Annotated in this window: 25 protein-coding genes, 1 other RNA gene and 15 pseudogenes (1 of these 41 running past the window's edge); 30 read left to right on the plus strand and 11 right to left on the minus strand. The window is 48.6% G+C overall.

Annotated elements, in window-relative coordinates; all coding sequences use genetic code 11:
• The 3 genes and pseudogenes from TZ48_RS17435 to sfsA form a co-directional block, all read right to left on the minus strand.
• Nucleotides 1-331, minus strand: a pseudogene (locus TZ48_RS17435) (glutamate--tRNA ligase family protein); the annotation flags it as partial.
• A gap of 96 nt (nt 332-427) precedes the next feature.
• Nucleotides 428-874, minus strand: coding sequence for an RNA polymerase-binding protein DksA (dksA, locus tag TZ48_RS17440; protein WP_112480094.1), 447 nt, complete (start codon nt 872-874; stop codon nt 428-430).
• 125 nt (nt 875-999) lie between these two features.
• Nucleotides 1,000-1,716, minus strand: a complete 717-nt coding sequence (gene sfsA, locus TZ48_RS17445) for a DNA/RNA nuclease SfsA (protein WP_112480116.1) — start codon at nt 1,714-1,716, stop codon at nt 1,000-1,002.
• 56 nt (nt 1,717-1,772) lie between these two features.
• Here sfsA and hrpB point away from each other — a divergent pair.
• The 4 genes and pseudogenes from hrpB to acnB all read left to right on the plus strand — a co-directional run bounded on the left by hrpB (nt 1,773) and on the right by acnB (nt 11,909).
• Nucleotides 1,773-4,233: pseudogene (gene hrpB / locus TZ48_RS17450) on the plus strand (ATP-dependent helicase HrpB).
• Nucleotides 4,230-6,619: pseudogene (gene mrcB, locus TZ48_RS25935) on the plus strand (penicillin-binding protein 1B). Before hrpB ends, mrcB begins: the two co-directional pseudogenes overlap by 4 nt.
• A 76-nt stretch (nt 6,620-6,695) precedes the next feature.
• A pseudogene (locus tag TZ48_RS17460) lies at nt 6,696-9,009 on the plus strand (patatin-like phospholipase family protein).
• Nucleotides 9,010-9,311: 302 nt separating this feature from the next.
• Nucleotides 9,312-11,909 carry a bifunctional aconitate hydratase 2/2-methylisocitrate dehydratase gene (gene acnB, locus TZ48_RS17465; protein ID WP_112480095.1) on the plus strand — a complete coding sequence of 866 codons (2,598 nt, stop codon included), beginning with the start codon at nt 9,312-9,314 and terminating at the stop codon, nt 11,907-11,909.
• A 97-nt stretch (nt 11,910-12,006) separates the two neighbouring features.
• On the opposite strand, the pseudogene TZ48_RS17470 reads toward acnB, so the two are convergent.
• The 4 genes and pseudogenes from TZ48_RS17470 to hemL all read right to left on the minus strand — a co-directional run bounded on the left by TZ48_RS17470 (nt 12,007) and on the right by hemL (nt 19,443).
• A pseudogene (locus TZ48_RS17470) lies at nt 12,007-15,392 on the minus strand (hybrid sensor histidine kinase/response regulator).
• Nucleotides 15,393-15,637: 245 nt separating this feature from the next.
• The gene (gene rsmC / locus TZ48_RS17475; protein ID WP_112480096.1) at nt 15,638-16,660 is read right to left on the minus strand and encodes a 16S rRNA (guanine(1207)-N(2))-methyltransferase RsmC; all 1,023 of its coding nucleotides are present in this window, start codon (nt 16,658-16,660) and stop codon (nt 15,638-15,640) included.
• 66 nt (nt 16,661-16,726) lie between these two features.
• The gene (locus TZ48_RS17480) at nt 16,727-17,800 is read right to left on the minus strand and encodes an AI-2E family transporter (RefSeq protein WP_420822956.1); all 1,074 of its coding nucleotides are present in this window, start codon (nt 17,798-17,800) and stop codon (nt 16,727-16,729) included.
• Nucleotides 17,801-18,151: 351 nt separating this feature from the next.
• Nucleotides 18,152-19,443, minus strand: a pseudogene (hemL, locus tag TZ48_RS17485) (glutamate-1-semialdehyde 2,1-aminomutase).
• A 317-nt stretch (nt 19,444-19,760) separates the two neighbouring features.
• On the opposite strand from hemL, the gene erpA reads away from it, so the two are divergent.
• From erpA to ilvN, 5 genes and pseudogenes are all read left to right on the plus strand, one after another.
• Complete coding sequence (gene erpA, locus TZ48_RS17490) at nt 19,761-20,102, plus strand: iron-sulfur cluster insertion protein ErpA (protein WP_042501206.1); 342 nt, start codon at nt 19,761-19,763, stop codon at nt 20,100-20,102.
• 268 nt (nt 20,103-20,370) lie between these two features.
• Nucleotides 20,371-21,480 carry an efflux RND transporter periplasmic adaptor subunit gene (locus tag TZ48_RS17495; RefSeq protein WP_112480098.1) on the plus strand — a complete coding sequence of 370 codons (1,110 nt, stop codon included), beginning with the start codon at nt 20,371-20,373 and terminating at the stop codon, nt 21,478-21,480.
• A gap of 9 nt (nt 21,481-21,489) precedes the next feature.
• Nucleotides 21,490-24,671: pseudogene (locus TZ48_RS17500) on the plus strand (efflux RND transporter permease subunit).
• 397 nt (nt 24,672-25,068) lie between these two features.
• Nucleotides 25,069-26,804, plus strand: a pseudogene (locus TZ48_RS17505) (acetolactate synthase 3 large subunit).
• 1 nt (nt 26,805) lies between these two features.
• A complete protein-coding gene (ilvN, locus tag TZ48_RS17510) occupies nt 26,806-27,300 on the plus strand; it encodes an acetolactate synthase small subunit (RefSeq protein WP_042501212.1) in 495 nt (164 codons plus the stop codon).
• Between the two features lie 82 nt (nt 27,301-27,382).
• Here ilvN and TZ48_RS17515 read toward each other — a convergent pair whose 3' ends face one another.
• The 4 genes and pseudogenes from TZ48_RS17515 to TZ48_RS17525 all read right to left on the minus strand — a co-directional run.
• Nucleotides 27,383-28,072 (minus strand): BON domain-containing protein, encoded by a 690-nt coding sequence (locus TZ48_RS17515; RefSeq protein WP_112480117.1) that lies wholly within the window; start codon nt 28,070-28,072, stop codon nt 27,383-27,385.
• Nucleotides 28,073-28,082: 10 nt separating this feature from the next.
• Nucleotides 28,083-28,673: a phosphoheptose isomerase gene (locus tag TZ48_RS17520; RefSeq protein ID WP_112480099.1), complete on the minus strand. Its 591-nt coding sequence runs from the start codon at nt 28,671-28,673 to the stop codon at nt 28,083-28,085.
• Between the two features lie 2 nt (nt 28,674-28,675).
• Nucleotides 28,676-29,065: a YraN family protein gene (locus TZ48_RS25355; RefSeq protein WP_112459864.1), complete on the minus strand. Its 390-nt coding sequence runs from the start codon at nt 29,063-29,065 to the stop codon at nt 28,676-28,678.
• A 75-nt stretch (nt 29,066-29,140) separates the two neighbouring features.
• Nucleotides 29,141-30,930 (minus strand): annotated as a pseudogene (locus TZ48_RS17525) (penicillin-binding protein activator); the annotation flags it as partial.
• Nucleotides 30,931-30,992: 62 nt separating this feature from the next.
• Between TZ48_RS17525 and rsmI the strand changes: the two are divergent.
• From rsmI to carB, 21 genes and pseudogenes are all read left to right on the plus strand, one after another.
• Nucleotides 30,993-31,856 (plus strand): 16S rRNA (cytidine(1402)-2'-O)-methyltransferase, encoded by an 864-nt coding sequence (gene rsmI, locus TZ48_RS17530; protein WP_112459863.1) that lies wholly within the window; start codon nt 30,993-30,995, stop codon nt 31,854-31,856.
• 45 nt (nt 31,857-31,901) lie between these two features.
• An RNA gene (rnpB, locus tag TZ48_RS17535) (RNase P RNA component class A) lies at nt 31,902-32,306 on the plus strand.
• Between the two features lie 151 nt (nt 32,307-32,457).
• On the plus strand, nt 32,458-33,408 hold the full coding sequence (gene rsmH, locus TZ48_RS17540; RefSeq protein WP_112480100.1) for a 16S rRNA (cytosine(1402)-N(4))-methyltransferase RsmH: 951 nt from the start codon (nt 32,458-32,460) through the stop codon (nt 33,406-33,408).
• Between the two features lie 11 nt (nt 33,409-33,419).
• The gene (gene ftsL, locus TZ48_RS17545; protein WP_042501227.1) at nt 33,420-33,740 is read left to right on the plus strand and encodes a cell division protein FtsL; all 321 of its coding nucleotides are present in this window, start codon (nt 33,420-33,422) and stop codon (nt 33,738-33,740) included.
• A pseudogene (locus tag TZ48_RS17550) lies at nt 33,737-35,472 on the plus strand (penicillin-binding transpeptidase domain-containing protein). The gene ftsL and the pseudogene TZ48_RS17550 overlap by 4 nt, the downstream one beginning before the upstream one ends.
• A 10-nt stretch (nt 35,473-35,482) precedes the next feature.
• A pseudogene (murE, locus tag TZ48_RS17555) lies at nt 35,483-36,981 on the plus strand (UDP-N-acetylmuramoyl-L-alanyl-D-glutamate--2,6-diaminopimelate ligase).
• Nucleotides 36,978-38,342 (plus strand): UDP-N-acetylmuramoyl-tripeptide--D-alanyl-D-alanine ligase, encoded by a 1,365-nt coding sequence (locus TZ48_RS17560; protein ID WP_112480101.1) that lies wholly within the window; start codon nt 36,978-36,980, stop codon nt 38,340-38,342. The pseudogene murE and the gene TZ48_RS17560 overlap by 4 nt, the downstream one beginning before the upstream one ends.
• Nucleotides 38,339-39,419, plus strand: a pseudogene (gene mraY, locus TZ48_RS17565) (phospho-N-acetylmuramoyl-pentapeptide-transferase). Before TZ48_RS17560 ends, mraY begins: the two are co-directional and overlap by 4 nt.
• Nucleotides 39,420-39,443: 24 nt before the next feature.
• Nucleotides 39,444-40,767, plus strand: a pseudogene (murD, locus tag TZ48_RS17570) (UDP-N-acetylmuramoyl-L-alanine--D-glutamate ligase).
• Nucleotides 40,768-40,782: 15 nt separating this feature from the next.
• Nucleotides 40,783-42,003, plus strand: coding sequence for a cell division protein FtsW (gene ftsW, locus TZ48_RS17575; RefSeq protein ID WP_112480102.1), 1,221 nt, complete (start codon nt 40,783-40,785; stop codon nt 42,001-42,003).
• A pseudogene (gene murG / locus TZ48_RS17580) lies at nt 41,990-43,050 on the plus strand (undecaprenyldiphospho-muramoylpentapeptide beta-N-acetylglucosaminyltransferase). Before ftsW ends, murG begins: the two are co-directional and overlap by 14 nt.
• A 17-nt stretch (nt 43,051-43,067) precedes the next feature.
• Nucleotides 43,068-44,528: a UDP-N-acetylmuramate--L-alanine ligase gene (gene murC / locus TZ48_RS17585; protein WP_112480103.1), complete on the plus strand. Its 1,461-nt coding sequence runs from the start codon at nt 43,068-43,070 to the stop codon at nt 44,526-44,528.
• 284 nt (nt 44,529-44,812) lie between these two features.
• Nucleotides 44,813-45,556 (plus strand): cell division protein FtsQ/DivIB, encoded by a 744-nt coding sequence (locus TZ48_RS17590; protein ID WP_112480118.1) that lies wholly within the window; start codon nt 44,813-44,815, stop codon nt 45,554-45,556.
• Between the two features lie 116 nt (nt 45,557-45,672).
• Entirely contained in the window at nt 45,673-46,935 is a 1,263-nt protein-coding gene (gene ftsA / locus TZ48_RS17595) for a cell division protein FtsA (protein ID WP_112480104.1), read from the plus strand.
• Between the two features lie 29 nt (nt 46,936-46,964).
• A complete protein-coding gene (gene ftsZ, locus TZ48_RS17600; RefSeq protein WP_112480105.1) occupies nt 46,965-48,191 on the plus strand; it encodes a cell division protein FtsZ in 1,227 nt (408 codons plus the stop codon).
• A 98-nt stretch (nt 48,192-48,289) separates the two neighbouring features.
• Nucleotides 48,290-49,207, plus strand: coding sequence for a UDP-3-O-acyl-N-acetylglucosamine deacetylase (gene lpxC / locus TZ48_RS17605; RefSeq protein WP_042501249.1), 918 nt, complete (start codon nt 48,290-48,292; stop codon nt 49,205-49,207).
• A gap of 551 nt (nt 49,208-49,758) precedes the next feature.
• Nucleotides 49,759-52,484, plus strand: a pseudogene (gene secA, locus TZ48_RS17610) (preprotein translocase subunit SecA).
• A gap of 103 nt (nt 52,485-52,587) precedes the next feature.
• Nucleotides 52,588-52,986, plus strand: coding sequence for an 8-oxo-dGTP diphosphatase MutT (gene mutT / locus TZ48_RS17615; RefSeq protein ID WP_112480106.1), 399 nt, complete (start codon nt 52,588-52,590; stop codon nt 52,984-52,986).
• A 91-nt stretch (nt 52,987-53,077) separates the two neighbouring features.
• Nucleotides 53,078-53,887, plus strand: coding sequence for a 4-hydroxy-tetrahydrodipicolinate reductase (gene dapB, locus TZ48_RS17620; RefSeq protein ID WP_112480107.1), 810 nt, complete (start codon nt 53,078-53,080; stop codon nt 53,885-53,887).
• A 543-nt stretch (nt 53,888-54,430) separates the two neighbouring features.
• Complete coding sequence (carA, locus tag TZ48_RS17625) at nt 54,431-55,570, plus strand: glutamine-hydrolyzing carbamoyl-phosphate synthase small subunit (RefSeq protein WP_112459856.1); 1,140 nt, start codon at nt 54,431-54,433, stop codon at nt 55,568-55,570.
• A gap of 16 nt (nt 55,571-55,586) precedes the next feature.
• A protein-coding gene (carB, locus tag TZ48_RS17630; protein WP_112480108.1) for a carbamoyl-phosphate synthase large subunit crosses the window boundary here: on the plus strand, nt 55,587-57,671 show its 5' portion. The gene runs 1,140 nt beyond the window's last position; 2,085 of the gene's 3,225 nt are visible here — the first part of the coding sequence; its start codon is at nt 55,587-55,589; the stop codon falls past the right edge of the window.

Genomic DNA, 57,671 nt, shown 5'->3' on the forward strand with positions numbered 1-57,671 from the left:
TAGAAACCGCCTGCGGCCTTAATTTGCTTACGGGTGCACTCGCACAGATAGGCTTGCTTTTCAGCTAGCCAGCGGTCAATTTGCGCTTGATAGGCTTCTATTCGCTGGCTTTGGAATAAGACCTCACCATCCCAATGAAGCTCATAGGCCTTTAGGGTTTGCAGAATCAGCTCTGCGGCGCCTTCAACTTCTCGCGGGGATCGATATCTTCGATGCGAACCAGCCAAAGTCCATTCTGCGACTTAGCTTGAAAGTAACTGCCTAGTGCAGCCACGAGAGAACCAAAATGAAGGGGGCCTGATGGAGAGGGGGCGAATCGACCAATATACATAGTTCTTAATATAGACAGTGCTTAAATATAGACAGTACTTAATTGTGCTTGAGGAGTGGATCAAAAAAGGGAGCGTGTGCTCCCTTTTTTCGCTTGTTAGCCTTGCATCTGTCTTTCTTTGATTTCTGCAAGTGTCTTACAGTCAATACACAAATCAGCTGTAGGACGTGCCTCTAAGCGGCGGATACCGATCTCGATACCACAAGACTCACAGAAGCCAAAATCGTCTTCTTCAATCTTGTTTAGCGTTTTTTCGATCTTCTTGATCAAACGACGCTCGCGGTCACGGTTACGTAGCTCTAGGCTGAACTCTTCTTCTTGAGAAGCTCTATCAACCGGATCAGGAAAGTTAGCCGCTTCGTCTTGCATGTGGTGCACAGTACGATCAACTTCTTCCCTAAGTTGGTTGCGCCAAGCGCTTAAGATTTTAGTAAAGTGATCCAATTGAGGCTGTGACATGTAATCTTCACCAGCTTTTTCTTGGTATGGATCAACACCTGCAATGGCTAGGATGCCTAGCGCTTTTTTCTTTGATTCTGGCATGCAGCATCTCCTACTTACACCTAGTCAACTGTGCGAACAGTTAATTTTAAGGCGGGTATCTATAGCAAAAACAAATGCCGGTGGCAAACGATGTTTGTTAATCTTCTTCTCAATGTGAAGTGGCATCACTTTTGACTGAAATCCAGCGCCGATACGAGCCTAATTTCATTGTCAGAAAACGCTGCCTTGTAACAAATCACTTCCACTCCAGCTTGCCTTGCTTGCTCAAGTAATTGTGAATATTTCGCATCTATATGGTGTGCCACTGACACTTTTTCAATCCCTGAATGCAAAACTGCGAAAAATAATACGGCTCTATGTCCGGTTTGAACCATTTCTGTGAGCTCTCGCAGATGCTTCTGACCACGAGTGGTCTTGGCATCTGGAAAATACCCTTGTCCCGTATTGCCTTCATCCAGCAGTGTGACACTTTTTACTTCGATGTAGCAATCTGCGCGATCACTATCTTGCAATAAAATATCCACTCTGCTGTTTTCTTGACCGTATTTCACTTCTGTCTTTAGAGTTTGGTAACCCATCAGCTCTTTTACAACGCTATTTTCAATCGCTTCAACGACTAAAGTGTTGGCTCTGGCCGTATTGACGCAAATCGAGTGTCCCGCTTTGGTGTGGGTCAGCTCCCAACTGTTTGGGTATTTGCGCTTTGGGTTGTCGGAGGTGGAGTACCAAACGGTAGAACCCGGCTCAGCGCAGCCCGTCATGGCACCCGTATTGGCGCAGTGAATGGTGATCTCCTCGCTATCATTAAGCGTGATGTCAGCGAGGAAGCGTTTGTAACGCTGGATGAGTTTCCCTGATTTGAGTGGCGGATCGAAGTGCATTTTGAGGCCGTTTTTTATTAGAATGATGAACGTCATTACAACATAAGGTCATGCCCTTGTCACAGTTGCCTATCGAACTCGTGTTGCCACAGCTCACTCAAGCTATTGCTGCATCGAACCAAGTTATCCTTAAAGCGGCCACTGGCGCTGGTAAATCGACCCACTTCCCTTTGAGATTGCTGCAATCTGGCACTGTTAGCGGCAAGATCATTATGCTGGAGCCTCGGCGCATCGCGGCACGTAATATTGCAGTCTACATCGCTTCGCAACTCGGTGAAGCCGTGGGGAAGCAGGTGGGCTATCGCGTGCGTGGCGAGAGTAAAGTCAGTGCAGAGACAAAGCTAGAGATCGTGACTGAAGGTGTATTAACCCGCATGCTGCAAGACGATCCTGAGCTGACTGACATTGGGATGATCATCTTCGATGAGTTCCATGAGCGCAGCTTGCATGCAGATACTGCGCTCGCTTTTGCTTTGGAGAGTCAAGAAGCGCTGCGTGATGATCTTTGTATTGTCGTGATGTCGGCAACGTTAGATGCCAATGATCTCAAGCGCGTACTCCCTTATGCGCAATACATCGAATCTGAGGGGCGCTCGTTTCCCGTTGATATCGATTATCAACCGATGTCGCAAAACGATCGATTGCCCGAGTTTATGGCGAAACAGATTGAGCGCTTGCTACTTCGTGAGTCGGGATCGTTACTCGCATTTTTACCCGGTGTGGGCGCGATCAAGCGAGTGCAAGATCTACTTGAGCAAGCGCAAATCGAGGCCAGCGTTTGTCCATTGTACGGCCAGCTCGATTTTGCTGCGCAGCAAGCGGCGATAGAGCCGTCAAAACTCGGTGAGCGTAAAGTCGTACTGGCAACCAACATCGCGGAAACCTCACTGACGATTGAAGGTATTCGCTTGGTGGTCGATTCTGGCTAGAAAATCAAGCATGGTTTGATTTAAAAACTGGCATATCCCGTCTTGAACAGGGGCGTATCGCTCAATCTTCAGCGATTCAGCGTGCTGGCCGAGCAGGACGAATAGAGTCAGGGCTGTGCGTTCGCTTTATAGCGAGACTCAATTTCAATCACAGCCAGAGCAGAGTACCCCGGAAATTTTGCGCAGTGATTTGGCCTCATTGCAACAAGAATTGATCCGCTGGGGCTGCACCAATGCCGATGACCTTGCTTGGATTGATGCGCCAAAACACACTCATCTTCAGCAGGCACGCGACTTGCTGACTAAGCTCAAGCTCATTGATAGTGCAGGAAAAGCCACGCCACTTGGTCAGAGGGCTTATCAGCTTGGCGTTGAGCCTCGCTTAGCGAGCATGTTATTGCAAGCAGAAGCGCTTGGTGAGCAAGCACTTGGCTGTGCTATTGCATTGTCTGCCTTGATTGAGGAGCCAGAGCGTAATGAAGTCGATGTGCGCCAATCGCTGCATCGTTGGCAGCAAGGCACTATCGCGCGCCGATCGCTTCTCATGCAGCGAGCCAAAGCCATCGCCTCTCGCTTTAAGCATCACTTCTCGCTTGGAGGTGTTGAGGAATCTTTACTTGGCGTTGTCGCAGCGTTGGCATTCCCCGATAGAATAGCGCTGGCGCGAAATCAATCAGGGCACTATTTGCTCGCAAACGGTCACGGTGCTTCGTTAGATAATCAGCATCGTCTTTCTGATGAGAGACTGCTGGTGGCACTGGATTTAATGCGCGCAGGACAGGGCAGTAGTGCGATTTACAAGGCATTGCCAATAGATATCGATGAGTTGGAAAGCACTCTGCCGGGACTGATTGAGACGGTGAACGTTGTTGATTGGGATGACGACAAGGGTCGACTCGTTGCCAGTGAGCAGCGCCGTATTGGCGCTGTGGTGATGACCAGTCGTGAGACCCCTGTGCCAGATGACGCAGACATTGCCAGTGCCTTGCTTGGGTATGTTCGTCGCAAAGGGCTTAGCGCCTTAAATTGGACTGACAGTGCCGAGGCGCTTATCCAGCGAGTGCAATGCGCAGCCCTATGGTTGCCAGAAGATAACTGGCCAACCATGAGTCAAGAAGCATTACTCAATGATCTTGAGCAGTGGCTACTGCCGTTTATGTCAGGCATTAGTAACGCTAAGCAGCTAAAGAAAGTGGACTTGATGGCCGCCTTACAGGCGATGCTGGGTTGGGACAAGCAAAGGCTGCTCGACGAGCTTGTACCCACTCACCTTACCGTGGCGTCAGGCAATCGCAAACGGATTCGTTATCAGGCAGGAGAAGCGCCGACGCTATCAGTTAAGCTGCAAGAGATGTTTGGAGAAAAAGCGTCGCCAACCATTGCTCGCGGTACTCAGGCGATTGTGCTTGAGCTGCTTTCACCTGCGCAAAGGCCACTGCAAATCACCCGCGATCTCGCGGCGTTTTGGCAGGGAGCCTATAAAGAAGTACAAAAAGAGATGAAAGGGCGTTACCCCAAACATCCTTGGCCCGATGATCCGATGAATCATCAGGCGACCAGTAAAACCAAAAGACAACTAAATTCATGATAGTAAGAAATAAACAAGCGGCGGCGGGCAAGAAGCCAGCGCCAAAGAAAACGCCTGCCAAAACGGCGACCAAACGCAAAACAACGCCACGTCGTCCAAAGCGCAAATCGACGCGCGGTAAGAAAGGCAAAGTGGGCTTAGGCAAACGTCTATTTTCCATTGGTTGGAAGCTGGCGCTGGTTGGCGCGGTTGCGATGGGGGCGGTTCTTTACTATCTGAACCAAGTGGTAAAAGAGCGCTTTGAAGGGGAGTTATTTGAGCTGCCGACAGTGGTTTATGCACGGGTACTCAACCTCTCTGTGGGGGATGCCATTACGCCGGCTCAGCTTCGCAATGAGCTCGATGTACTTAGCTATCGCAAGGTGTCTGAGCCAAGGCATCCTGGTGAGTATTCCTCCTCATCAACGAAAATAGAACTGATTCGTCGTCCGTTTGAATTCGCGGATGGCCCTGAGCCTGATCGCCATGTGATGCTTTATTTCAATGACGGCACACTGTCTCGTATTCAATCGTTAGAGCAAAAGGGCGATCTGGGTTTCTACGAATTGAGCCAAAAATGCTGGGCATGCTTGAGAAACAGGCCGATGAACAGCGTCTGTTCTTAAGGCGTGATCAGTTTCCAGAGATCATGATCGATGCACTGATTGCTACGGAAGACAGAGACTTCTATCAGCATGACGGCATTTCGCCAACGGCGATCGCCCGTGCCTTTTTGCCAACATTCGCGCCGGACGTACGGTGCAGGGGGCAGTACGCTGACCCAGCAGCTAGCGAAAAACCTATTTTTAACCAGTGAACGAACCTTATGGCGTAAGGTGCGTGAAGTACTGATTGCGCTGATTTTGGATTATCGCTACAGCAAAGATCAGATCCTAGAAGCGTATCTGAACGAAGTGTACTTGGGACAAAGCCGCGGTGAGGCGATCCACGGCTTTGGTCTGGCGGCGCGTTTGTACTTTGGGCAGCCGCTGCAAGATTTACGAATTGATCAACTCGCGCTGTTGGTCGGCATGGTCAAAGGACCGTCTTACTACAACCCAATCCGTCACCCAGAGCGTGCCAAACAGCGTCGTGATTTGGTACTCAAGCTGATGATGGATCAACAGATGCTCACAGGGCGTGAATTTGAAATGGCCGCATCGCGCGATTTAGATCTGCAAAAAAATCCGCAGATCGCCAGTCGTCAGCCGGCTTATTTCCAGCAGCTTAAGCGAGAGCTTAGCCGTAAGGTCGGCGATAAGATCAAGGCTTCAAAAGGTGTCAGGATCTATACCTCGCTCGATCCGGTGTCGCAAGACAAGTTAGAAAAAGCGATCGCCAAACGTGTCCTCAGCTTGAAAAAACCTCGGGCAAAGGACTAGAGGCAGCAGCGGTTGCAGTAGATAGAACGACAGGTGAGATCCGCGCAATGGTGGGCGGTAAGCGCACCGGCTACAGCGGGTTCAACCGAGCGCTGAATGCCAGTCGCCCGATTGGCTCATTGGTGAAACCCGCTGTTTACTTGACGGCTTTAGAGCAGCCAGAGAAGTACGACTTAGCGACGACATTGCAAGACACCCCGCTAACCTTAAAGGGCAGCAAGGGTAATGTGTGGCAGCCGCGCAACTACGATCGTCAGTTCCGTGGCGATGTACCTTTGTATCAAGCTCTGGCGAAATCACTCAACGTACCGACAGTGCGCCTTGGCATGTCGTTGGGCATCAAAAATGTGTCAGATACTTTAGTGCGCCTTGGTGTCGATGCTGACGAAATCCGTCCGGTACCATCGATGTTCCTAGGGGCAATCTCATTAACGCCTTATCAGGTGGCACAGATGTTCCAAACGCTATCAAACTCGGGTCGTCAAGCTGAGCTATCAGCGCTGCGCTCAGTGGTGACCGTTGATGGTGATGTGATTTATCGTTCGCTACCGAAAGCGAGTCAGAAAGTGCCCCAGCAAGCGGCTTGGCTGACCACCTTTGCGATGAAAAAAGGCGTAGCAGAGGGCACGGGGCGTTACTTGAATAGTCAATTTGCTTGGGCGGCACTGGCAGGTAAAACCGGTACCAGTAACGATACCCGCGATAGCTGGTTTGTCGGTGTGGATGGGCGTGAGGTCACCACCATTTGGGTCGGGCGAGATGACAACAAATCGACCAAACTGACGGGTTCAAGCGGTGCATTGCGCGTTTACTCTGATTACTTGGCTGCGCGTATCCCAGAGCCGCTCATTTTGCCGTGGCCTAAGAATATCAGCATGATTGGTTTTCAGTCGCAGCAAGGCGGTGCGCTTCAGCTTGATTGCGGTAATCAGTTCGAGCTACCGGTATGGGACGAAGGCGGTGAGCTAAAAGCATCGTGTGACAACCAACCCAAACAGTGGATAAAAAATCTATTTGATTGGTAAATTGGATTAGTGTTAATTATATGGAGAGTGGTTAATATACTGATATATTAACCATAATTATTAAGCGCTTTTAGGGATGAATGTGAAACGCCTGACTCATTGGCTCTTAGCCGTTGCCACCTTCTCTTACAGTGGAGTGTTGGCTGCACAGAACACGACACCGGAGGCAGAACATGCCAATGAGCGCCCAACCATTGGGGTGGTGCTTGCCGGCGGCGGTGCAAAAGGCGCCGCACACATTGGTGTTCTAAAAGCGCTCGAAGAGATGCAAATACCGGTGGACATTATTACCGGTACTAGCATGGGTGCGTATGTCGGTGGCTTTATGCCACGGGCATGAGCGCCGAAGAGATTGAAAGCTTCATCTATACGGTTGATTGGAATAACGGTTACCGCGATCGCGTTAACCGCAGTCAGCGTCGTATCCGCGATAAAGAAGCGGAAGACCGCTATCAAATCCGTACCGATATTGGTCTGCATTTTGGTTCCATCGAAGCACCGAAAGGGGTGGTTCAGGGGCAAAATATGCTGCGTATCTTACGCAAAACGACGGGCAACCTTCCACAGTTTGAATCCTTTGACGAGCTCGCTATTCCATATCGCTCAGTTGCAACTGATATCCTGAAACTTGAACCAGTGGTCATGGAAGGTGGCTACCTAGTTGATGCGATGATGGCCAGTATGTCTGTACCGGGTGCCCTTCCTCCTTATGAAGTTGATGGCTATCTGTTGGTCGATGGCGGCGTGACCAACAACATGCCCGTTGAACTCGCTAAACAGATGGGTGCGGACATCATCATTGCGATAGATATCAGTAGTGACTACAAAACCCGTGAGGACTTCAATAGTTTCTTTAGTGTCGGTGAGCAGCTGTCGAACTACTTGGTAAGGCGAAGCACTGAGGAGCAGATGCAAGCGCTGGAGGAAGATGACATCTATCTGCATCCGGGTGTTGGACAAATTGCAACGACAGACTTCTCCTCTATGCCCAAAGCCTATGAACTTGGTTATCAAGTAGCGTATCAAAATGAGCAGAAGTTGCGTGCCTTATCGGTCAATGGTGCGCAATATCAGCACTATATTGATGACAAGCAAGCGGCGAGACGTGAGCTGGTGTACGGCGACGAGAATGTGGTCGATAAGATCGTTATCAATAACCAGAGTCACTACAGTGATGAGTTGATCACGACACGTCTTGGGTTAGCGGCAGGTGAAGCGCTCGAGACGGATGAGATAGAGAAGCGTATCGAGGAACTGTATGCCCTCGATCGTTTTGAGTTGATTACCTATCAATACGAAGAGGTTGATGGTGAGACCAATCTATTGGTGAATGTGAAAGAAAAGTCGTGGGGTCCAAACTACATGGACTTTCGCTTCTACCTTGAGGAAGATTTTAACGCCAATAGCTTCTATTCCATTGGTGTGAGTACCAATTTTACGGATCTCAACGACCGTGGTGCAGAACTTCGTGTCAATGCTGACTTTGGTACCGACAAGCGCGTCGAAGCTGAGCTATATTCGCCGTTTATGCTCAATCAGGATTTCTTTTGGTTAGCGGGTGTGAAATACAGCAGCGACAAACGCAATGTACTTTGTGAGATTAACGCTACAGCAGATGATTGTGTAGATCCTGCTCTTAAAGGCAAGGCGGACTTTATTCCTGTTACGTACCGTGAGTGGGAAGGTGAGCTCGCTGCAGGCTATCAACCAACATTATGGCAAGAGTTTAAGTTTGGTGCCCGATACACGACGGGTGAATCGCTGGTATCTCCGTTGCCATCGGCAGGGAAGTTCGACTTCGACCGCAAAGGTTTGTTTGTCAACTACCGCCTCGACACCCTTGATCACTTTGTCTTGCCAACCAAAGGGTGGTATGTGAATTTAGAGTATCTGCATTCGCAAGATAGTGGTGATCAAAATATCAATACTGACGCTTCAAGCTTTTCGGATTACGCTCAAGAAATCACTGTTGAAACCAAGTATGCGCGTACAATTGGGCGTAATACCTTTGTGGGTTCGGTGGATGTTGGCATGATTTCGACTGAGAACGATTCTCTCCCAGTTAGCCCAAGAGAGCTAGGGGCTTCTTGAACTTGTCGGGTATCCCTCGCAACAGCTTGATAGGTCAGAATAAAGCCTATGGAAGCTTAGTCTACCGCTACCGCTGGTTTGATAATGACTTTGGTATGTTCCAGTCCCCAGTCTATTTGGGGGCCTCCGCTGAATATGGTGGTGTTTGGACGGATGAGAACTTCTCGGACGCACCGTTATTTTTAGCAGGCTCGGTGTTTGCGGGTATCGACTCACCCGTTGGACCGATTATGCTTTCATATGGGCAAGTGGAAACGGGGCTGCGCTCGTTCTACTTGATCATTGGTTCAGCATACTAGCCCAGTTATCACTCAAGGTAATACCGAACATAAATGCAAAAAATGAAGGGCCAATTTGACGCTAACGCGTTGCGACTTTAGTCGGAAATCGTTGATTTTTACTCAAACTTGCAATGTTGGTCAAAATGGGAAGATTTTAATTTAACGTTAAATTTGGTATCCTTCGCCCCACAGTTTGGCCTCTCTGGCGCTGTTGATTCAATTAGTTGAAGACGACCAATGGCAAGGGAGAGCCAAGTTTCCAAGGATGTCCACTCCGAATTCTAATTATAAGGAGGGACCGCAATGAGAGGAAAAAAGTCGTGCTTGAAGCCTACCGTAAACACGTCGAAGAGCGTGCTGCCGAAGGAGTTGTTCCTAGACCCTTAGACGCTGAACAAGTTGCAGGACTTGTTGAATTACTAAAGAACCCACCTCAAGGTGAAGAAGAGTTTATCCTCGACCTCCTAGAGAATCGTATCCCACCAGGTGTAGATGAAGCTGCTTACGTTAAAGCCGGCTTTCTGACGGCCATTACCAAAGGTGAAGTGGAATCACCTCTAGTGAGCCGTGAAAAAGCAGCTGAACTGCTGGGTACGATGCAAGGCGGTTACAATATTGAATCTCTCGTGTCATTGCTTGATGATGCAGAGCTTGCCCCTATCGCGGTTAAAGCCCTTTCACACACGCTACTGATGTTCGATGCCTTCTACGATGTCGAAGAGAAAGCAAAGGCGGGCAATGCTTATGCGAAGCAGGTGCTAACGTCTTGGGCTGAAGCAGAATGGTTCCTATCGAAACCTGAACTTCAAGAGAAGATCACGCTGACCGTATTTAAGGTCACAGGTGAGACAAACACCGATGACCTATCTCCAGCACCAGATGCATGGTCGCGTCCAGATATCCCTGTACACGCATTGGCGATGCTTAAAAACGCTCGCGATGGTATTGAACCGGATCAACCAGGCTCAATTGGTCCAATCAAACAGATCGAAGCGCTTAAAGAGAAAGGTCACCAGCTCGTTTATGTTGGTGACGTTGTGGGTACCGGCTCATCTCGTAAATCGGCAACCAACTCTGTGCTTTGGTTTATGGGCGATGATATCCCGAACGTACCAAACAAACGCGCGGGCGGTTACGTACTTGGCGGTAAAATTGCCCCTATCTTCTTCAACACCATGGAAGATGCAGGCGCGCTACCTATCGAAGTTGACGTGACTAAACTGAACATGGGTGATGTGATTGATGTTTACCCATACGAAGGCAAAGTCTGCGACCACGCAACAGGTGAAACGCTGGCTGAGTTTAGCCTAAAAACAGACGTACTGATTGATGAAGTCCGTGCTGGTGGTCGTATTCCACTTATCATTGGCCGCGGTCTAACAGACAAAGCACGTCAATCACTAGGTCTTGCACCTTCTGAAGTGTTCCGTCTTCCTGTCGCTGCTGAAGATACCGGTAAAGGCTATACACTTGCTCAGAAGATGGTGGGTAAAGCATGTGGCGTTGAAGGCATTCGTCCGGGCACATACTGTGAGCCTAAGATGACAACGGTTGGCTCTCAAGATACAACTGGTCCTATGACGCGTGATGAGCTAAAAGATCTTGCGTGTCTTGGCTTCTCAGCTGACCTTGTGATGCAGTCATTCTGTCACACGTCTGCGTATCCAAAACCAGTTGATGTGAATACGCACCACACGTTGCCGGACTTTATTATGAACCGTGCAGGTGTGTCGCTTCGTCCAGGTGATGGTGTTATCCACTCATGGCTAAACCGCATGCTACTGCCAGACACAGTAGGTACTGGTGGCGATTCACATACTCGTTTCCCACTAGGTATTTCTTTCCCAGCAGGTTCGGGTCTGGTTGCGTTTGCTGCGGCAACGGGCGTAATGCCATTAGATATGCCTGAATCAATCTTGGTGCGCTTTAAAGGTGAGATGCAGCCGGGTATCACGCTACGTGACCTTGTTCATGCCATCCCTTACTACGCGATTCAGCAAGGTCTACTGACGGTTGAAAAAGCCGGTAAGATTAACGAGTTCTCAGGTCGCATCCTAGAGATTGAAGGTGTTGAGCACCTAACAGTTGAGCAAGCGTTTGAGCTATCGGATGCATCCGCTGAACGTAGTGCAGCGGGTTGTACGGTTAAACTGTCTCAAGACTCTATTTCTGAGTATCTAAACTCGAACATCACTATGCTTAAGTGGATGATCTCTGAAGGCTATGGCGACCGCCGTACCATTGAGCGTCGTATCACAGGCATGGAAGAGTGGTTAGCAAACCCAGAGCTAATGACGGCTGACAGTGACGCTGAATACGCACACGTGATTGAAATCGACTTAGCTGACGTAACAGAGCCAATCCTATGTGCGCCAAACGACCCTGATGATGCTCGTCTGCTATCTGACGTTCAAGGTACTGAAATCAATGAGGTATTCATTGGTTCATGTATGACTAACATCGGCCACTTCCGTGCGGCTGGTAAGCTTCTAGACAAGTACAACGGTCAGCTTGATACCCGTCTATGGGTAGCACCACCAACGAAAATGGATCGCGACCAGCTTACAGAAGAAGGTTATTACGGTATCTTCGGTCGTGCGGGAGTTCGTATCGAAACTCCGGGATGTTCGCTATGTATGGGTAACCAAGCTCGCGTAGCGGATGAAGCGACGGTCATGTCGACATCAACCCGTAACTTCCCGAACCGTTTAGGTACAGGTGCGAATGTATACCTAGCGTCTGCAGAGCTTTCTGCTGTGGGTGCGATTCTTGGTAAGATCCCAACTAAGGAAGAATACCTAGAATACATGAAGCAGATTGACCCAACGGCTGCGGATACTTACCGTTACCTAAACTTCCATCGCATGGCAGAGTACACGGAAAAAGCCGACACGGTGATTTTCCAAGAGCCAGCGTAATTTAGCTAGCAGTAAGCAATAGGCAGTGAAAAGCCACGGTGATGACCGTGGCTTTTTTATGGCTTGAGAACTGGCTTAGGCTCGGATTTGAGCCTAGCTAGCTGGTGAGAAGGCGCTGCAGCTTATCGCGCAAACTAATGATGTAGTCACGCTCTGGCCCTTGCTTGTGGCAATGCTCTAGGATGTACTCCACCGAGCTTAGGACGGTGCGCCATCGTGGCGTTTTCGGCAGCGTTTCAAGGCGCAGGTACTTATCTAATGTTCGGGTTTGAAGCGTGCTGCGGTCTAAGTAGACGCGCCACAAACCACTTTGCTCAGCGAAGGCAAACTTGCTTTGACCTGTGACACTTTCCCAATAGCTCAGTGAGGTGGTCATGGCTTCGACCAGGATCTCGCGCATGATTTCCGGACGCGACTTCTCTTCACCTTCCGCTTTATCGGCTAAGCGAGTGAACTCGCCACCGAGCTCTTTGAGTTCTTTAAGCTTGGCTTTATCACCTTCAATAGCATAGGTGGATAGAGCATCGATGGCGGTTTCGAGGTTCTTCACTCGGCTAGCATCGAGCGACATTCCTTGCTCAAAGATATAAATACTCTTCAGTCCAGAACCTTCAGGAAGCATTAGGATGTCGGCATTAATGTGCTGTCGAACATCATCGACGAAGGCATCAATTTCACCAAAGTAATGTTCCTGGTTTAGGTGAATGAATTTCGGCGCGATTAATTCTTCAATGCTGGCACGCTTGAGCTGCTCAACAGAGCGCTTAAATAGCGTCCGGCACTTTGGTTGGCAAACTGAACTTTAAGATCTTCTCTAATACACAAAATGGCTTCAGGAGCATTATCGAGTTGTTCAATCAAGCGCCCTTGGGTTTCGAGCAAGCTAGCTTCGACCATAGCTCGTTGCTTGAGCTCGTATTTCAGGTTTTGGTTTTCAGCGCGGCGCTCTTCGGCTTTACTCGCCTGTAAGTGAGCCGCGATACGTGCAGCGAGTTCTGGCTTACTGAACGGCTTCGCCAAGTAATCATTGGCACCTAGCTCAAAGCCACGTACTCGGTCTTCTGGCTGGTTAAGTGCGGTTAACATGATAATAGGCAGCGCTGCGTGGTCATAAGTTTCACGTACCGACTCACACACCTCAAAGCCGCTCATACCTGGCATCATAATGTCGAGCAGTAGCAGTTCTGGCTTTTCTTTCTCAATCTGATCCAGCGCTTCAATACCGTCTTTGGCCAGGCGCACTTGATAGCCTTCTAGTCGCAGGAAGCTTTCGAGAATACGCAGGTTCACGGGCTCATCGTCAGCAATGAGCAATACTGGGCCATCAGGGTTTTCAGGTAGCACTTCCTCCTCTTCCAGTGCGAGCTCTGCGGATTCCGAAATTTGAAAGTGGCTCACTGAACTGGCTTGTGATTGCGCCTCAATTTCTTGCTGGGTTGCCAGCGGCAGCGTAAAGCTGAACGTGGTGCCGACATGTGGTTGACTGCTTACGTAGAGCGAGCCTCCCATAAGTTCGATGAGCTGGCGGCTAATGGAAAGGCCTAGCCCTGCGCCTTGGCGGTAATGGCCGGAGTCGTGGCCAGCCTGCACTAAAGGCTCAAAAATGTGTTCTAGCTGCTGTGCTGGGATGCCTTGGCCGGTGTCGACCACCTGAACGCGAATATGGTCACTCATGGCAGTCGCAGAAAGGACAATTTTACCTTCGTTGGTGTACTTAATCGCGTTGCCAAGTAAGTTGTAAAGCACTTGCTCAAGGCGCTGCGGATCGGCCGAAATCAACGGCAGCGGTTCAAGGACTTGGTTGATGATGCGGATCTTTTTGTCGCCAAGTAAGTGGTTAGAGAGCTCAATCACCAGTTGAGTCGTGCTGGTTAGGCTCAGAGCTTGGCGTTCGATATCAAGGCTACCGTAGCGCATCTTGTGGTAATCGAGCAGATCGTCAACCAAGCTTGCAAGACGTTGGCCACTGTTGACGATGATATCCAGCTGGTACTTGTGATTGGCGCCAATGGGGCCATTTGCACCCGAAATCATCGCTTCGGCAATGCCAATCATGCCATGCAGTGGGGTACGCAGCTCATGGGATGTGGTAGCAAGAAATTCATCTTTGAGTTTGTCGGCCAGCTGTAACTCTTCGTTTTTGTTTTTTGATGATCGCAAGGCTCTGTTCTAGCTCTTGGTTTTGACTTTTGATGAGCTCAATCTTGTCCTTGATTGAGCGGCGCATTCGTTCAAAACTGAGCGCAAGGCGGCCAATTTCATCGGCGCGTTCCAAACTAATTATCGAAGGGTCAAGGTCGCCGCCAGAAGCACGCTCTGCAGCCCAAGTGAGTTTCAGTAGCGGTGATGTAATGAAGTTCGATAGGTAGTGTGACGCAATGACCACGACAACAATTGCGGTCAACATGGCAACCACAAATAAGGTCTCTAGTTGATTAACGCTGGCAAACGCAATGGCCTCAGGCGTTTCGACAACCAATGCCCAATGGGTTGTGTTGAGCGCGATAGGCGCGAAGGCGGCGAAGTACTTTTCACCCAATGCACTTTGGTAGCGACTGACATCGGTGATGCCTGATAAGGCGTCGGAGATCACCGTATTACTATTGGCGATAGTTTCTTCCGTTAAGCAAGAATTTTCGCAGAGTGGTCACTTCCTACCAAGAGAACGCGGATGTCTTGCGGTGTTCCATCGGTAATCAGTTTAGTGATGCCGCTAATTGGCAGTCGGAACATCGCGTAACTGTGCAAGTAACCCTGCTGGATGATTGGAGCGCCCACCCATGCATATTGCTTACCTTCATATTCGGCAAAGTCCGAGACGATGACGGGCGTGTATTCTTCGTTCTCTTTGCGTTTGAGCTTTACTTCCGATGCAAGGCGCGCGAACGTCTCGCCTAAGACACGAGTCGAGTAGCTTCCTGTTTCGAGATTCGTGCCGAAGTAATCGAACTTGTACACCGAGTAAGTCACGTTACCCGCCAAGTCAACTAAGATGATGTCATCGAAATCTGAGCGTTTTAGGTGTTCCATAAAAGCGCGGTGGTAACGCTTGTGCAGTAAGCGATAGCGCTCACTGCCGACGTAACTGCTGGAGTCGGGGAGTATGGTGGTTTTCACTTGGTCGCCGGAGCCAAGAATGTAACGCTCTTGAGCATGTTGGCGCGCTTGCTCAATATCGTCGCCGAGGCGTTGGAATGCATTGACTAGACCGTAGAAACGGCCGCCACTGGCAAAAGCAAGCTCGGAGCGAACAAAGCCCATGACTTCGGACTCTTGGGCATTAAAGTAATCGACGATTTGCTGCTTTTTAGTATCGCGTAGTGAGACGAGGTGAGAGGTACTTTGGTCGCGAAGATCTTGGCTATGTGCATTCAGAAAGAAAAGCGCAATGATAGTGAGTGGCGTAATACTGAGTACCAAAAACGCCATCATTAGGGTGTTTTGCAATCGTTTAAATTTCTGTTTGCGACGCAGCTTTAACATGGGGAAAAGTTTCTCTCACTCAATCAACTAGACACTCTTAACCTTGCCAATCTATAGACTTATTTTTTATTGGCAAGTAAGTGACAGGTAAAGCGTGTGGAGACACACAAAATTCCCCTTTGCTTGTTGGCTTTGTAAGAAATTACCGGGACTTAGATAGAGGAACGCGCCACTTGGTGCTAGCTGATTAGGCTGGAACTGAATGGCGCGATGAATTGGGACTTCGAGAGTCTGAGTTTAGAGAGTTATTTTGCGGCGTGATAAATGGCAAACTTACGGTTTTTAGCCACCGTTTCACAATGACCAAACTGCTGCTCAATAATCGGCGGATATTTGAGGAAACTGTTGGCGACAATCCAAAGCTGGCCTTGCTTGTTCAGATGCTTAGGGGCATCAGATAATAGAGTTTCTGTCGCGGAGTAACTGGTATCGAGCCCGGCATGAAAAGGCGGGTTGCTGACGATAAAATCAAAATCGTTATCGATATCGGAATACACATCAGAGGCAAAAACCTCACCTGATAATCCATTAGCAGCGAGGGTCTGCTTACTTGATTCAATCGCGAAAGCATTGATATCACATAGGTGAAGCTTACTCGTTGGGTTCTTCAGCCCCATATAAGCGCCAATGATGCCCGCGCCACAACCAAAGTCGAGCACTTTACCTGTTAGTGCTGGCAGGTTGTTGAGCAGTAATTGGGTGCCGTGGTCGAACTCACCGTGGCTAAATACTCCAGGTAGGCTCTTCACCGTGATAGCAAGGCCATTGAGCTCCACATGGTAAGTCTTGAACTGACTTTGTAAATCAAATGAGTCAGGCGCTTGTTGGCAAATGCCCCAATAAAATGAGCAGCGTCTAGCGGAGTCGTACTTGTTGATGGGGCCGTAAGCGGCAAACATTTTCTCAATGCTCTTTACACCCGAGCGGTTTTCACCCACCACCACGATTTCGGTTTCATCGCCAAGTGCTGCCAGAGACATATGCAGTAGCATTTGAGCTTCTGCCTTTGCCTTTGGCCAGTATAGTAAGACCATATCCGCATCAATATCAGCCGGTAGCGACGCGCCAAAGAGGGTGTCGATTTTCGATGACGATTGCAGTGAGCGATAGGTAATGTAGTTGCTGGTGAATACCGTTACTTTGTCGCAGTGGCGACTCAGTTCAATCGGGAAGCTATCTTCTATTTCGCCAATGACCAACACACGTTTTCCGGCAAAATACTCTAGTTGTCGTTGTGCAATTTGACTGGGTGCGATGTAGCTTGCCATAGCGATGTTTCTCTCGAAATAAAAAGGGAGGCGATTCTCTCACAAACCCCTCCCTGAAAAAAGACTCTAGCTTCTATCTTGGCCATCGAGGAATTCCTTGAACTCCTCTTCATACATATTGAACAAGACCATGGTAATCGCGAAAATCAGTGGGCCGTAAATTAAGCCGATAAGACCAAACAAATGAATACCACCAAGTAGCGAGAAGAAGATCATGAGTGTGTTCATCCCCGCACTGCCTTGCATTAACAGTGGGCGCAGTACGTTGTCAATTGAGCCAACGACGGCAATGCTCCAGATAGCTAAGAATAAGCCCCATCCTGTGTCACCGGTGATCAGCAGGTACGCGGTCGCGGGAATCCAAATCAGTGCAGTCCCCACCACTGGAATGAATGAGGCAAAGCCCATCATGGTGCCCCAGAATAGTCCTGGGAATCCTGCCATCCACATACCAAAGCCGCCAGCAGCACCTTGTGCGATTGCGGTTAAGAACGAGCCCATGACTGCAGACTTGGATACTTTTTCAATTTCACTGAGTAGGCGGTCTTCTTGGCTACGAGAAAACGGCAAAATATGACGGATTGCTGCGATGAGTTTGTCGTGATCGCGCAGTAGGAAGAACAACACAAACAACATCAAGAAGAAGTTCATCAAGAAGTTCGTGGCATCGCCAAGAATTTTTGCGCTCATGGCAACCAAGTTGGAGCCAAGAGAGGTGGCAAATTCCGCTGCTTTTTGAGCGATGTCTTGCGGATTAATGGCATCGAAAGGTAGGTACTCGTTGACGAAATCAAGACCAGTGACCACCCAAGGATGAGCGATAACTTCTTGAATGCCGCCGCCAGTCACCCATTGGTACATGTTCTGGGAGAAGACGGAACCTTGTTGAACAATCGCGCTAAAGACCAGCATGAGCGGCATGACAATAATAAAGGTCAGTACGATGCAAGAGAGCAAGGCGACAATGTTCTTGTGCTTAGGCAGCTTTCGCTCAATCCATTCATGGATAGGAAACATCAATAGTGACAAAATAAATGCCATGATAATGGAGTTGATGTACGGTTCCACTAGGAGATAGCAGGCAAACGCGGCAAAGAGTAGGGCGACAATCAATACCCAATGGCTGGCCGTCACGTTCATTTTGTTGTTCACGGAGTTTCCTTTTTACTGGAAGTGTAGATGCTAGATCGTCATGGTTCGACAAACGCTGACAGACATAAGCAGTGTTGGTCATATAATGGACGTAAATCTTTGAGTGATCAATTTAAAATCTTGTCAGTTTTGGTGTGCTAGGAGGGGGCGATGGGCTGTTGCAACGGTGATAAAAACTGTGAGAAAGACAAGAAAAAAACACAACCAATTCCCTGGTTTTCAATCACGATTGGGCTTTTGGTGTTGCTGGTGATATTCAACTGGCAGGCGTAAAAGATGGAACTAAAAAGGGCTGATATGCTCAGCCCTTTTCTTAACTTCTTAGACGTTAACTCTCGATTATGCTTCTTGAGCAAGGATCGCAAAGCAGCGGTCTGCCGCTTCAAGTGTCGCATCGATCTCTTTCGAGCCGTGCGCTAGTGACGTGAAGCTTGCTTCAAACGCTGATGGTGCCAGGTAAACACCGTGATCCAGCATTAGGTGGAAGAAGCGCTTGAATCGCTCAACGTCGCACTTCGCGACATCTTCGTAACACGTGATGCTTTCTTGCTCAGTAAAGAAGAAGCCGAACATGCCACCCACTTGGTTAACGACCAGTGGAATGCCGTGCTTGTCTGCGAGAGACTTGAAGCCATCGGCGAGCTGTTTGGTTTTTTGTGCAAGGCGCTTTTCGTTGCCTTCTTCAGAAAGAAGTGTCAGACACGCAAAGCCAGCCGCCATGGCAATTGGGTTACCAGACAAAGTACCTGCTTGATACACAGGACCGGTTGGTGCAATGTGCTGCATTACTTCTTTACGGCCACCGAACGCGCCAACTGGCATGCCGCCGCCAATGATTTTACCCAGCGTCGTTAGGTCTGGTTTGATGTTGTAGTAAGCCTGCGCGCCGCCTTGTGCAACACGGAAACCTGTCATCACTTCATCAAAGATAAGCAGTGCGCCTTCGTCATCACAGATCTGACGCAGGCCTTCGTGGAAGCCTTCAACCGGTGGAATACAGTTCATGTTGCCTGCAACAGGCTCAACGATGATACAAGCAATCTCACCTTTGTTTGCTTCGAATAGCGCTTTGACAGACTCAAGGTCGTTGAAGCGTGCTGTTAATGTGTACTTAGCAAAGTCAGCCGGTACGCCTGGTGAGCTTGGCTGACCAAGTGTTAGTGCGCCAGAGCCTGCTTTTACTAGTAGGCTGTCAGCGTGGCCGTGATAGCACCCTTCGAATTTGATGATCTTGTCACGACCCGTGTAGCCACGAGCGAGACGAATCGCACTCATGGTGGCTTCCGTACCTGAGCTCACCATGCGCAGCTGTTCCATAGAAGGCACCAGTTTGCGAACCAGCTCTGCCATGTTGATTTCCATTTCGGTTGGCGCACCGAAACTAAGGCCGCGCTGAGCTGCATCGATCACAGCATCACGAATCACTGCGTGGTTGTGACCAAGGATCATTGGACCCCATGAACCTACGTAGTCGATGTAGCTTTACCATCAGCATCAAACATCAATGGACCATCGGCACGTTCAACGAAAATAGGTGAGCCACCTACGCCATTAAAGGCACGAACCGGAGAGTTAACACCACCAGGGATGGTCTGTTGCGCTTTTTCATACAGCTCTGCTGATTTGGTCATGGAAAGTTCCTCTTTGCTTGTTCGGACCAAGTGTGCTGCATTGTACATCTACAAATCGAATCGAGAAGTGTTTTGAGCACATTTTCTCATATTGATACGAGTTTTAGGTACATCTCTATTAATTTGGGTTTGTCTAATACTTGAACGAAGCACTCAGGTATTAGATAATCACCGACAATAACTTTACAAAATACAATGATGCTCGGCTAAGTATTGAGCGCTGTTAATTCATCGCCGCTTGTTTTGAACACTAGGGTTTGCAATGGTCTTGGTTGATGCAAACAGGCGTGTGCGGCAGAGTAGCAAGAGAGGTTCCCGTGAGTGATGTAGCTATTCCATTAAATTTTTCTGAAGCAGCGGCGACGCGCGTTAATGCGTTGATCGCGGAAGAGGAAAACCCAGAGCTTAAGCTTCGTGTATACATCACCGGTGGTGGCTGTAGTGGTTTTCAGTACGGTTTTACCTTTGATGAGAGCGTTAACGACGGTGATACGACGATCGAAAAGTGTGGTGTGACATTGGTTGTCGATCCGATGAGTTTGCAATACCTAGTTGGCGGCACGGTGGACTACACCGAAGGTCTTGAAGGTTCGCGCTTCTTCGTTGATAACCCGAATGCAACAACCACATGTGGCTGTGGTGCATCGTTTAGCGTGTAGCTGTAATCAGACATAGAGATAGAAAGGCGAACATTGGGTTCGCCTTTTTTCGACCTAAAGCACCAGTGACGTTAAAAAAACTTCACAACCAAGCAAAAACAATGTTATTTACCAAAGCGGTTTTTGTTACACTCAAGTCGGTAGTCAGCGCGTAGTACCTGGCAGGAGATTGTCGTTTAGCGATTGATTATTAGTGGTTTTTAAACCGAATACTGCACCTCCTCGTAGAAGGGTGGCAGTCTCAAATTACTATAATAGGGAAATTATTATGCCAACTACGCAACGTGGCAACTTTCTATCAAAACGTCCTTGGTTAATATCATTGGTGTGCGTTATCGCGCTATCCACTTGGCTTGGTCTGGGCGTATTAAAAGCCGAAGAAGCGCCAAACCAGAAAGAAGAACAAACCATTCCACTCGCCCGAGTGGTTTATCAAGAATTCAGCGCAGAAAAGATCGATAAGAAGATCGATTTATATGGTCGTACCGCACCCGATCGCACAGCTCGATTGGGCGCTGAAATTGCCGGCAAGATCATCAAACTCAATGTCGAGAAAGGCGATGAAGTAAAGCAGGGCCAGGCGATTGCACAAATAGATAAAGGCGACCTTAATATTCAATTGGAGCGCGCTCAGGCGATGCTCAATGTTAGGCAGCAAGAGTTTAATGCATCCAAGTCTTTGAAAAGTCGAGGACTGCAAGGTGAGGTGGCTTACTCGACTGCGGCAGCTAATCTAACCGAAGCTAAAGCAATGGTGAGTGCAGCGAAGCTTGCATTGCGTAATACCACGGTGACGGCTCCGTTTACTGGAATTGTCGACCATTTGTCGATTGAACTGGGTGACTTTGTTGGAGTTGGTGATCCTGTCGCGACGCTGATTGATTTAGATACCTTAGTCATTGAAGCGGATGTCAGCGAACGTCATATTCAAAAACTCACGCCTAACCAAACCTCTACAATTCGTTTTGTTGGTGGTGAAGAAGTCACTGGTACGCTGCGTTACATCTCGCGTGTTTCATCCGTTTCTACCAATACCTTTCCGATTGAAATTGCTGTGCCGAATCCAAATCAGCGCATTCCTGCAGGTGTCAGTGCTGAAGTGGAATTGGCATTGGATGAGCAACTGGCGATCAAAATCACGCCAGCCATGTTAGCTCTGGATGAAATCGGCAATCTGGGTGTGAAGACGCTCAAAGACAATCGTGTGGACTTTGTACCTATTCAGTTGGTTAAGGCTGAGCAAGATGGTGTCTGGCTGACCGGACTTGGCACTAAAAGTGACATTATCGTCCTTGGACAAGGTTTCGTTCGTCATGGCGACCAAGTCGAGGCTATCAGCGTCGATGAGGCCAATCAAATCGCTGAACAGCAGCAGTAGGGAGGCCGCATGTTTGCATTAATTGATGCGTCGCTGTCGCGCTCTAGAACCATGCTCAGCTTGCTGGCTCTGGTGCTCATTGCCGGTGTTGTGACTTACAACACGATTCCAAAAGAATCGAGTCCAGATATCACCATTCCAATTATCTATGTGTCTGTGGGGCACCAAGGTATTTCACCGGATGACAGTGAGCGATTGCTCGTCAGACCGCTAGAAAAAGAGTTGCGCTCGATTGAAGGCGTAAAAGAGATGACGGCGGTGGCATCGGAAGGTCACGCTTCAGTGACACTTGAGTTTAATGTCGGCGTTGACTTGACCAAGGCGATGGCAGACGTACGTGACGCCGTTGACCTTGCTAAGCCTAAATTGCCAGAAGACAGTGATGAGCCAACAGTTAACGAGGTGACCTTTGCGTCACAGCAACCTGTTCTCTCGGTTGTACTTTACGGTACAGTGCCAGAGCGCACGATAGTGCAGCTTGCTCGCCAGTTGCGTGACAAGCTTGAAAGCTACCGTCAAGTATTGGAGGTAGACATTGCTGGTGACCGTGAAGACATTGTTGAAATTGTGGTCGACCCATTACTGATGGAAAGCTATGGTCTCGACCAAGGTGATATTTACAACCTAATCGCCTTGAACAACCGCGTTGTAGCGGCTGGTTTTGTGGATACCGGCTATGGCCGTTTCTCAGTCAAAGTCCCATCAGTGTTCAACAGCCTAAAAGATGTGTTAGAGCTGCCCGTTAAGGTGGATGGCAAACAAGTCATCACCTTTGGGGATGTTGCGACAGTTCGCCGCGCTTTCCGAGATCCTGACAGTTTTGCGCGCCTTGATGGTCGCTCTGCGGTGGTATTGGATGTCAAAAAGCGTGCTGGCGAGAACATCATCGAGACTGTTTCGTTGGTTAAAGAAGTACTTCGACAAGCTCAGCTTCGTGATGAATGGCCAAACAACCTGCAAGTGAAGTTCACTAAAGATGAGTCGAAAGATGTGAAGATCATGCTTAATGATCTGCAAAACAACATCTTATCGGCAATCATTTTGGTGGTCATTGTCATCATCGCCATCCTTGGTGTTCGCACTGCGCTATTGGTCGGTATTTCGATTCCTGGTTCGTTCTTGACTGGCCTGCTTGTACTGTCGGTGTTTGGGCTTACGGTCAACATCGTTGTGCTGTTCTCACTGATCATGGCGGTGGGCATGCTGGTGGACGGGGCTATTGTTGTTACCGAATTTGCTGATCGCCGTATGCAAGAAGGGATGGAGCGTAAAGAAGCGTATCGTGATGCCGCCAAACGCATGGCGTGGCCAATCACGGCATCCACGGCAACCACTTTGGCTGCGTTTGCACCGCTGCTATTCTGGCCGGATATCACTGGTGAATTCATGAAGTACTTGCCGATGACCCTCATCGCAACGCTGACGGCGTCGTTGGTGATGGCGTTGTTGTTTGTGCCAGTACTCGGCGGCCTGATTGGTAAGCCGCAATACGTTTCACCGACTCAGCAAAAGAAAATGGTGGCGCTGCATGAGGGCGAGTTTGATAAAGCAACGGGTATTACCAAGCTTTATTATCACACGCTAGATATTGCTCTGAGCCATCCTCTGAAAGTGCTGCTACTGGCGATTGCAATGGCAATCGGTGTTGGAGTGGCTTACAACAAAGCAGGCCTTGGTGCTGAGTTCTTCCCTGAAGTGGATCCGCCTTACTTTAACGTCAAAGTGCGTTCTCACGGTGACTTATCTATTAATGAGAAAGATGAGGTGATGCGCGTTGTTGAGAAGGTAATGCTGGGTCATGACGAATTTGAAAGTGTATACACCAAAACAGGCGGTAAAGATGAAATTGGTGTGATTCAAATTACGCCATTGGATTGGCAGTACCGTCGTAAGGTGCCCGCTATCATCGAAGAGTTAAAGCAAACGACGGATCAGTTTGCGGGTGTTGAGATTGAGTACAAGTTCCCGGATGCCGGCCCCCGGTTGAACATGATTTGGTGGTCGAACTTTCTGCTCGTATCCCGGATGGTTTGGACGCAGCTGCAAAAGAAGTGCGCCGCTGGGCGGATGGTAATGCCAAACTGACGAACGTTAGTGATACATCCAACAAACCAGGCATTGATTGGCAAATCGACATCAGCCGAGATGATGCCGCTCGCTTTGGCGCGGACGCGACACTGGTGGGTAACACGGTTCAGTTTGTGACCAACGGTCTGAAAATTGGTGATTATCTCCCCGACGATTCTACCGAAGAAGTGGATATCTTGGTGCGATTCCCAGAAGAGCATCGTGATATTGGCCGTTTTGACGAACTTCGCGTTAAGACGCCAGCAGGTCTGGTGCCGATAACCAACTTTGCTGAAATCACACCGGAGCAGAAGCAAGACACGATAAACCGTTTAGATGGCGTACGCGTTATCAATGTCAAAGCCGATATGGCGGACGGTTACAATCTCGCGGTTGAGCTACCCGGCTTTATGGAGCAGCTTAACCAGATTGAACTACCAAGTGGTGTTGAGTTTGTTATCAAAGGCCAAAATGAAGAGCAGAAGAATTCATCGGAGTTCTTACAAAGTGCCTTTATGGTCGCTCTTGCCGTTATGGCTCTTATCTTGATTACTCAGTTCAATAGCTTCTACCAAGCTCTGTTGATTCTGAGTGCGGTGATCTTCTCCACCGTAGGGGTGTTTGCAGGTCTATTGGTGTTCCAGCGTCCGTTTGGCATCATTATGTCGGGCATTGGTGTGATTGCGCTGGCGGGAATTGTGGTTAACAACAACATCGTACTGATTGATACCTACAACCAACTGATTAAGCGCGGTTTGGAGAAGCGGGAAGCGATCTTAAGAACGGGTGTACAGCGTTTGCGTCCGGTTATGCTCACAACGGTCACGACGATTTTAGGCTTAATGCCGATGGTGTTGGAGATGAACGTCGATCTTATCAATCAAAAAATTGAGTTTGGCGCACCAAGTACTCAGTGGTGGTCTCAGTTGGCAACCGCGGTAGCAGGCGGCTTAGCCTTTGCCACTGTGTTGACATTGGTATTAACGCCTTGTCTTTTGATGTTAGGTAAAACCGAACAGCAAAAACAACAACCTTCAATGTTGCGGCGCACGTTACGACGATTGAGGTCGAAACCTGTAAAAAAGCCGTTAAGGCGGCCTAGCGAATCAAAGCCCCATAATTAATCAAAATATGGGGCTTTTTGATTATTTCTTCATAGTGATTTTGAGTGACTAATCAGAATTGCTGATGCGTTTTCGCCAGTTTTAACTAATTAATGCAGAATTTAACTCTGAATTTACGCCAATGTTGGGTGATTGGTTTGGCTTTGTTTCTCTGGGTAAAACAAATGTTGGCAAACCTATCATTTCAAAGCTAAGTGTGTTTTTTGTCGCCTTTGTCGGGTTAGATCTTGTGCAAAGAAAGCGTTACAGTTGTTGCGTAAACATATTGCTTGTTATGACAAGCTATGTGACATAGCCGAAAAGTGAGTAGTTTCGATTTAGGCTACGAATAAGACCTAACTATGTAATGCCAGCTCAGCAACAACCTGATTGTTGAGGTAACTGGTAAGGAGACAATATGGCAGATTCAACCCCAGAAATGCTATCTGGTGCAGAGATGATCGTTCAATCTTTGATTGACGAAGGTGTACAACAAATCTTTGGCTACCCAGGTGGTTCCGTTCTAGATATCTACGATGCGCTGCATGAAAAGCGCGAGAATATCCAACACGTCCTCGTTCGTCACGAACAAGCCGCGACACACATGCTGATGGTTACGCACGTGCTACCGGTAAACCGGGTGTGGTACTGGTGTGTTCTGGCCCTGGTGCGACCAACACTATTACTGGTATCGCGACTGCTTACATGGACTCGATCCCTATGGTGGTGCTCTCTGGTAACGTACCGAATAACCTAATCGGTAATGATGCGTTCCAAGAGTGTGATATGGTGGGTGTATCCCGTCCTGTGGTTAAGCACAGCTTCCTATTACAACGTGCAGAAGATATCCCTGAAACGCTGAAAAAAGCCTTCTATATCGCATCGACTGGCCGCCCTGGCCCAGTTGTGGTTGATATTCCGAAGGATGTTATGAATCCGCAAATCAAGTTTCCTTACGAGTATCCAGAAACGATTAAAATGCGCTCATACAACCCGACGACTTCGGGTCATAAAGGGCAAATCAAAAAGGCGCTCAAAGCGATTTTAGAAGCGAAGAAGCCGGTTTTGTATGTGGGTGGCGGTGCCATCATGTCGGAAGCCGATCAGCATCTTATTAAACTGGCAGAAACCCTGAACTTGCCGGTTGTTAGCACGCTAATGGGATTAGGTGCCTTCCCTGGCACACACAAAAACTCACTGGGCATGCTGGGTATGCACGGTACCTATGAAGCTAACCTAGCTATGCATAATGCAGACCTTATTTTTGGTGTGGGTGTTCGCTTTGACGATCGTACTACCAACAATCTCGATAAGTACTGCCCAGACGCGAAGGTTGTACACATTGATATCGATCCTTCTTCTATCTCGAAAAACGTGCGCGCTGATCTGCCGATTGTTGGCTCTGCGGATGTGATTCTGGAGACCATGTTGAAACTGCTGGTAGAGCAGGGCGGCACCAATGACGAAGCCGCGCTCAATACTTGGTGGGATGATATTGCTTCTTGGAAAGAGCGTAACTGTCTTGGTTACGAAACCTCAGAAGAGCGTATTAAGCCACAGCAGGTCATTGAAGTGCTGCACAAGCTGACGGGCGGTGATGCGTTTGTGGCATCCGATGTGGGTCAGCACCAAATGTTTGCTGCGCTCTACTATCCGTTTAACAAGCCACGCCGTTGGATCAACTCAGGCGGTCTAGGCACTATGGGCTTTGGCTTCCCAGCTGCGATTGGGGTGAAATTTGCTTACCCAGATGAAGAGGTGGTCTGCGTCACCGGTGATGGCAGTATACAGATGAACATTCAAGAGCTGTCGACGGCCATGCAATACGATGTGCCGGTTAAAATCATCAACCTCAACAACCGTTTCTTAGGAATGGTAAAACAGTGGCAGGATATTATTTATCAAGGCCGTCACTCTAACTCCTACATGGATTCGGTGCCTGACTTTGCTGCTATTGCTGAAGCTTATGGCCACGTAGGTATTCGCATTTCTAACCCAAGCGAGCTTGAATCTGGCCTGAAGAAAGCGCTAGAGATGAAAGATCGCCTCGTGTTCGTTGATATCAATGTTGACGAAACAGAACACGTTTACCCGATGCAAATCAAAGGGGAAGGCATGGACAAGATGTGGCTAAGCAAGACGGAGAGAACTTAATATGAGACATATCATTTCGCTACTAATGGAAAACCAACCGGGTGCGCTTTCTCGCGTGGTTGGCCTGTTCTCTCAGCGTGGCTACAACATCGAATCCCTCAACGTATCACCAACCGATGATGAGACGTTATCACGTCTTAATATCACGACTGAATCGGATGAAATGGAGCTTGAGCAGATCCAAAAGCAGCTACACAAGCTGATTGATGTTCTTAAGGTTCAGGAAGTGACTGAGTTTGAGCATATTGAGCGTGAACTGATGATGGTGAAAGTGAAAGCGAGCGGCTTTGCACGTGCAGAAGTGAAACGCACAGCGGATATCTTCCGTGGTCAGATTGTTGATGTCACATCATCACAATACACCGTTCAACTCGCAGGGACAGCTGAAAAGCTTGACGCGTTTGTGTCTGCGCTATCAGAAGTAACGGATGTGGTTGAAGTGGCTCGAAGCGGTATTGTCGGCATTGCTCGTGGTGAGCGTGCACTGAAACCATAAGCCAAATGAGTTATTGAAATAAAGAAGGCCAGTCAAGTGACTGGCCTTTTGCTTTGCTTAGCTTAGCGATTGAGTTGGAAGGTTAACCTTCGATTTCCACAAAAGGAGCAGGCTCTTCGATGATTGGCTTCATCTCCTCTTCTTGTTGAGGTTGCTCTGCTGCTGGTGCTGGCTGTTCAGGCTCGGTTTCTGTGTTCAGCTTCTCTTGTTGCTCACTGAACTGGAAGGCACGGATAACCTGTTTCACGCCGGATACATTTCTTGCGATGTCTGTTGCCACATCGGCGTGCTCTTTAGACACATAACCGAGTAGAAACACCTCACTGTCTTCAGTGATGACTTTGACTTTTACGCCGTTGAGTCTTTCGTCGGTCAATAGCGCTGACTTCACCTTAGTCGTCAACCAGCTGTCATTGCTGATTTGCGTGAAGCTAAGCGGCTGTTTTACGCGAACTTGGTTGTAGACAATTTTTACGCCATTAAGACCTTGAACTTGCTTTTCCAGCTGACTACGAAGCGCTTCCGTATTCGCCTGTCCCATCAGGACGACGGTACCACGCTGTGAGCTGGCTACGACGCGAACATTGCCGACGTAAGGGGCTTTGTTGCCCATGCCCGCCACTTCAGACTCCAGTGCACTATCATTCCAGATCTCTTTCGCGCTGCGCGTATCGGTCACTAAATTTACCGTTGTCGCCGCACCTGCCACAAATAGACCAGCGCAGCCAGAGAGGAACATACTGGCCATAAGCAGTGCCATTACTTTATACATTTTCATAGTGTTACTCCTCGTGAGATGGGAATAGCACTTGGTCGATGAGATCGCACAAGCAGTGGAGTGTCACCATGTGGACTTCATGGATGCGTGCGGTACGTTGTGAGGGGATACGTATTTCCACATCGTTTTCGCCCAACAAGCCTGCCATTTCGCCGCCATCTTTGCCGGTAAAGGCAATGATGGTCATATCTCGTGTTACAGCCGCTTCCATCGCTTTAATAACGTTTTTGCTGTTGCCGCTGGTGGATATAGCCAACAAAATATCGTTATTTTGGCCGAAGGCACGCACTTGTTTGGCAAAGATATCTTCAAAGTTGTAGTCGTTTGCCACGGCTGTCATGGTGGTGCTGTCGGCGGTCAGTGTCATCGCTGGCAGACTTGGTCGCTCGGTTTCAAAACGGTTCAGTAGGCAAGAGACAAATTGCTGAGCATTTGACGCTGAACCGCCATTGCCGCAGCAGAGGATCTTATTGCCATTAAGCAGTGTGGCGACCATAGCTTGTGCAGCGTGAGTGATGGCGTCTGGCAGCGCTTCAGCTGCGGCGATTTGAATTTGGATGCTTTCAGTAAAACTTTCTTTGATGCTATCGCGCATGGTTATCCTTGAGTGATGGCGTTTTTTATCCAGTTGATGTCGTTGCCTTGTTCGTGAATGGCAACCACATCAAATCGAAATTCGGTCTCGTATGGCGATAGGCCATTTTTGAGAAGCCACAGTGTGGCGGCTTTTTCGAGCTTTTTAGCTTTGGCTCGCGTCACCATTTCTTGGGCGCTACCATAACATTGATTGCGTCGGTATTTGACCTCCACAAACACAATGCTCGATTTATCTTGCATGATCAGGTCAACTTCACCGCATTTTACCGTGAAGTTTTCTGATAGAGGAACCAACCCCTGACGACCGAGATAGTCTTTGGCCAGCTCCTCATAACGTTTACCAACGGCGCGTTTACTCGCTGATTGGCGCTTCCACGGCAGTAGTGTCATCGCTGGCCTCATCCTGAGTTGTGCTCGCTTCCTGCTCTGTAACAGGCGGGTTTTCCGGTTGCTCACCGTAGACCCCCAAGCGATCTGGCGTTGAACCACGCAGTCTGGGTCAATAGTCAGCACACCGGTTTGCCCATCGACAGAGTAACCTTGTACTGCTTTCAGTTGCGGTAATTCTTTTGTCAGCGTGTAGGCATCCATACCGAGTGCTTGCAGGCGTTTCTCTGCATTTGAGCTCTTAGGCCAGAACTTAGTCATTTGTGCATCAAGGTCGACATTTTGCTCCACTAGTAGTGGAATATCGCTGTATACCACACCAGTGAGGTCTTCATACTGACGTTTCTCACTGTGGCTGTGGGAATCAGCAAACAGCTGTGGTTGTTTCGCATCCGGGTTGATGGCGACTTCGATAAATGGCTTGATCAGCGTAAGATCAGCATTATTGGCAACGATGTACACGGAATCAATGTCACGACGACTACGTGGCTGATTTTCGAGCTTCATACCCGTTAGCGCTTCCATCTGAGCAATACGTTGCTGACTTTCTTGCAGGCCAAACACATTATTGATGGTTTTTTGTAGTTGTGCGCGATTCGCGTACTGCGCCACGGCGACGTTGTTGTCACTCAATTTCGCCCATTCAGCTTCAAACGCTTTGGCTACGCGATCACCTAGCGTGCCACGCGGCGCAATGATGAGCGGGTAAGCATATTGGTTCTTAGAGAGATGCTGAGCCGCTTGAGCCACTTCTTGCTCTGGAGACAGAGTCAGGTAACACATCATTTGTGTTGGCTCTATCTCACTAGGAATATTCAGTGCGAGTGCTGGGATCGGTGTTTCAGAGCTTTGCTGAGCTTGCTGTAGCTTCTCTACGTTTTCTTTCACTAGCGGACCGACAATAAAATCCACTCCATTAGCGACGAGCTTTGCTTTGATGTCGGCAGGGCTGGCTTCGTTAGTATCAATAACGGTAAAAATAGCTTCTGGATCGCGTAGGTCGTCATCCATCATTGCCATCATAAACCCGTCGCGTACCAACTGGGCTTGCTTCGCATACTTACCAGAGAGCGGTAGTAGTAGAGCTGTGCTTTGAGGCGAAGCAATTTCTAGGTTGAGAATGTCGACAATGCTTTGTGGTGTATAGATTGCCGCTGGGTGAGTTGGATTCTCTGCAAGCCAGTTATTTAGCGTATTTTGCAGTTGTGGCAAGCTCGCTGCCATGCCTTTCATGTAGGTAGCCAGTTGTAACCAGCCATCCAGTACTTCCTCATTAGGCTGGGCAACTAAGGTTGATAGATCCTGCGCTGTGTACTGGTTCATGTATTCCCAGATTTGAGCGTTGATCGCTTCTTGCTGGTCACTGGCGCTAAAGCTTGCTTGCGCAATCAGCTCACGGCTGGCATCAAAGTAATTGCCCATGGCGGCAAGACTTTGTGCGCGCAATTGATGATAACGCTGCCATTGCTGCTGCGCGAGTGGCCACTCAGATGGAAAGCTCAGCTGCAGATACGCCTGTTCTGCTTTGCCCTGCGCAAGATTCAGCTCCGCGCGTGCGAGTTGCCATTCGGCTTGCTGCACCGTGGTGAGATTTTGTTTGGCCAGTCGATTAGAGAGTCTCTGAGCCTGTTCGACATTGCTTCTTGAATCGATGCCTTGAATGCTAAGATCAACCACTCGTTTGCAAAACCGTCTTGACCGGCGTCAGCACGCATCAGATAGGTCTCCGAAGAGGCAGTAGGTGCTAGGGTGATATCAACGCTTTCTGGGGCACTTGGCTGAGTAGAACAAGCGGCAATGGACAAAGCCAATGCGATTGGAGTCAGTAGGCGTGTTACACTATTTCTCTTTGGGTTCATCATTGCCATGAGCTCTTTAATCACTATTCGTGTAAAATCATTATATTAATCGTTGAAGTGCTGGTAAACAAATGACAAGCAACAAAACTACTTATATTGAGCAACCAACGCTCTTTATTGTACCGACACCGATTGGAAATCTCGGTGATATCACACAAAGAGCGCTGGATGTACTCCATAGCGTCGACATTATTGCTGCTGAAGATACGCGCCATACGGGTAAGCTTCTGTCTCACTTCAATATTCAAACTAGAACATTTGCGTTGCATGATCACAATGAACAGCAAAAAGCGCAAGTTTTAGTCGATAAACTGCTTGCGGGTGAATCCATCGCATTGGTCTCTGATGCTGGCACACCGCTTATCAGCGATCCAGGGTATCACTTGGTGACTCAATGTCGTCAGGCAGGCGTTAAAGTTGTGCCATTACCAGGGGCGTGTGCCGTGATTACTGCGCTGAGCGCATCTGGCTTGCCATCTGATCGCTTTAGTTTTGAGGGCTTTTTGCCAGCGAAAAGCAAAGGCCGCAAAGACAAGTTCATGGAGATCGCCAAAGCCGAGCGCACCTGTATCTTCTACGAATCACCACATCGAATTACCGAGTCACTGGCCGATATGCTTGAAGTGCTGGGTCCTGAACGTGAGGTGGTATTGGCGCGCGAGCTGACCAAGACTTATGAAACCATTCAAGGCCTGCCACTTGGTGAGTTGATTGCGTGGATTGAAGAAGATGATAACCGCAAGCGTGGTGAGATGGTGCTATTGATTCACGGCCATCGCGAGCCTGTGAATGAAGAACTGCCAGATGAGGCGACCCGCACACTGGCTATTTTGGTGAAAGATTTACCCCTTAAAAAAGCGGCAGCGGCGACCGCTGAAATCTATAACCTCAAAAAGAATGCCCTGTATAAATGGGGTCTAGAAAACTTATCCTAGAAAAACATTGAGTAATCACGCTCGCTTGGTTACAATCCGCGCCCTGAAGTTGACCGGATAGTCGCTGCTTCGTTGACGTCCCCTTGAGCTTGTCTTGGGGGAGACTGACGGAGGGGAGGAAAGTCCGGGCTCCACAGAGCAGGGTGCCAGGTAACGCCTGGGGGCGAAAGCTACGACAAGTGCAGCAGAGAGAAGACCGCCGATGGCTCCATTTCTTCGGAAGGAGCACAGGTAAGGGTGAAAGGGTGCGGTAAGAGCGCACCGGGCGACTAGCAATAGTTCGTTGCAAGGTAAACTCCACCCGGAGCAAGACCAAATAGGCCCCCACATTGCGTGGCTCGCGTAAGGGGGCGGGTAGGTTGCTTGAGCCAGTGAGCGATTGCTGGCCTAGACGAATGGCTATCACCGCTTCGGCGGATACAGAACCCGGCTTACAGGTCAACTTCACCTATTATTGAAAAACCCATTACAAATTGATTTTGTGATGGGTTTTTTGCTTTTTTATCACCTATCTTTACGATAGGCTGAACTTAACCAGATGACGTTACTGAAGGAAATCAGTACACTTGTCGTCTTTGCAAAGCAACTCTCGAGATCACCCATGAGCGAATCCTTTCAACACATTTCGGTACTACTTCACGAATCCATTGATGGTCTAGCGATCAAACCGGATGGAACTTACATTGATGGAACGTTCGGCCGCGGTGGTCACAGTCGTCAAATTCTTTCACTACTGGGTGAAAACGGTCGCCTATTCAGTATTGACCGCGATCCGACGGCGATTGAGGAAGCCAAAAAGATTGATGACCCGCGATTTACCATCATCCATGGCCCATTTTCAGGCATGGCTGAATACGCAGAACGCTATGATCTTGTGGGGAAAGTCGATGGCGTGTTACTTGATCTAGGCGTGTCTTCGCCACAGCTTGATGATGCTGAGCGTGGCTTTAGCTTTATGAAAGATGGCCCGCTTGATATGCGTATGGATCCAACTTCGGGTATGCCTGTTTCTGAGTGGTTAGCGCAAGCCGATCTTGATGACATTACTTGGGTGATCCGCGAGTTTGGTGAAGACAAACATGCTCGCCGTATTGCTAAAGCGATTGTGGCGCATCGTGAAGATGAAGAAAAAGAGCCGCTGACGCGTACCGGCCAGTTGGCAAAGTTGATCTCTGAAGCCGCACCTAAGAGCTTTAAAGAGAAAAAGCACCCAGCGACACGTGCTTTCCAAGCATTTCGAATCTACATCAACAGCGAGCTTGAAGAGATCGATACGGCGCTAAAAGGCGCGGCCAGTATTCTTGCCCCACAAGGTCGATTGTCGGTGATCAGCTTCCACTCGCTTGAAGATCGCATGGTGAAACACTTTATGCGTAAAGAGAGTAAAGGACCGCAAGTGCCACATGGCATCCCGATGACCGAAGATCAGATTCGAGCTTTGGGTAGTGCGAATCTAAAGACCATTGGTAAGGCGCTCAAGCCTTCGGGTCAAGAAGTGGAAATGAACGCTCGCTCACGCAGCTCAGTACTTCGTGTAGCGGAAAAACTGTAACGGATGACGGGATGTCTAACCAACCGACTCATAATCTCGCGAAACTGATTGCCTTAGATATCATCACGGTAGGCCGTATTCCGCTTATCGTGTTTCTAATGATATTTGCTACAGCGATGGGGGTGGTGTTTGCCACGCATCACACTCGTGAAGCGATCAACGAGAAAGATATTGCGCTTCAAGAGCGTGAACGACTTGATAATGAGTGGCGTAACCTTTTGCTTGAGGAGAATGCGCTGTCGGAGCATAGCCGCGTTCAGGCTATGGCCAAACAAGAGTTAGAGATGACGCGCCCAGACGCAGACAAGGAAGTAGTGGTTTCCCTGAAATGAAAGGCAAAAAAGTCGTTAAGTCCTCCAATAAGAAACAATCTCAGCAAGCCGCTAGCCAACCTGCGCTGATTGCTTGGCGTTTTCGTCTCATTCTGGGCGGCGTGCTGCTTATCTTTACCGCCTTAGTCGCGCGTATCGGTTATATCCAAGTTATTGAGCCGGACAACCTGATTAAACAAGGCGATCTGCGCTCGGTGCGTGTAAAGGCGTTGCCCTCGGCGCGCGGTATTATCTCTGATAGAAACGGTGAGCCTCTTGCAGTGAGTGTGCCAGTTCAAGCGGTATGGGCCGATCCCGCCACAATTTTCAAAGATGATGGACTTAAGCAGTTAGACCGTTGGCATGCACTTGCCGATGTCCTTGGTCTTGACCGCGATGCGCTTATTGCCAAAATCAACAAGAATAAATCACGCCGATTTATTTACCTACAGCGTCAAGTGAGTCCTGCGATGGCGAAGTACATCAAAGAGTTGAAACTCTCTGGCGTAGGGCTGAAAGCGGAATCCAGACGTTACTATCCTGCTGGTGAGGTTAGTGCTCACTTAGTGGGGGTGACCGGTATCGATGGTCACGGTCTGGAAGGTGTTGAGCGCAGTTATGACAAATGGCTGACCGGTGAAGCGGGTAAGCGCATTATTCGCAAAGACCGCTATGGCCGCGTGGTGGAAAACATCTCTCTTGAAGACAGAGAAGAGGGTAAACCACTCGAACTTACCGTCGATCAACGATTGCAAGCCATCGCGTATCGCGCCATCAAGCAGGCTGTAGCAGATTACCGCGCCACGTCGGGCAGTGCCGTTATTATTGACGTGAAAACCGGTGGCGTATTGGCATGGTAAATGCTCCTTCTTATAACCCGAATAACCGCTCTTCACGCCAGTCTTTCACAATGCGAAATCGCGTAATTACCGATGCAATGGAACCGGGCTCGACCGTTAAGCCATTTGTGGTGCTAGCAGCGCTTGAGGCAGGTATTGCCGACGAAAACACGATTATCGATACCGGTAATGGCATCATGCAGATTGGTGGTAGCCGAGTGCGTGATACATCGAAAGTGGGTAAAGCGAACCTAGCTAAGATCTTGCAAAAGTCGAGTAACATCGGTGTGGCAAAATTGGCTTTAGATATGCCGCTAGAGGCACTACTGGGGATGTACAGCTCTATTGGTTATGGTCAGTTGTCTGGTCTTAACCTGGTTGGTGAGACAACGGGTATTTTCCCTAATCGTCGCCGTTGGTCGCAGTTTGAAATCGCGACACTCGCATTTGGTTACGGTATCTCCATCACACCTCTTCAGTTAGCACACGCCTATGCCACACTCGGTAATGGCGGCTTGTATCAGCCTGTACATATTATTGAAAGCAATCAGCAGGATTTGTCTAAGCAGGTTATAGACCATGACGATGCTATGTCAGTTCTGCATATGCTAGAGGCGGTCACCCAGCCTGGCGGTACCGCAACACGAGCGGCGGTGCCAGGGTATCGAGTTGCCGCGAAAACCGGTACATCAAGAAAGGCTGCAGCCGGTGGATATAGCGATGAATATGTGGCGATCACCTCAGGCGTCGCGCCGGTAAGTGACCCGCGCATTGCCTTGGTAGTCGTGATTAATGAGCCGCAAGGCGATCAATACTACGGCGGTGCGGTGGCAGGTCCTGTCTTTTCCGAAATCATGAAAGGAGCGCTGCAGATACTCAATGTCGCTCCTGACGAAAACCAATTTCAGCAATAGGTGAGAAACAATGTTGACCTCTTTGACATTGGCAAAGCTATTAAAACCATGGCTTGATGACAGCAGTAAGCTGATGGCGGATGACACGCTCGGTGCCATCAATGTGTCTAACTTAGAGCTTGATAGCCGTGCCATTAAGCAAGGCGATACGTTCGTGGCGATCATCGGCCATACGGTAGATGGGCGTCTGTTTATCGAGCGTGCGATTCAGTCTGGTGCCGATTCAGTGATTGCTCAGGCCGATGCCGAGCACAAACATGGCCAAGTAACTCTGGTTGATGGCGTACCTGTTGTTCATATTTATCAGCTCGACACTTTGCTATCAGTGATGGCCGCGCGTCTTTATCAATACAGACAGCAAGTGATTGGCGTAACGGGGACGAATGGTAAAACCACCATCACCCAACTTATCGCGCAGTGGATCGAGCTTGTCGGTGATAGAGCCGCCATCATGGGTACCACGGGTAACGGCTTCCTGAACGATCTGCAACAAGCGAAAAATACCACGGGCAGCGCCATTGATGTGCAGCGTATTTTGTCTCAGCTTGATGACCAGGGGGCGCAATACACGGCGATGGAAGTCTCCTCCCATGGTCTGGTTCAAGGTCGTGTGGCCGCTGTATCATTCTCACTCGGTATTTTCACTAACCTTAGCCGTGACCACTTGGATTATCACGGCACAATGGAAGGTTACGAAGCGGCCAAAAAGCTCCTCTTTACCGGACACCACTGCGAGCATGCGGTGCTGAATGTCGATGACGAAGTGGGTCGCCGCTGGCTTTCGGCGCGCAGTGATGCGATTGCTGTGTCTGTTGAAGGACGCCAGCTCGGTGAAAAGGGCGTCTGGGCAACATCGGTTGAGTACAGTGATGGCGGCATCTCTTTAGAATTTGATGGCTGCTTTGGCGGTGGCAAGCTCGATGCGCCGCTGATTGGTCAGTTCAATGCGAGCAATGTATTGTTGGCGTTTTCCGCGCTACTCGCGCTTGGTTTTGACAAGCAAGCGTTGATGGATACAGCTCCAAGCTCCAACCCGTACTTGGGCGTATGGAGCTGTTTCAAGCGGATGGCAAACCTAAGCTGGTGGTAGATTACGCTCACACGCCAGATGCACTAGATAAAGCCCTACAGGCACTTCGCGTGCATTGCGATGGTCAGCTTTGGGTTATTGTCGGCTGCGGTGGTGACCGAGACAAAGGCAAGCGCCCAATGATGGCCGCTATCGCTGAGCAACTGGCGGATAAGGTGATCTTAAGTGATGACAACCCACGCAGTGAAGATCCTAAAGCCATCGTCGAAGATATGCTGGCGGGAATGAGTGCGCCCGAGGCGGCATTTGTAGAGCATCAACGTTTTAACGCGGCTCAGTTGGCGGTGACGCACGCGAGTGCTGCTGACATTATTTTATTAGCGGGTAAAGGACACGAAGATTACCAAGTGATTGGTAATGACAATGTCCACTATTCAGACCGTGAAACGGCGGCACAGCTACTAGGACTGACGTTATGATTGAACTCAAGTTAACGGATATCGCGGCCATTGTTGACGGTCAATTGATCGGAGAGGATCTCAGTATCAAAGATGTCACCACAGACACGCGAGCCATCGAACCGGGTGCTCTGTTCATTGCATTGGTGGGTGAGCGTTTTGATGCTCATGATTTTGCTAAGCAAGCAGCAGAGAAAGGCGCTGCAGCGCTGATTGTGGAGCGCGAGTTGGATGTCGCCATCGCTCAAGTTGTGGTTGCTGATAGCAAGCAAGCTTTAGGTAAACTTGGGGCGGAAGTTCATAAGCGTTGCCAAACCAAAACGATTGCCATTACCGGCAGCTGCGGTAAAACGACAGTCAAAGAGATGATTGCTAGCATTTTGTCGACCAAAGGTCAGGTGCTGTATACCGCGGGTAATTTTAATAACGATATCGGTGTGCCGCTGACTTTGCTGCGCTCAACGCCGCAAGACGACTTTGCCGTGATTGAACTGGGTGCTAACCATATTGGTGAAATAGCTTACACAACAACATTAGTCCAGCCAGATGTCGCGCTGGTGAACAATGTGGCTGAGGCGCATCTGGAGGGCTTTGGCTCTCTTGACGGTGTCAAACAGGCCAAGGGTGAAATCTATCAAGGACTGCCAGCCGGTGGTATCGCACTGGTGAACCTTGATAGTGAAGGTGGTGACTATTGGCAATCGATATTGAGCGATAAACAGGTCGTGCGCATCGCTAAACAAAACGCTCACGCAGATTTTTACGCCTCTGACATAACCTTGTCATCTCTTGGTAGCCCGTTGTTTACACTCCACACCCCAGCAGGCAACATCTCGATTGAGTTAACGCTCATCGGTGAGCACAATGTGGCAAATGCAGTGGCGGCAGCCGCTTTGGCAACGCAAGTCGGTGCAACTCTCGAGCAAATTCAACATGGTTTGCAATCACTAAATAAAGTGAAGCGTCGTGTTGATGTTGAGAAGCTTAGCGACTCGATCACTTTGATAGATGATAGCTATAACGCCAGTGTTCCCGCAATGAAGGCGGCGGTCGATCTGTTGGGTCAGTTTACTCAAACCCAGCGCTGGTTGATTTTGGGGAACATGGCAGAATTGGGGCATGAAAGTCTTGCACTTCACAAAGAAGTCGGAGAACATGCTGCACCTTTCGCATTTGAACACGTTTTAACCTATGGTGAGGATGCGAAAGTTATCAGTGACCTTTGCGGTGGACAGCATTTTATTAGTCACGACGATATGCTCACGCATATCGAACACACATTAACACAGTTAAACCAGACCTCTCATACCTTGTTGGTTAAAGGGGCGCTAAGTGCTGGCATGTTTACTATCGCCAATGCACTGAAGGAGAAATACACATGATCATTTGGCTTGCAGAATTACTACAGCCATACTTTTCTTTTTTTCGTCTGTTTGAATATTTGTCATTCAGAGCCATTGTCAGTGTATTAACTGCGTTAGGTATTTCTTTGTGGATGGGGCCAAAAATGATTGCCCGTCTACAAATGCTGCAAATTGGCCAAGTCGTTCGAAATGAAGGTCCGGAGTCACACTTTAGCAAGCGTGGTACACCGACGATGGGGGCGTGATGATCCTATCGGCGATTTCTATTACGGTGTTGCTTTGGGCAGACTTGAGTAACCCATATATTTGGGCCGTCCTTGCCGTGCTACTTGGCTATGGTGCCGTTGGTTTTGTGGATGACTATCGCAAGGTAGTGCGCAAAAACACCGATGGTCTGATCGCTCGCTGGAAGTACTTTTGGCAGTCATTGATTGCCTTGGTCGTCGCATTTGCTCTATATGCTCACGGTCAAGACACGGCGGCTACACAGCTCGTAGTCCCTTTCTTTAAAGATGTGATGCCACAAATGGGGCTGTTCTACATCGTCTTCACCTACTTTGTGATTGTTGGCACCAGTAATGCGGTAAATCTAACTGATGGCTTGATGGCTTGGCGATTATGCCCACGGTACTGGTGGCGGCAGGTTTCGCGGTGATTGCTTGGGCAACAGGCAACGTTAACTTTGCAGCTTATTTGCATATTCCATACATTCCATACACCTCTGAGCTTGTCGTGTTCTGTACCGCGATGGTGGGTGCGGGTCTTGGTTTCCTTTGGTTTAACACTTACCCAGCGCAAGTCTTTATGGGTGATGTGGGCTCACTAGCACTTGGCGGCGCATTAGGTGTCATTGCCGTACTAGTACGTCAGGAATTCGTACTGGTGATCATGGGGGGTGTGTTTGTCATGGAGACATTGTCGGTCATTCTTCAGGTTGGTTCTTACAAGCTGCGTGGTCAGCGTATTTTCCGTATGGCACCTATCCACCATCACTATGAGCTAAAAGGCTGGCCAGAGCCGCGCGTTATCGTTCGCTTCTGGATCATTTCAATCGTATTGGTACTTATCGGCCTAGCAACGCTTAAAGTACGTTAATTAACAGGCTAGGGATCCTTGTTCATGGAACGTTGGCAAGACATTCAGCAAGTGGTCGTCGTAGGGCTCGGTATTACCGGGCTCTCCGTCGTTAATCACCTTCGTAAATATCATCCTACATTGACCATTCAAGTCATGGACAGTCGAGAGAATCCGCCTGGGGCCGAGCAATTGCCACAAGGCGTTGCCCTCCATACCGGCAGCTTTGAAGCCGATTGGTTGATGCAGGCTGACTTGGTAGTGTGTAACCCGGGCATCGCTCTAGCGACGCCGGAAGTTCACGCAGCCATGGAAAACGGCGTCTCTGTCATTGGTGATATTGAGCTGTTTGCGTGGGCAAATAACAAGCCCGTGATCGCAATTACCGGCTCAAACGGCAAAAGTACCGTGACTGACTTAACGGGTGAAATGGCCAAGGCGGCTGGCTGAGTGTCGGTGTGGGGGCAACATTGGTGTCCCTGCCCTTGATTTGCTTGAGCTTGATGCCGATCTCTATGTCCTTGAGCTATCGAGTTTCCAACTGGAAACGACGTCGTCTCTAAAAACGCAAGTCTCGACGTTTTTAAATCTTTCAGAAGACCACATGGATCGCTACGTAGGTATGGCGGATTATGCCGAAGCCAAGCGCCGAATCTTCTTACATGCTGAACATGTGTTGGTAAATCGCGACGAACCTGAAACTTACCCAACAGAGTTCCACCCTGTGATATCGACGTTTGGTTTTGATGCTAAGCAATTCGGCATGCAGGTATTTGATGGACGTACTTGGTTGATGGACGGCGATGAAAAAATCCTCGCAGTTGATGAGCTGAGCATTGTTGGTAAGCACAATTGGTCAAATGCTTTGGTCGCTTGTGCGCTGCTCAAACTCGCAAATATCGATTATCGCACGGCATTGGAGTGTCTAAAATCTTATCGAGGCTTAACTCATCGTTGCCAAGTGGTGGCTGAGCAAGCTGCGTGAAATGGTCAATGACTCAAAAGCCACCAATGTGGCGAGTACGCTTGCGGCTCTGTCAGGCTTAGCGCTACAAGGAACACTGTACTTGCTTGTCGGCGGAGTGGGTAAAGGCGCTGATTTTTCTGAGCTAGCCAAACCACTGGGACAACTCAATGTTCAGTTGTGCTGTTTTGGTCGTGATGGAGAAGAGTTTCTGCCGCTTCACGATAGTGCGCGCTACTTTGTATCAATGGACGATATATTGCTGAGATCACGCCAAAATTGAAGCAAGGTGATATGGTCATGTTGTCGCCTGCATGCGCTAGCTTTGATCAGTTTGCCAATTTTATGGCTCGCGGTGATCACTTTACCGATCTGGCGCAGCGTTATTCAGCGCAAGTTAGTTAACACGGATTCGTCACTATGTTTCATCAAATTCGACAACGCACCATGGGATGGATGACCCACAGTGCTCCAGATACGCTCTACGACCGACAATTGGTTTGGTTGGCGTTTGGGTTGATGGTGACGGGACTGGTGATGGTCACTTCCGCCTCGTTTCCAATCAGTTCTCGACTGACGGATCAGCCATTCCACTTTATGTTTCGCCACGCTATCTTTCTGGTGTTAGCGCTTGGTACGTCGGCTGTGGTTCTGCAAGTCCCTATCGCTAAATGGTTCAAATACAGTACTTATTTGCTAGCGATATCCATTTTCTTGCTAATCGTTGTTCTCGTCGTCGGTAAGTCCGTTAACGGCGCGTCTCGTTGGATCCCGCTTGGACTGTTTAACCTTCAGCCTGCTGAGGTAGCCAAACTGTCGCTGTTTATCTTCATGTCCGGCTACTTGGTGAGAAAACAAGAGGAAGTCAGACAGTCGTTTTTTGGCGGTTTTATCAAACCGATTATGGTATTCACCACGTTTGCCATTTTATTGTTGGGACAGCCTGACTTAGGTACCGTGGTGGTGATGCTGGTGACTTTGTTTGGCATGCTGTTTATCGCTGGTGCCAAATTATCACAATTTATCGCTCTATTCGTTGCAGGCGTTAGCGCGGTCATTGCGCTGATTTTGGTCGAACCATACCGCGTTAGACGCGTAACGTCGTTTTTAGACCCTTGGGAAGACCCATTTGGCAGTGGTTATCAGCTTACACAATCACTTATGGCATTTGGTCGCGGTAACTGGATGGGGCAAGGGCTTGGTAACTCGGTACAAAAATTGGAGTACCTGCCAGAAGCGCATACCGACTTTGTATTCGCCGTGCTGGCTGAAGAGCTCGGGTTTGTTGGTGTCGTCTTAGTATTGATGCTGGTATTTGCACTGGTGATAAAAGCCCTGTATATCGGTAAGCGTGCGTTTGAAAAACAGCAGTTTTTTGGTGGCTACCTATGTTTTGCCATCGGTATTTGGTTTGCGTTTCAAACCTTAGTTAACGTTGGCGCAGCAGCGGGTATGGTGCCAACCAAAGGTCTCACATTGCCGCTGATAAGTTATGGTGGCTCCAGTTTGATCATCATGTCGGTGGCGGTATCGATCTTGCTGCGAGTGGACCATGAATGTCGACTACTTCCAGACATTGAGCCTGCACCGAGCAGCGAGCCTGAAACAGATAAGAAACAGAAGCAAGATGAAGCAAAATAAACGTTTAATGGTGATGGCTGGTGGAACCGGCGGTCACGTATTTCCAGGGTTGGCGGTTGCAAAACGCCTGCAAGAGCAAGGCTGGGAGATCCGCTGGCTTGGTACTGCAGACAGAATGGAAGCAGACTTAGTACCAAAGCACGGGATTGACATTGATTTTATTAAAGTGAAAGGGTTGCGTGGTCAAGGCATTGCGAAACTGATCAAAGCACCGTTTCAGATCATCAGTGCGATTTTCCAAGCGCGTCAACATTTAAAGCGCTGGCAACCTGATGCTGTGCTCGGCATGGGTGGCTATGTCAGTGGCCCTGGTGGCGTTGCGGCTTGGACTATGGGTATCCCTGTCGTACTCCACGAACAAAATGGCGTCGCGGGACTGACCAACCAGTGGCTGTCTAAAATTGCCAAAAAGGTGTTCCAGGCATTTCCGGGCGCTTTTGCCGATGCCGAAGTAGTTGGCAACCCAGTGCGCCAAGACTTATTAGATATTGAAGCGCCAGAAACACGACTCAACGGCCGTGATGGCGATATTCGCATTTTAGTGATGGGGGCAGCCAAGGTGCTCGCATCCTTAATCACACTTTGCCGCCCGTCATGGCTGCGCTGGGCGACGGTTACACGATTCGCCATCAAGCGGGCAAAGGTAGCGAGCAAGAAGTCGCTGCGCTTTACCAGCAAAATCAGGTGAGTAGCGCAGAGGTGACGGAGTTTATTGATGACGTTGCCGAGGCGTATCAATGGGCCGATCTTGTGGTGTGTCGCTCCGGCGCATTGACAGTCTCTGAGCTTGCTGCTGCAGGCGTTGGCGCTATCTTTATCCCATTTATGCACAAAGATCGTCAGCAGGCGCTCAATGGTGACCATTTGGTCGACTGCCAGGCGGCCTATATGATTGAGCAGCCCCAATTGAGCGTGGAAAAACTGACAGAACAGATACGTAGCTTAGACCGAGCGCAATTAAAAACGCTGGCTATTAATGCCCGAAAAGCAGCTAAGCTCGATGCGGATACACGCGTCGCGAAAGAAATTATCGAATTAACAAAATAGATTAACGAGACAGACTCATGACACAGCAACAAACACCAGACTTAGCGCAGATCCGTGCCCTGATACCTGAAATGAGACGCGTGAAGTGTATTCACTTTGTCGGTATTGGTGGTGCGGGTATGAGTGGTATCGCCGAGGTGCTACTCAACGAGGGGTATCAAATTACCGGCTCTGATATTGCTGAGAATGCTGTGACCGCGCGCCTTACACAAAAGGGGGCGACCGTCTTTATTGGTCATGCAGCAAGTAACATTGATCTTGCGAGTGTGGTCGTAGTGTCTACGGCGATTGATCCTGAAAACCCTGAGTTAGTTGCGGCGAAAGAAAGGCGAATCCCAGTGGTTCGCCGTGCTGAAATGCTCGCTGAGCTGATGCGCTTTAGACACGGTATTGCCGTTGCGGGCACGCACGGTAAGACCACAACTACAGCGCTAGTCACGCAAATTTATTCAGAAGCAGGCATGGATCCAACTTTTGTTAACGGTGGCCTGGTGAAAAGTGCCGGCACGAATGCGCGTTTGGGATCAAGCCGTATCTTGATTGCGGAAGCCGATGAAAGTGATGCGTCTTTCCTACACCTTCAGCCAATGGTCAGTATCGTCACTAATATTGAAGCTGACCACATGGATACCTATGGCGGTGATTTCGATACGCTCAAGCAAACTTTTATCGACTTCCTACATAACCTGCCGTTTTACGGACAGGCTGTGATGTGCGTTGACGATCCCGTGGTTCGTGAGCTGATTCCAAATGTGAGTCGTCAAGTGATCACCTACGGTTTTTCAGAAGATGCCGACGTACGTATTGAGAATTATCGCCAAGAAGGGCAGCAAGGTAAGTTTACCGTTGTCAGAAAAGACCGAGATAATCTTGAGATTACCCTGAATATTCCGGGTAAACACAATGCGTTGAATGCGTCTGCGGCTATTGCTGTTGCGACCGAAGATAATATCAGTGATGAGGCTATCGTTAAGGCGATGCTGGGCACTGAAGGGACAGGACGCCGCTTCGAGCATTTGGGTGAATTCGAAACGGGTAATGGCCGTGTTATGCTGGTCGACGACTATGGTCACCACCCAACAGAAGTGGATGTCACCATCAAAGCGGCGCGCAATGGCTGGGCAGACAAACGATTAGTCATGGTATTCCAGCCACACCGTTACAGCCGTACTCGTGACCTTTACGATGATTTTGCCAATGTACTGGAGCAGGTCGATGTGTTGGTCATGCTGGACGTGTATTCGGCCGGAGAAGCCCCAATTGCTGGCGCTGATGGTCGTTCGCTGTGTCGTACTATTCGTACTCGCGGCAAGCTTGATCCAGTTTTTGTCCCAGAAATGAGTGGTTTACCATCAGTTTTATCCAATCTTTTGCAAGACGGCGACTTAGTCTTGACGCAAGGTGCCGGTGACATTGGTAAAGTGGCTAAACAGCTTGAGAAGATGAAGCTAGACATTCAAGTGATGCAAAATAGCTAGCTTCTCGATTTTCGAGAGTATTGAATAATTTATGAGTTCGAATGAGCGATATAGTGAATTGATCGTCCATTCGAACTTTTTTGTTGTTTCAGTGCGCAAAAGCCCAGTTTTCTTGGGTTGAGTGTTTGATAGTTTGATATTGATTAGTATAATCGTTAGGTTAAGACCATTAGATTAGACTCTTATTCCACTATCTTAAGGAAAGGCGAAGAGAAGTTAATAAGGGACCAAAGAGTTTGACTGAAACTTCAGACAGCAGTGTAGAGCGAACGCGTCGAGCTTCCATGTTTTCACAACACGGGATCGGGGCGATTTTTTTATTTGCAGTGATCGCAGTCATCGGTTCAACACTTTATTCCACCATTAGCTGGATGTGGGACGACCAGCGCCTTCCCTTATCTAAGATAGTGCTACAAGGGGATCTAACCCATGTAAGTGCTAAAGATGTGCAGCACGCCTTTGCCAATTTGGAACATATCGGGACCTTCATGTCTCAAGATATCGATGTTCTGCAGCAAAGTGTTGAGCAAATTCCATGGGTCTCGCAAGCATCGGTACGTAAACAATGGCCAGACACCGTTAAAGTGTTTTTGACCGAGTACCAGGCTAGTGCGATCTGGAATGGCATCGATATGCTTGATATTCATGGCGTCGTGTTCAGCGGTGATGTTTCTGTGATTGAAGAGCAGAAAGTGAAGCTATATGGCCCGATGGGCACTGAACGCTTTGTGCTGGATACTTATCGTGACAGTAATGCTAAATTAGCCAGCTTAGGGCTAGCGATATCCTCACTAGTGTTGAATGAGCGCCGTGCATGGCAAGTGATCCTCGACAACGGGATCCGTTTAGAGCTAGGCAAAGATGCATTGGATGAGCGCTTGCAGCGTTTTATCTCTCTGTATCGGGAATTGGGTGACAAGGTATCTCAAATCAGTTACATCGATTTGCGATACGACACGGGTGCAGCCGTCGGTTGGTTCCCTGCTGAAATGACAGCAGAGGGCACGGCAGTTGAATCTGCAGGGTAACTGGTTTTATGTATCGATAGGCTCTGGCGTATCGATACTTAAGTTCAGTTAGGAATTGGGCAACCCAAGCGAGTTGTTCTCTGGGATTTGAGATAGCAAAACATAAGAGAGTACAGATGACGAAGACCACGGATGACAATATTATTGTCGGTCTTGATATTGGCACTGCGACCGTATCTGCGCTAGTCGGCGAGGTTTTGCCGGACGGGCAGGTAAATATCATTGGTGCAGGTTCTAGTCCTTCTCGCGGAATGGACAAAGGTGGCGTTAACGACCTTGAGTCAGTGGTTAAATCCGTACAACGTGCTGTCGATCAGGCTGAGCTGATGGCGGAATGCCAAATCAGCAGCGTGTTTATCTCTCTTTCTGGTAAGCATATTGCTAGTCGAATAGAAAAGGGCATGGGAACCATTTCTGAGGAAGAGGTGTCACAAGATGATATGGACAGAGCGATTCATACCGCTAAATCCATAAAAATCGGTGATGAACAGCGCATTCTTCATGTGATTCCTCAGGAATTTACCATAGACTATCAAGAGGGTATCAAAAACCCGCTTGGATTGTCTGGGGTTCGAATGGAAGTCAGTGTTCATTTGATCTCTTGCCATAACGATATGGCAAGAAACATCATAAAAGCAGTAGAACGCTGTGGACTGAAAGTCGAACAACTGGTTTTCTCCGGCCTGGCGTCAAGTAATGCTGTTATCACCGAAGACGAGCGTGAGCTTGGGGTTTGTGTGGTTGATATTGGCGCTGGCACTATGGATATCTCCATCTGGACTGGCGGAGCACTGAGACACACAGAGGTGTTCTCTTATGCTGGCAATGCGGTGACCAGTGATATCGCTTTTGCTTTCGGTACACCTTTGAGTGATGCCGAGGAGATCAAAGTGAAATATGGCTGTGCACTGAGTGAACTGGTGAGTAAAGACGATACCGTGAACGTTCCAAGCGTCGGTGGCCGTCCATCACGCAGTTTGCAGCGTCAAACATTGGCGGAAGTGATAGAACCGCGCTATACAGAGTTAATGGGACTTGTTAATCAAACCATTGATAATGTTCAAGCGAAACTCAGAGAGAGCGGTGTAAAGCACCATCTCGCAGCGGGTGTCGTCTTAACCGGCGGTGCAGCACAAATTGAAGGGGTTGTGGAGTGCGCTGAGCGTGTATTCCGTAACCAGGTTCGTGTAGGTAAGCCTTTAGAGGTGAGTGGCCTTACGGACTATGTAAAAGAGCCGTATCATTCTACGGCCGTTGGATTACTTCATTACGCAAGAGACAGTCAGGATAATGACGACAATGATTATAACGAGCCAAAGCGTCAATCGGTGTCGACAATCTTTGGTAAGTTGCGTAATTGGATACAAAAAGAGTTTTAACCTGAGTTGCAGGAAAACGGAGATAACAAATGTTTGAACCGATGATGGAAATGTCTGACGAAGCTGTCATTAAAGTAGTGGGTGTAGGCGGTGGCGGTGGTAACGCTGTAGAACACATGGTACGTGAGTCAATCGAAGGGGTTGATTTCATTAGTGTTAATACCGATGCTCAAGCATTACGCAAAACGAGCATCAACCACGTTATTCAAATTGGCGGCGATATCACAAAAGGCTTGGGTGCAGGTGCAAACCCTCAAGTTGGACGTGATGCAGCTCTTGAAGACAAAGAAAGAATTAAAGAAAGCATTACTGGCGCCGATATGGTGTTTATCGCAGCTGGTATGGGCGGTGGTACCGGAACCGGTGCAGCGCCAGTGATTGCTGAAGTCGCGAAAGAGTTAGGTATTCTTACAGTCGCAGTGGTCACGAAACCATTTAGCTTTGAAGGTAAGAAACGTCTCTCATTTGCGGAGCAAGGTATTGAAGAGTTATCAAAGCACGTTGACTCTTTGATCACGATTCCAAACGAAAAGCTTCTTAAAGTATTAGGCCGTGGCGTTACGCTACTGGAAGCGTTTGCAAGCGCAAACGACGTACTAAAGAATGCGGTTCAAGGTATCGCAGAATTGATTACTCGCCCAGGCATGATTAACGTCGACTTTGCGGACGTACGTACCGTGATGTCAGAGATGGGTCATGCAATGATGGGTAGCGGTGTTGCTAAAGGTGAAGATCGTGCAGAAGAAGCGGCAGAGATGGCAATTTCTAGCCCACTTCTAGAAGACATCGATCTAGCAGGTGCACGCGGTGTGCTTGTAAACATCACTGCGGGTCTTGATATGCGTCTAGACGAATTCGAGACCGTTGGTAACACAGTGAAAGCCTTTGCGTCTGACAATGCAACGGTTGTTATCGGTACTTCTCTAGACCCAGACATGAGCGATGAGATTCGCGTGACTGTGGTTGCAACGGGTATCGGCAACGAACGTAAGCCAGATATTACGCTAGTCGCAGGCGGTAAAGCGCCAGTGACGGCAAGTCAGCCTCAACAGCCAACTCAAGCGCCAGCTGCAAAAGTAGAGGACAAAGTGGCACAATCTTTGCCTGTAAATAATCAGGAGAAGGTTGAGGTGAACACGCCAAATACTGCAAGCTCTGCACCTGTGTCGAGCGGCAATACCAGCGCTGCACCTAAGCCTGAGAAGGAAAGTGGCTACTTAGACATTCCAGCATTTTTGCGTCGTCAGGCAGATTGATAATCTGCGTGAATTTGACATAGCTCAAAATTCTGGTAGGATTCGCGGTTGGTTACATAATCAACCGTGATATGTAGCGTAGATTAAGAGGTTTGTAGATGATCAGACAACGTACGCTTAAAGAAATAGTGACTACTGTAGGGGTGGGTCTCCACTCTGGCCGTAAAGTAACACTAACTTTGCGTCCTGCGGCTGCGAATACTGGTGTTGTATACCGTCGTACTGACGTGAATCCGCCTGTGGATTTTCCTGCGGATCCTCTTTCTGTACGTGACACTATGTTATGTACTGCGCTTGTTAACGATGAAGGCATCCGTATTTCTACGGTAGAGCACCTCAATGCCGCTTTGGCTGGTATGGGTATCGATAACATTATCGTTGAGGTTGATGCACCTGAGATCCCAATTATGGATGGTAGCGCAAGCCCATTCGTATACCTGCTACAACAAGCGGGTATTGAGACTCAAAATGCACCAAAACGATTCATTCGTATTAAGAAGACTGTGCGTTTTGAAGACGGTGACAAATGGGCTGAGTTCCGTCCATTTAACGGCTTCCGTATGGATTTCGAGATCGACTTTAACCATCCAGCAATTGATGCAGACGAGCAGCACTTACTGTTCGATTTCTCTTCACAAGGCTTTGTGAAAGAGATTTCTCGCGCAAGAACGTTTGGCTTCATGCGTGATATCGAATACCTGCAGTCTCAGAACCTTGCGCTTGGCGGAAGCTTTGATAATGCAATCGTACTTGATGACTACCGCATCCTAAATGAAGATGGCCTTCGTTTTGATAATGAGTTTGTGACTCATAAAGTGCTAGATGCGATCGGCGACCTTTATATGGCAGGTCATGCCATTATTGGTGAGTTTGCTGCTTACAAGTCTGGTCACGGCTTGAACAACCAACTGCTTCGTGCGGTATTGGCTGATCAAGAAGCGTGGGAGTGGACGACCTTTGAAGAAAAAGAAGGCTCTCCAGTTGCGTTTGCAGACCCGAGCATGGTATTGGCATAAACCAATCCTCCTCATTGAGAAAAATCAGGCCTAGCGCCTGATTTTTTGTATCTGTGATTTGGCTTTTTTAGTTTGCACCGCTTTCGCAAATTGAGAGTCAATTCGGTGGCAATAGCTTGCCAAGTACTTTCAGGATCGCGACGATCTCTTGCCGATCATGGGGATCTTCCCTTGATGCTTACGTCGACCTCTTCGGCGAAACACGACTATAGGCGGCGTTTGCGCAGTTTAAGTTTGCAAATTTGAGCCGCGCTATCTTTATCAAATGGCGTTCTTTTCAGCGACAATATCTTCCCTTTAGCGGTTTATTCCTCAAAACTTCCAAACACATCAAACTAATTGCGGTTAGTTTCGATAGATGCTTGGTTGTTGGGTCAAAAATTCCTTAAACTATGTGCCATTAATTGGTATGTCTGCCTTGAATTCTAGCCGCTTGAACTCAATATCAGTTGGTATAGATTTTATCTCAGTTAGGTCGCTTGGCCTTAGTAGAGACGGAAGGCAATTTTAATAGGTCGAAATGATCTAATGGTAGAGAGAACAAAAACACAATGATTACTAACCTACTGACAAAGGTCATTGGTAGTCGCAACGACAGAACACTGCGTCGACTAAGAAAAATCGTAAAACAGATTAATAACTACGAGCCGCAGTTCGAAGCGTTGTCTGACGAAGAACTGAAAGCGAAGACGGTTGAGTTTCGTGAGCGTTTGGACAAAGGTGAAAACCTAGACCAAATCCTACCAGAAGCATTTGCCACTGTTCGTGAAGCCTCTAAGCGTGTATTCGGCATGCGTCACTTCGATGTTCAGCTTATCGGTGGTATGGTTCTTAACTCTGGCCAAATCGCAGAGATGCGTACTGGTGAAGGTAAAACGCTAACGGCGACACTACCTGCGTATCTTAACGCTCTACCAGGCAAAGGTGTCCACATCGTTACCGTGAACGACTACCTTGCGAAACGTGATGCGGAGACTAACCGCCACTATTCGAATTCCTAGGCATGACCGTTGGCATCAACGTGCCAAACATGCACCCTCAAGAGAAGAAAGACGCATACCAAGCCGATATTCTGTATGGAACAAACAACGAGTTTGGCTTCGACTACCTACGTGACAACATGGCTTTTCGCGTTGAAGATCGTGTTCAGCGTGAACGTTTCTTCGCTGTTGTCGATGAAGTGGACTCAATTCTAATCGATGAAGCGCGTACACCGCTAATTATCTCTGGCCCTGCTGAAGATAGCTCTGATCTTTATACTCGCATCAATACCTTGATTCCTCACCTTGAGCAACAAGATCAAGAAGACTCGGAAGAGTACCGCGGTGACGGTCACTACACAGTGGATGAGAAGTCTAAGCAAGTTCACCTAACTGAGACCGGTCAGGAGTTTGTTGAAGAGCTACTTATCAAAAATGGCTTGATGGAAGAGGGTGATACACTTTACTCGCCAACCAACATCAGCTTGCTGCACCACGTGAATGCAGCACTTCGTGCCCACGTTCTGTTTGAGAAAAACGTTGACTACATCGTTAACGAAGACGGCGAAGTGGTTATCGTTGATGAACACACTGGCCGTACTATGCCGGGTCGTCGTTGGTCTGAAGGCCTTCACCAAGCGGTTGAAGCAAAAGAAGGCGTTAAGATCCAAAACGAGAACCAAACGCTGGCATCGATTACCTTCCAGAACTACTTCCGCCTATACGACAAACTGTCGGGCATGACAGGTACCGCGGATACTGAAGCATTCGAATTCCAATCTATCTACGGCCTAGAGACAGTGGTTATCCCAACCAACAAGCCTATGGTTCGTAACGATATGCCAGATGTGGTTTATCGTACTGAGGTTGAAAAATTCAACGCCATCATTGAAGACATTAAAGAGCGCGCGGCAAAAGGTCAGCCAATCTTGGTTGGTACCGTATCGATTGAGAAATCAGAGCTACTGTCTAACGCCCTTAAGCAAGCGAAGATCAAACACAACGTACTGAATGCGAAATTCCACGAAAGAGAAGCGGAAATCGTCGCTGAAGCAGGTACCCCAGGTGCGGTAACTATCGCGACCAACATGGCAGGCCGTGGTACCGATATCGTGTTAGGTGGTAGCTGGCAAGCGAAGGTTGAGCAACTAGACAACCCATCACAAGAGCAAATTGATGCGATCAAGGCGGAATGGAAGGTGGTTCATGACCAAGTGCTAGAAGCAGGTGGTCTACACATCATTGGTACTGAGCGTCACGAATCTCGTCGTATCGATAACCAGCTTCGTGGTCGTTCTGGTCGTCAGGGTGATGCGGGTTCTTCACGCTTCTACCTATCGATGGAAGACCAACTACTGCGTATCTTTACTTCTGATCGTATGGCAAGCCTAATCCAAAGTGGTATGGATGAGGGCGAAGCGATTGAAAGTAAGATGTTGTCTCGCTCAATTGAAAAAGCACAGCGTAAAGTAGAAGGTCGTAACTTCGACATCCGTAAACAGCTTCTTGAATTCGATGACGTGGCGAACGACCAACGCAAAGTGGTTTACGAGCTGCGTGATGAGCTGATGACCGCTGAAGACATCAGCGAAATGCTTGAGCAAAACCGCAGTGATGTGTTCACGTCTGTTATTGATGAATACATTCCACCACAATCGCTTGAAGATATGTGGGACATCGAGGGTCTGCAAGAACGTCTTAAGAATGACTTTGACCTTGATCTGCCGATCAAGTCTTGGTTGGAAGAAGACGACAAGCTCTACGAAGAAGCGCTTCGTGAGAAGATCTTGGATACTGCAGTAACGGTTTACCAGCAGAAAGAAGAGACGGTTGGCGCGCAAGTACTGCGTAACTTCGAGAAATCAGTGATGCTACAAACGCTAGACACGCTTTGGAAAGAGCACCTAGCGGCGATGGATCACTTACGTCAAGGTATCCACCTACGTGGCTATGCCCAGAAGAACCCGAAACAGGAGTACAAGCGTGAGTCGTTTGAACTGTTCGAGCAACTGCTAGATTCTCTGAAATTCGACGTGATCACCATTCTTTCTAAAGTACGCGTACAGCAGCAAGAAGAAGTGGAGCGTATGGAAGCTCAGCGCCAAGCTCAAGCGGAAGCAGCAGCGGCAAAAGCGCAAGCACAACACGCGAATGCTGAGAATCAACTCGCTGATAACGCAGAGCAAGATGGTTCACAACAACCTATGGTACGTGAAGAGCGTAAAGTAGGCCGTAACGAACCATGCCCATGTGGAAGTGGTAAGAAGTACAAGCAATGTCATGGTAAGATCAACTAAGCCATGATGCTGAAAATCAAGAGTCGCACTATGCGGCTCTTTTTTTATGCCCCGCACCGCACAAGCAGGTAAACTAAGAACAAATAGTAATGAGGAAAGTAAAGTGAAACGCATCCACATCGTTGCCGCGATCATTTTCAATCAAGATAAGTCTCAAATCTACATTACCAAAAGACCGGACAATCTGCATAAAGGCGGTTTTTGGGAGTTTCCTGGCGGTAAAGTTGAAGCCGGAGAAACCATCAGTGAGGCCATCACTCGTGAGCTGTACGAAGAGATTGATATCACAGTGACCGAGCAAACCGTGTTTGAGCATCTGCTGTACGACTATCCAGAGAAATCTTTGGAGTTTGACTTTATTTCGGTCACTGCCTTCGAGGGTACGCCATTTGGAAAAGAAGGGCAGGAAGGTCGATGGGTAACCATCGGTGAGCTGGCTGACTACGCTTTCCCAGAAGCCAACGTACCGGTGTTGAATAAAGTGATAGAAAAATTCAGCTAAATCCTCATAGGTGCTAGCAGCCCCAAGGGCTTTACGTTACATTGGTAGCAATAAGTAACGGTAGCAACACAAAACAACGGAGAATAGCGCAATGGTAAGAATTGCGATTGCAGGAGCAGCGGGCCGAATGGGTCGCAACCTAGTAAAAGCAACATTTCACAACAAACAAGCGACCGTGGGAGCGGGCTCAGAGCGTCCTGAGTCTTCACTCGTTGGTGTCGATGTTGGCGAACTATGTGGTGAAGGGCGCTTTGATGTCGCGCTTGTGGATGATCTGGCAAAGTCGATTGAAGACTTTGATGTGATCATCGATTTTACCGCACCAAAAAGTACCCTTGCGAACCTCGAGCTGTGTAAACAACACGGCAAAAAAATGGTGATTGGTACCACTGGCTTTAGCGACGAAGAGAAACAACTGATCGACGAAGCGGCTAAAGTGGTTCCAGTGGTGATGGCGCCAAATTACAGCGTCGGTGTTAACCTCGTTTTCAAGCTGCTAGAGAAAGCGGCGAAAGTGATGGGTGATTACTGCGACATTGAAATTGTTGAAGCACATCACCGCCATAAGGTTGACGCGCCTTCTGGCACAGCCATTGGTATGGGTGAAGCGATTGCTGGCGCTATGGGTAATGAACTAAACGATGTGGCCGTTTATGCTCGCGAAGGGATTACTGGTGAGCGAACTCGTGATGAAATCGGCTTTGCGACTATCCGTGCTGGTGACATCATCGGTGAGCACACCGCGATGTTTGCCGATATCGGCGAGCGTGTTGAGATCACTCACAAAGCAACCGATCGTATGACCTTTGCTAATGGAGCAGTGAAAGCTGCGGTGTGGCTCAACGACAAGCCTGCTGGTTTTTACACCATGACCGAAGTGCTCGGGTTAGACAGTATTTAGAAAAAAGCGCCAGTTTGGCGCTTTTTTTATACCCAAAGTTGACTCAAGGATTCACTGCAAGAAATACATAAATATTCTAGGAATGATAGCCTGGGTCACTAAAAGCGCTTTTCCCTTCAGTTTCTATGAATGGATGGAAAGTGTACTGAAATTGAGCTTTTTACCTGTTGTTATGGGGCTTTTTTGTTGCTTTTCAATTTAAACCCCTATTTTTGTATGTTTTGTCTGTTTGGCTATCGTTTGCGCAAATAGTTGTTGCAAATTTTGTAGTGTGACGGTGAGTTTCTGTGTCGAAAAACTATGCTTGCCGTTAACTGATTGAATTTTTCTTTGTAAATGTTCATTTTTGGCGGTTTAAAACAAAAAATTCGCCAGTGACTATAAAATTTGAATTTATTTTTCCGTGCTTGTTGACACAAATCTCGGCATCATTAGAATACCGCCAATTTGTCTGAACTACCTGAAACCGCTTATTTATGGCGAAGAGGAAGGCAGATTTGCAATTTAATTTAAAATTTATGCATTTTTATTCTGGAGGTTGTCTTGAGTAAATCAGCACTGTTAGTCCTAGAAGATGGGACAGTGTTCCGCGGTGTTTCCATTGGAGCAGATGGTTTATCCGTTGGTGAAGTTGTTTTTAATACCTCGATGACGGGGTACCAAGAAATCCTCACTGATCCTTCCTATTCTCAACAGATTGTCACTCTTACTTACCCTCATATTGGCAATACTGGTACTAATAAAGAAGACGAAGAGTCTTCAGCAATCCACGCACAAGGCCTTGTGATCCGCGATCTTCCTCTTATCGCTTCTAACTTCCGTAATGAACAGTCACTTTCAGACTACCTTAAGTCTCAAAACATCGTTGGTATCGCAGATATCGATACGCGTAAGCTGACTCGTCTTCTACGTGAAAAAGGTGCACAAAACGGCTGTATCGTTGCTGGTGATAACCTAGACGAAGCGCTAGCGCTGGCGAAAGCAAAAGAGTTCCCAGGTTTGAAAGGTATGGACCTTGCGAAAGAAGTAACAACGCAAGAAACGTATCAATGGAAGCAGGGTTCGTGGACACTTGAGGGTGGCCTTCCTGAAGCGAAAGACGACAGCGAGCTGCCATATCACGTTGTTGCTTACGACTTCGGTGCAAAACGCAACATCCTACGCATGCTTGTAGACCGCGGCTGCCGCCTAACAGTGGTTCCTGCGCAAACTTCTGCTGAAGACGTGCTTGCACTTAACCCAGATGGCGTATTCCTATCAAACGGCCCTGGTGACCCAGCGCCATGTACTTACGCTATCGAAGCAACAAAAGTATTCCTAGACAAAGGCCTACCAATCTTCGGTATCTGCCTTGGTCACCAAATCTTGGCTCTAGCGTCTGGTGCGCAAACAGTGAAGATGAAGTTTGGCCACCACGGTGCAAACCACCCAGTTAAAGACCTAGACCGTGACGTAGTAATGATTACTTCACAGAACCACGGCTTTGCTGCGGATGAAGAGACGCTTCCAGAGAACCTACGTGCAACGCACAAATCTCTGTTCGACGGCACACTTCAAGGTATCCACCGTACAGATAAGCCAGCGTTCAGCTTCCAGGGTCACCCTGAAGCGAGCCCAGGTCCACACGATGCAGCGCCATTGTTTGACCACTTCATCGACCTAATTAAAGAACATAAAGCGTAATTCGGAGTAGTTGAGAATGCCAAAACGTACTGACTTAAAAAGTATTCTAATTCTTGGTGCTGGCCCAATCGTTATCGGTCAGGCTTGTGAGTTTGACTACTCAGGTGCTCAAGCGTGTAAAGCACTGCGCGAAGAAGGTTACCGAGTTATTCTTGTGAACTCGAACCCTGCAACTATCATGACAGACCCAGACATGGCAGATGCGACTTACATCGAGCCTATCCAGTGGGAAGTGGTTCGCAACATCATCGAGAAAGAGCGTCCAGATGCAGTACTGCCTACTATGGGTGGTCAAACAGCACTTAACTGTGCTCTAGACCTAGAAAAACACGGCGTACTAGCTGAGTTCGGCGTAGAGATGATCGGTGCAACGGCTGACGCTATCGATAAAGCAGAAGACCGTTCTCGCTTCGATAAAGCGATGAAGTCAATCGGCCTAGAGTGTCCACGTGCTGACACGGCTAAGTCCATGGAAGAAGCGTACGCGGTTCTTGATATGGTTGGCTTCCCTTGTATCATTCGCCCTTCTTTCACTATGGGTGGTACCGGTGGTGGTATCGCGTATAACAAAGAAGAGTTCGAAGAGATCTGTCGTCGCGGTCTAGACCTTTCTCCAACTAACGAGCTGCTTATCGATGAGTCGCTAATCGGTTGGAAAGAGTACGAGATGGAAGTGGTTCGTGACAAAGCGGACAACTGTATCATCGTTTGTGCGATTGAAAACTTCGACCCAATGGGTATCCACACTGGTGACTCAATCACAGTGGCGCCAGCGCAAACGCTGACGGACAAAGAATACCAATTGATGCGTAACGCTTCTCTAGCGGTACTGCGTGAAATCGGTGTAGAAACAGGTGGTTCAAACGTTCAGTTTGGTATCAACCCGAAAGATGGCCGTATGGTTATCATCGAGATGAACCCACGTGTATCTCGCTCTTCTGCTCTAGCATCTAAAGCAACAGGTTTCCCAATCGCGAAGATTGCAGCGAAGCTAGCAGTTGGCTTTACTCTAGACGAGCTAATGAACGACATCACGGGCGGCGCAACACCAGCATCGTTTGAACCAACAATCGACTACGTTGTGACTAAGATCCCTCGCTTCAACTTCGAGAAGTTCGCGGGCGCTAACGACCGTCTAACGACTCAGATGAAGTCAGTTGGTGAGGTAATGGCCATTGGTCGTAACCAACAAGAATCTCTACAAAAAGCACTTCGTGGCCTAGAAGTTGGCGCGAACGGCTTTGACGAGATGGTTGACCTAGACTCTCCAGACGCACTATCTAAAATTCGTCACGAGCTGAAAGAAGCCGGTGCGGAGCGTATCTGGTACATCGCAGACGCATTCCGTGCAGGTCTGTCTGTGGATGGTGTATTCAACCTAACGCAAATCGACCGTTGGTTCCTAGTTCAAATCGAAGAGATTGTGAAACTAGAGAACGAAGTAAAAGCAGGCGGTTTTGCGGGTCTTACTGAAGACGTGCTTCGCAAGATGAAGCGCAAAGGCTTCGCGGATGCTCGACTATCGACTCTACTAGGTGTGTCTGAAAGCGAAATCCGTCGTCTACGTGACCAGTACGAGATTCACCCTGTTTACAAGCGAGTTGATACATGTGCAGCAGAATTCTCATCTGACACAGCTTACATGTACTCATCTTACGATGAAGAGTGTGAAGCGCAGCCAACAGACAAAGACAAAATCATGGTTCTGGGCGGTGGTCCTAACCGTATCGGCCAAGGTATCGAATTTGACTACTGTTGTGTACACGCATCTCTCGCACTGCGTGAAGACGGTTACGAAACCATCATGGTTAACTGTAACCCAGAGACAGTATCAACGGACTACGACACGTCAGACCGTCTGTACTTCGAACCAGTAACGCTTGAAGATGTACTATCAATCGTACGCGTTGAGAAGCCAAAAGGCGTTATCGTTCAGTACGGTGGTCAAACGCCTCTGAAACTAGCTCGTGCTCTTGAAGCAGCAGGCGTGCCAATCATTGGTACTAGCCCAGACGCTATCGACCGTGCAGAAGACCGTGAGCGCTTCCAAGTTGCTGTAGACCGTCTAGGCCTACTACAACCAGAAAACGCAACAGTAACC

The organism is Vibrio variabilis, assembly GCF_003263785.1.
In the GTDB taxonomy this organism is placed as follows: domain Bacteria; phylum Pseudomonadota; class Gammaproteobacteria; order Enterobacterales; family Vibrionaceae; genus Vibrio; species Vibrio variabilis.

Coding starts and splice junctions, on each gene's coding strand:
- TZ48_RS17590 (WP_112480118.1), top strand. CDS start 44,813: ATGTTTTCACAACACGGGATCGGGGCGATTTTTTTATTTGCAGTGATC.
- TZ48_RS17520 (WP_112480099.1), bottom strand. CDS start 28,673: ATGCGCGATAGCATCAAAGAAAGTTTTACTGAAAGCATCCAAATTCAA.
- rsmI (WP_112459863.1), top strand. CDS start 30,993: ATGACAAGCAACAAAACTACTTATATTGAGCAACCAACGCTCTTTATT.
- rsmH (WP_112480100.1), top strand. CDS start 32,458: ATGAGCGAATCCTTTCAACACATTTCGGTACTACTTCACGAATCCATT.
- TZ48_RS17495 (WP_112480098.1), top strand. CDS start 20,371: ATGCCAACTACGCAACGTGGCAACTTTCTATCAAAACGTCCTTGGTTA.
- rsmC (WP_112480096.1), bottom strand. CDS start 16,660: ATGGCAAGCTACATCGCACCCAGTCAAATTGCACAACGACAACTAGAG.
- TZ48_RS25355 (WP_112459864.1), bottom strand. CDS start 29,065: ATGACACTACTGCCGTGGAAGCGCCAATCAGCGAGTAAACGCGCCGTT.
- TZ48_RS17560 (WP_112480101.1), top strand. CDS start 36,978: ATGATTGAACTCAAGTTAACGGATATCGCGGCCATTGTTGACGGTCAA.
- ftsA (WP_112480104.1), top strand. CDS start 45,673: ATGACGAAGACCACGGATGACAATATTATTGTCGGTCTTGATATTGGC.
- TZ48_RS17480 (WP_420822956.1), bottom strand. CDS start 17,800: ATGAACGTGACGGCCAGCCATTGGGTATTGATTGTCGCCCTACTCTTT.
- ftsW (WP_112480102.1), top strand. CDS start 40,783: ATGTTTCATCAAATTCGACAACGCACCATGGGATGGATGACCCACAGT.
- dapB (WP_112480107.1), top strand. CDS start 53,078: ATGGTAAGAATTGCGATTGCAGGAGCAGCGGGCCGAATGGGTCGCAAC.
- ilvN (WP_042501212.1), top strand. CDS start 26,806: ATGAGACATATCATTTCGCTACTAATGGAAAACCAACCGGGTGCGCTT.
- lpxC (WP_042501249.1), top strand. CDS start 48,290: ATGATCAGACAACGTACGCTTAAAGAAATAGTGACTACTGTAGGGGTG.
- sfsA (WP_112480116.1), bottom strand. CDS start 1,716: ATGCACTTCGATCCGCCACTCAAATCAGGGAAACTCATCCAGCGTTAC.
- ftsZ (WP_112480105.1), top strand. CDS start 46,965: ATGTTTGAACCGATGATGGAAATGTCTGACGAAGCTGTCATTAAAGTA.
- dksA (WP_112480094.1), bottom strand. CDS start 874: ATGCCAGAATCAAAGAAAAAAGCGCTAGGCATCCTAGCCATTGCAGGT.
- TZ48_RS17515 (WP_112480117.1), bottom strand. CDS start 28,072: ATGTATAAAGTAATGGCACTGCTTATGGCCAGTATGTTCCTCTCTGGC.
- ftsL (WP_042501227.1), top strand. CDS start 33,420: ATGTCTAACCAACCGACTCATAATCTCGCGAAACTGATTGCCTTAGAT.
- murC (WP_112480103.1), top strand. CDS start 43,068: ATGACACAGCAACAAACACCAGACTTAGCGCAGATCCGTGCCCTGATA.